A 57671-nucleotide genomic window follows, 5' to 3' on the forward strand; every position below is an offset into this window, starting at 1 on the left:
CGATTGCGTGCCTCGGCGGTGTCGCGACGCAGGTCGAAACCCGCAATCCGGCCTTCGCCGTTTGTCGGCTTCAACAGGCCGCAGAGCATCTTGAACGTCGTGGATTTGCCGGCGCCATTCGGGCCAAGCAGTCCGAAGATCTGTCCGCGCGGGATGTCGAAGGTGATGTTGTCGGCCGCGGTGAAATCGCCGAAGCGCTTAGTCAGGGCGCGCGCCTCGATCACCGGTTTCTCGCCTTCGACGGTAAAGCTCCGCTGCGTCTCGGCCAGTTGCGAGCGTCCGCCCGGTCCGCCGCCCAGCATGTCGATGAACGCGTCCTCGAAACGAGGCTCTGCAGCCGTGACTTCGGCATCACCTGCCGCCGAAAACCGGCTTTCCCTGTCTTTGACCGTAACAAGCCTGATCGCCTCTCCCTGAATGACGCCGTCGACCACGCCGTCTTCATCGAGAAGTTTCGTCAGCATCTGGCGGCGCCTGCCCGCAATCCCGCTGATCCGAAAGACGCGGCCGGCGACGCGTTCGGTCAGATCCTTCGGCTCGCCGGCAAAAAGCAGCTTGCCTTCGCTAAGCAGAAACACACGGTCGCAGGCCTCGGCTTCGTCAAGATAGGCGGTCGACCACACCACGCCGATGCCTTCCTCCGTCAGGTTTTCCACCATCTTCCAGAGATCGCGCCGCGAAATGGGATCGACGCCGACACCGGGCTCGTCAAGCAGTAGCAGCTTCGGTTTCTTAAGAAGTGCGCAGGCAAGGCCGAGCTTCTGCTTCATGCCGCCGGAAAGCTTGCCGGCGAGGCGGCCGGTGAAACGCTTGAGATCGGTAAAGGTAAGCAACTCGTCGAAAGTCGCGGCCCTTTCATGCCTGGGCAGCCCGCGCAGGTCGGCATAGAGATTAAGATTTTCCTGAACCGACAGATCTTCGTAGAGGCCGAAGCGCTGTGGCATATAGCCGATCCCCGCTTGAATCGCCGCGGCATCATTGCGCGTGTCGAAGCCGAGAACCCGCACGGTTCCGCTTTCCGGCAGCATGAGCCCCGTCATCAAGCGGATGAGCGTCGTCTTGCCCGCGCCATCCGGGCCGACGAGGCCGGTTATCTCGCCGCCGTGAACCGCACCGGTGATGGCGTCAAGCGCCGGCTTTGCGGCGTCAAACTGTTTCGTGACCCCTTGAAGCCGGACAAGGTCGTCGCTGCCGCCTCTGTCGACCACGCCGCTCATTTTTCTGCCACCTGCGACGTCGGGAAGTGAAGTGTGACCGGCATGCCCTGGCGCAGATCAGGTCCAGGCTTGTCGATGGTGACACGCAGCCGATAGACGAGATCCGTCCGCAATTCGGGCGTCTCCACGGCTTTCGGCGTGAATTCGGCAACAGGCGAGATGAAGCCGATCGTGCCGTCATAGGCTTCGTCCGGCTTGGTGTCCGACGTGACCTTGATCTTCATGCCGGGGTGGATCCGGCCGAGATCCGGCTCGGCGACATAGCCACGCACCCAGACCGGCTCGGTCAGCGATAGCACGAAGACCGGGTCGGTCGGGGCCACGATCGACCCCGGCTCGTGCACGCGTGAGAGGATCACGCCGTCATTCGGGGCGCGCAGCTCCGTATCGCCGAGCGAGGTGCGTGCGGTCGCGAGCGTAGCCTCGGCAGCCTTGAGCTGCGCTTCCGCCGCAGCGATATCTTCGGCGCGGCTGCCTTCTTCCAGCAACTTCAGTGCCTGATTGGCCGAATCCGCGCGTGCCGCCGCCATGGCCCGCGCTGCCGTCGCCTGGTCCAGGTTGGCTTCGGATATGTTCCCCTGCGGCCGCAACTGCTTGGCGCGGTCATAAGCCAGATTGGCGTTTTGCAGATCGGCAAGCTGCTCTTCATAAGAGGCGCGCGCCTGTGCGATTTCCGTCGGGCGTGCCCCGGCCTTGAGCTTGTCGAGCGTGGCACGCAATGCTGCGGCATTGGCCTCGGCCGAGCGGACGGCATAGTCATAGGGCTCCGCGTCAAGGCGGGCGAGCACCGCGCCGCGTTTTACGACGTCACCCTCGTCGACAAGAGCCTCACTGAGCTTGCCGTTGACGCGAAATGCAAGCGAGACCTGGCGGATGTCGACATTGCCGTAGAGCACGAACTCCTTTTGCTCCTGCCATTTCCAGCCGAGTTTCGCCGGCGCGTCAGACCACCAGGCGGCTGCGCCCGCGGCAATGACGACAACGGCGGCAATCGGAATGATCCTATTCACGACAGTTCTCCTTTCGCCGGCCCGAGGGCGGCGACAAGCCTGCGCGCATGCTGCTGCAATCTGGCGATTTCCTTCTCGCCAATCGCATCCCATTCCATCTGAGCGAGCACGGCCGCATTTGCCATTCTGAAAACCATGAGACTGCCAACGAAAGACAGGCAGCGAAGGCGCACATTTTCCGATGCGGGATCATCGGCGATGATCGCCCCGATAAGACGGCGCCCGAGGCCAATCATCGGCCCCATGACACCGGAATAGACCCGCTCGAAGGCCGCTGTGGGCTCCATCTGTTCGCGAATGATGAAACGCGCCCAGGCTTCGGATTTCTTGCTGACGAAAAGAACGACCATGGTCTCGACGATCTCGTTCAGGAAGAGCCTTGCCTGCGCTTCGCCGAGTGGCATACCCGTTGCGTCGAGCGCTGCGATTTGCTCCGCCATCCGTTGCCGCATGCCGCCGATATACTGACCGATGATGTTGGCGAGATAATCCGCCGTGGCGATGTAAAGCCCTTCCTTGCTGCCGAAATAATAGGGAATCGCCTGAAGGTTCACGCCGGCCGCGTTTGTAATTTTACGCGTCGAAGCACCGTCGAAGCCGTATCGACCAAAGACGTCGAGAGCGTTTTCGAGCAGTTTCTCACGCGTTATGTCGCTGCGCGCGACCTCGGATTTTGTGTCGTTTCTCTCACTCATGCTGCCATATTACGCTGGTTTAGAAATAAGTCAATCGATTGACTGAATTTTGTGCGGCGCCTTCGAAAGGCCTGAGAGGCCGGGCTGCCATAACCTCTTCGTCCGCGATCTGCTTGGCTTGTCTGTTGTCATGGTCAGAGCGGAACGGGAATTAACGCTGCCACGGGGCGGATCGAAGGGCCGATTGGGCACGGGTTTGCGCCCGCCCGCGTCAGGCGCGAAAGACGCGAACGCGATATTGCTCACGTGCCGTCATCGTTATTGAAAAAGCTCCGGCGGACATGGTGGCTCGTCCTTCGGTAATGACAGGTCGACGTCTCGCTCGACTGACTAAAAGTGCCTGTTGCTTTACGAGTAGCCAGTCGAATATCTGGCTCAACCGAAGGAGGATGCCGGTAATTGCGTCGAGACCTTAGAGCGCCTCACGCAATGCAAAGCTCAGGCCGAGGCCTGAGCTTGAGGATGGCAAAGCCTTTCGAGACGAGGGCTGCAAGCGCCTTTGTCGGCTGATAATCCATCCAATGCGTTTCGCAGCCCTGCATATGACTTAGTGTGCCCCGAACGGGAAAGATGGCCGCATTGTCATTGCCATAATTCGACACCGTGCTGCACGATGCTGATCACCCGTTCCATAGAGGTCTCGATTGCATTCGATGGAGACGCTCATGCCAGCTTCACAACCTTCGTTAGGTGACGGGGCGAGACAGTATCAATTTTTCTGGATTGCGCGGAACGTTCCCCAAGGATTTGCAGGCCAGGTAGCACGCAAAGACCGACAAGCGCGGGATCACAGTCGACGGTCAGTTCAAGGTCGGCCGGTCCGCCGAAGCCGATGACGACTGCGCCCTTTTCCCTCAATTCCTCGACCAGCTTCGTTTCCGCGGCCTTTTGATCGGCGCTGTACAGCATGACGACGGCCGTCTTTTCATCGACGAGGCTAATTGGCCCGTGGCGATATTCGAGGGGATGGAAGGCCTGCGTCATGACCTGGCTCATCTCCATGAGCTTGAGCGCGCCTTCGAGCGCCACTCCATAGAGAGGACCGCTGCCGAGAAAGACGAAGTGAGACCGGTTGGCGATGACGCCGGGCAAGGCGGCATCAAGATCATCAGCGAGGCGGTGTGCCGACTTGACGATCGAGTGCGGAATTTCCTGTCCGATCATCTGCATGCCGAGCAGCAGCATGAGGCTCGCGGAAACCGTCATGACGATTCCCTCGTCCGGATGGGTCTCAGCCTTGATCAAGAAATCGCAATTCTTCGCCAGGGAACTCTCAGGCTCCACCGTCACGGCGGTTACGGAGGCGCCGGCTGCGCGACTGGCCTTGGCGGCTGCGACTGTCTCGGTCGTTTCGCCGCTGCGCGAGAGGGCCACCACATGCGTCTCCCGCCAGCGCGGCCAGAAGGCGCCTGGACGGTTCAGCCACTCGGCGCCCGGCGCCGCAATCGCCGGGCGGCCGGCCATATTGGAATATGCCGCAAGTGACAGAGCAAGATTGTAGGATGTTCCGCAACCGACGAAGACCGTCAGTTCGGCGTCGTGTGGGGCGGATGTTGAACCGATTGCTTTTTCCCAATAGGGAAATTGCTCAAAGATCACCTTTTCCGTCGTATTCATACTGTCTCCGATTCATTTGACCGAACCTGCCAGCAGTCCGCTGACGAGGTATCGGTTGAGGAAAATGACGACCAGGGCAGGGATGACGATGGCAATCGCTCCGCTTGCCGTGATCAGCCCATAGTCGATGAAGTTCTTGGTGACGAATTCGGGGATCAGCACCGTCAACGGCTTCGTCGCCTGCGGCGAGAAGATGAGCGGGACGAGATACTGACCCCAGGCACCGAGAAATGTCAGGATCGCCGCTGCGGTCAGGCCAGGCCCCGCCAGTGGCAGCACGATTTTGAAGAAGATGTAGAGGCGACCGGCTCCGTCGAGCTGGGCGGCCTCCTCCAGTGAGATCGGCAAGGCCTCAAAAACGCTCCGCAACAGCCAGAGGGAGAGGGGCAGATAGGCTGATACATAGATCAGCGCGACGCCCACATAGGTATCGACAAGCTGGAGGCTGATCATGATCCGGTAAAGCGGGATCAAGACGGCATATGCCGGAATTGCCAGCGTTGCCACTACTGCGGCAAAGAGGAACTGCCGACCGGGAAACTGCAGGCGCGTGAAAGCGTAGGCGCCCAGAGCGGAGATTGCGACACAAAGGATCGTGGCAGCGGTCGACGTTACGATGCTGTTGACCAGCGCCGCGCGAAACTGCGCCCACACCTCGACGCCGCCAATGCGCGCAATATTGATGCCGAGGAGCCGGGAGAATTGATCAAGCGTGAAGTGTTGCGGGAAGAAATTAATCGGACGCGCCGAGAAATCCTCGGTGGGCGTGACGGAGCTTGCGATCGTCCAGTAGATCGGGCCCAACGACCAGATCAATAGGAGCGCAACGCCGGTCCAGATCAACAAATGATATCCGAGGCTTTGTTTCATCACTCGAACCTCGTGTTGCGGTAGACACGAAGGACGTAGACGAGGGAAACAAGCAGCGACACGAGCGTGATCACGACCGAAAGCGCCATCCCGTAGGAGAAGCGGAGATTTTGGAACGTCTCAAGGTAGATTTGGACGAGGACGGGCCGCGTCTCAAGACTGGTGCCGGCAAGCACCCAGGCTTCATCAAATAGATTGAAGGCGTTGACGGTCGCGTTGGTCATGGCAACGGCAATGGCGCTGCGCACCAGCGGCAGCGTGACCAAGGTGAACATCTGAAAGCGTGTGGCGCCATCGATGCGGGCGGCTTCGTAAAGGTGCGTCGGAATGCTCTGCATCGCGGCAAGGACGATGACGACGGTGAGCGGCATCATGCGCCAGACATGTACTACGGTGACGGCGATGATCGCGCTGGTGCGGTCGTTGAACCAGACATGGTTTTCGAACGGCAGCCCCATTGCCGAAAGGATGCCGTTCAGAAGGCCGGCCCCCGGTTGATAGATCCAAAGCCAGATCACCGAATTGACGACGCCCGGCAGGGCCCAGGGCAAAACGACGGCGGCGAGCAGCCATTGCCGCCCGACCTTGACCTGATTGATAAGGGCAGCGGCAAGCACCCCGAAAACGGTCTCGGCAGTAACTGCAAGGACGACATAGAGAAGTGTATTGATCCAGGTCGTCGCCAGTTGGCCATCGGACAACATGCGGGTGTAGTTTTCCAGGCCGACGAAAGGGGTGCCCGCCTGCATCGGATTGACCCGGTGCAGGCTGTCCCAAAAGGTTCTTGCAACAGGGTAGAAGACGAGCGCCGCCATGCAAATGAGGATTGGGGAGACGAGCAGCAGGCCGAGCATGGTGTCGGCGTTGACGCCGACCCCACGCCTGCTTCTGACGCCCACGGAGGCGACGACCGTCATTGCGCCATCGCCTGCTTTGCCGCGTCGGCGATGCTTTGCATGGCCTGGTCAACCGTCATCTGGCCTTTGGCGGCACTATTGATGGCGGTGTTCACAGCGCTCGAGAATTGCGGATACCAAGGTGGCGTACCCTGCGGAAACAGCGCCTCGACGGTCTTCGATTGCGCCACCAGCGTATCGCCGCTGTGCAGGTCACCGGACGCGTTGAGCTCGGACAGAGCCGATGTGCGGGTCGGCAGGAAGCCATTGACGAAGTTCTTCTTCTGGAAATCCTTGCTGGTGAACCACTTGATGAAGGCGATCGCCGCCTCCTTGTGCTGCGAGGTGTTGGGAATGGCAAGCGCCTCCGGCAGGCCGAAGGTGCGTGTTTCGCCGCTTGCAGTCGGCACGAGGATCGCCCCCGCCTGACCGGCGATCTTCGATTGCTTCGGGTCGTTCATCGTCCCCAACCGGCCCGGCTCCCCCGAGATCATGATGCTGGTAATGCCCTGCGAGAACATGCCCTCGTTGATCTGGGTATCCTTAAGGCCAGTCGAAGCGGGGTCGACGAGCCCATCCTTCAGCAGCATAAGCTCGAATGCCAAGGCTTTATAGCCAGCCGAATCCGGCGTGGTGAACAGCGGATTGAAATCCTTGTCGAACAGCTCACCGCCGAAAGCCTTGGTCAGCAGATACCAGCTGGTCGAGGCGCCCTCGGTCGGCGAAAGCGGCAGACCGATGGGGTAGTTGGAGATGCCCTTCGACTTGATCTGCTTTGCTGCGGCCACCAGTTCGTCCAGCGTCTTCGGCATTTGCGTGATACCCGCATCAGCAAAATGTTTTTTGTTGATGAGCATGACGCGGAAGTCGTTGGTATAGGGAACGCCGAGTAATTTGCCGTCGACCGTGAAGATCGAGGACACGCCGATATCCTTGACGGTGTCGGCATCGATCACGTCGTTGAGCGGCATATACCAGCCGGCGGCGCTGAACTGGCCCGTCCATGACCAGTCGAACTCCGTGACGTCCGCGGGCGCTGTGCCGGCGATCAACGCGGTGACCAACTTCGGGCGAATGTCGTCCCAGGATAATGTCTGCAGGTCGACGTGGATGCCGGTTTGGGCCTCGAAGTCAGCCGGGATATTCGGTCCCTGCGGCGAGGGCATCAGTACTGTGATCGATTGGCCGGCAAGCGGCTTTGCATCCTGGCCGGCTGCCGGAACGGCGGCTATCAGGGCTGCGGCTACTGTCAGCGGCAAAATGAGTTTACGCATGTTCCCATCTTTCCTTGTTATTGAGGTCTGCATCGCCTGAATATGCCGCCGCAGCTTTCGCCGTGGCGGCGATTTGCCCGATCCAGCCTTCATCTATCGGCCAGTCGAGAAGTTGGGCCGCAGCCAGCAAGGCGCCGCCAATGGGAGGAAGTCTTGGTGCAATCGCCGGCCGACCGATGCGCTGTTCGAGCGCCGCAAGCAGCAGGCGGCTGGAAAAGGTACCGCCGGCATAGGTCCAATCGGTCCCCGGATCACAATGTCCGGCAATAGCTTGGTGATGTTTTGCGAGTTCATCGGCTGCCTGTTCAATCAGCCGGGTGGCGCCTTCGTCGCCGCCCCGCGCCACGCGGTCGACGAGAATGGAAAGCGCCGCGATGTCGGCGCGCCGATTGGTAAGCTCGCTGACCCAGCCCGCCAGCCCGTTGACGGGATCGGAGCTATCAATATCAAGGTAGTCAAATATCTCTTTCGCCAGCGCCGTGGGTGGAGCGCGCCCATCGAGACTTTGGCTGATAAGCCGCAGGGCTGCTCGGCCGATCCAATGGCTGCTACCCTCGTCTCCGATCACATCGCCCCATCCACCGACACGTGAGGATGCGCCGGCCTTATTGCGAGCCCAGGCCATCGAGCCCGTGCCGGAAAGGAGCAAAATACCCGGCTCGCCGGCAAAAGCGCCGAGATGGGCCGCATCGACGTCATTGAGCACCTCTTGGCGCACAGTCGGAAAGGCCTGCGTGACCGCTTCGCGCTGTAGCTCGGAAAGGCGGGCCACTTCGCCATAAGCCGGCAGGGCGGCGGCGACCGCCGCCAATTGTCGCTCCTTCAGAAACGGGTGGAGATGTTTATCCAGCTCCTGGCGCCAGTTCGGATTGTCCATCGGATTGACGCCGCCGCCGCGCGAGCTCCGCAGAATTCGGCCAGTCCGGTCCGCAAGCGCAACGAGCACTTTGCTGCCGCCGCCATCGATGCCGAGGATCAGGTCGTCGGTCATTCTCTTGCTCCCAAGTCCGCGATGGTCGCTTCGACACCGAGATTCTCGAGCTCGCCGCGCCAACGCTGCGACAGCCCCGCATCGGTGATCACCTTCGCGGTATTCAATGGCGCGACCTTGTAGGTCGCTGTGGTTCCGAATTTCGAGGAATCGGTCAGGACGAACCGATGGGCCGAACGGGTGAGCATCCGTTTGTTCAGGCTCGCTTCTGCGCTGTCCACACTGTAGATCGCCCCATCGGGGCTGATTGCGCTGGCGCCGAGAAAGAGCTGGTCGAACCAGATTGTTTCCAACATCGCCTCGGCCTGCGGACCTACAAGCGAGGCATTTTCGCTACGCAACTGTCCGCCCAGCAGTACGACGTCGAGGTTCGGAATGTTGAGGAATTCCTGCGCAACCGTCAGGCCGTTGGTGAAGATTCGAAGTGGCATCGGGTTGATACGAATGAGGCGGGCAAGCTGGAGGACGGTTGTGCCTGCGTCGAGAAAAATCGCTGTGTGCGGCGCAAGCAGATCATAGGCGGCCGTCGCTATTGCGCGTTTGGCCGACAGATGCCGCTTGGCCCGCTCCTGAAACGCAAGTTCTACGGAAGAGCCCTCGGCAATGCGCGCGCCGCCATGGACTCGGTCGATCGCACCTTCTCGCTCCAGAATCTGCAAGTCCCGCCGTACCGTTGCGAGCGACGCGCCGATGGCGTCGGCAAGGGTCTGAATCGTTGAAAATCCATTCGCATAGAGGTGGCTGCGAATGGCGTCGAGGCGATCGACCTTTATCCCTCCGGCCTGGCTCACCGAATGATCTCCCTGCTTCCGTCGCGCTCAATTCAATCAGATTTTCACCCGATCAGATCAATGTCAATCACCAATATGACGCTTTTTGATCTAATTGCTTCGTGACCGATCGAAAGCGAACTGCGCGTGCTCCCGAAAGGGAATGACGCGCTCACCGACGGCAAGCGGCAGCCTGCCGCAGCTCCCAAGGGGATTGGTGGCTGGACCTGGTCTCAGTGATACTTGGGCAGCATGTTGCCGCGTTGTGCGATCAAGTCGTCAATCAGTTTCCAGATTTGGCCGGTCACTCTGCCACAGCGAAGATGGTCGTGCCTGACCTGCTGAGGGCATGTTCAGCGTGCGGTTCGAAACCGCTCAGGCGGTTTTTAGCCACAATAGCGGAGACCAAGGGCGGAACCTTTGATCAATAAGAAAATTGTGCCTCTGGCGCCTTGCTGCGGTTCAGGGCATCCTGTGATGGCCGAAAATTGTGCTTATGGCAGTTGGAGGAATGCCGATGCGTTGCTTTACTGTACTTGGACCTTCGCAGACCGGAAAATCGACGGTCGTTGAAAAGCTCGGCTCCTTGGAGGGGACGCCGAGAAAATCCAGCTCCCCCTATGGACTGAACTTGACAGAATTCACCTTCGCAGACGAAGCGTGGTGTGCGCTGGATGCGCCAGGACCCAACGAAGCGTTGGCGCATGTACAGCACGCGCTTCTTGCCAGCGACGCCTGCATCCTGTGTGTTTCTCCGGCTCCTGAGGAGGCTGTGCTCGCCGCGCCCTATTTGCGCGTAATCGAGGCCTCGGAGACGCCATGCATCCTCTTCGTCAACCGGATGGACGAACCGAGAGGGCGGCTACGGGATGTGATCGCAGCGCTTCAAGACTACGCCAACCACACCCTTCTGCTTCGCCAGATCCCGATCCGCGAGGGGGATAGGATCGTCGGCAGTTGCGATCTGATTTCGGAACGGGCGTGGCGCTACCGGGAGGGGCAGACTTCGGCGCTGATCGCGATCCCCGAAAGCGCCGCCGAACGCGAGCACGAAGCGCGCACCGAACTCCTGGAGCACCTGTCCGAATTCGATGATTGGCTTCTCGAGGAACTGATCGAGGACCGCGAGCCGCCCAGCGACGCGCTCTATGCCATTTCATCGCGGGTCCTCAGGGAAAACAGGATTATTCCGGTCATGATCGGTGCCGCAAGTCACGGCAACGGCATGATGAGGCTGATGAAGGCGCTGCGCCACGAGGCGCCGCCGGTAGGGGTTCTTCGGCAGCGTCTTGCTCATGCGGGCACTGTCGATGAAAGCAAGCTGGCGGCGGTGAGCTTCCATGCCTACCATCGCCAGAACGTCGGCAAGACGGTGCTCGTGCGCGCACTTGGCGACGGATTGCGGCAAGGCGGATCATTGGGCGGCTCCGGCCTCGGCGCCGTACAGAATCTCGCAAACGGGCGGTCCAATTCGGCGGTTGTGCCTGCGCCCGGGGATGTGTTTGCGACGGTCAAGTCCGACCACCTGCCTGTCCCTTCGCTGTTGACATCAGACGCGGTGGTCGCCCCGCCTCAGTGGACGGAGCCACCCACGCCGATGCTTGAAAGGATCCTAGTCCCGGGCAGCGAGCGCGATGAAAACAAGCTTTCTGAAACGCTGGCAAAACTTTCCGAGACGGATCGCGGCCTAACGGTCTTGCAGGAGGAAAGCACCGGAGCCCAACTCGTCTGCGCCCAGGGGCCGGTGCATCTGCGCGATCTTTGCAGAACCCTGTCCGATGTCTTTCACATCGAAGTCACCGATCGAACGCCCAGCCCAATCTACCGAGAGACGATCGCGAAGCCATCTGAAGTTCATTACCGCCACCGCAAACAGACCGGGGGTGCCGGGCAGTTTGCGGATGTGAAGCTCAGCATTCGTCCCAACGAGCGCGGCCGGGGCTTCACCTTCAGCGAAACCGTCAAGGGCGGCGTCGTTCCGCGCAACTACATCCCTGCCGTCGAAGCGGGCGCGCGCGAAGCGATGGAGAAAGGGCCGCTCGGCTTCCAGGTCATCGATGTCGGCGTCACGCTTTTCGATGGTCAGCACCATACCGTCGACAGTTCGGAACATGCCTTCCGGACTGCATCGAAAATGGGAGTGCGACAGGCGCTTTCCGAAGGATCGGCCGTCTTGATGCAGCCGATCTTTCGCAGCGAAATTCACATTCCGTCGGTTCATTCCGGCAGCCTCGTTCAGATCGTCTCCGCCCTCAAGGGCCAGGTTCTCGGCTTCGACCGGGATGAAGCCGCTAAGGGATGGGACATCTTCCGGGCGCTCGTTCCGGGCAGCGCACTCGACGATCTGGCGCGGGCGCTGCGCTCGGCGACGCAGGGCATTGGTTATTTTTCCAAGGCCTTCGATCATTTCGAGGAGTTGTATGGCAAGGAAGCAGATGCCATCGTGAGGGCGCACGAGACACAACGCGTCGAGCACTGAAACATAGTCGGCAAGACGCTCACGACCGTTTCGCAGGGCGCGCCTTAGCGATATTCCTTGCGCAACAGATGATCGGAAGCAGGATTAAGTTCCGGCCTTAGGGAACACGATGTCGATGCTGTTGGCGGTCCATAAAGCGGCAGTGGATCGCGCAGAAATGACGAGCGCGGAAATCTATCACACGCCCGCCATTGCTCGGTCCGCCGCAAAGCGCCCAGGGCACCCCGTAGCTAGAGTCGCCAAACAGAAAGTTAATAGCCCATGCGAATATCTTTCGGGCTATCGCATTCTCTGTGATAGTGCGGCAATTCCTATCGATAACATCGTGTTTGCCCGGGCGACGCCGACGTCAGCTTAGGGGAAGCCCACGCTGTAGGGCGACGTGCTCAAGGACCTGCTTGACGTGGAGTGCATCTGTAGGTGGCCTGTTGATCGCACTCGTTGCCGCTGCCTTAAGCGTCTTGTTGAGGTGATCAATCGCGATGATCAGCTCATCGTCACCGATAGCCGGATTTTCTACGATCGAATCCACGAGACGTGCGATCTGCCGAAACATGTTTCATTCCTCTTCATTCATTGAAGCCAGTGAAGGGTACATGATTCTCTCGCATGGCAGTTTCACACCGACATGGATGGTTGCCAGTTGATAAACCGCATCCTGCCAAAATTCGGCAACCGGTTGATGCCCTTACGTCACGTGTTCCGCTTCGGGACATGCGTGCTGTGGAAAACCGTCGCACGGGTCTTCACCGATCCAGTGACGCTCCGCGCATCGACCGGAAATTGGAAGGCTACGGTTCAAGGCCTGCCGATTGTCCCCGCACTGGCCGAAGCACGGCTCCGGCCTCAGTTGCGTAGCAGCGGAAGCAGTTGATTGCCCTGTCGCTTGATCTCGGTGAGGTACGGCGTATCGGAGAGCACAAAGTGCGTGATGCCCAGATCCTGGTACTTGCGCAGCGAACGGGCGACGTCTGCCGCGGAACCAACGAGCCAGGTCGTGCCCGCGCCGCCGCCGCCGAACTTGCCCGGTGCAGTATAGAGGTTGTCGTCAAGGACCTCCCCGCGACTGTGCAAATCGAGAAGCCGCTGCTGCCCCACCGCCACTGCCCGCCGGTGGTCGTTCCAGCCGGCGCCCTTGCCCTTGGCCATCTCGGCGACCTTCGCCTCCGCGTCGGCCCAGGCCTGCTCTGTGGTGTCGCGGACCAGCGTGGTGATCCTCAATCCGAATTCCAGCGGGGGGAGGTTGCGGTCCAATTCCCTGCTTAACGCCTTGAGGCGTTCGATACGCTCACGGACGCCGTCGAGAGGTTCACCCCAGAAGAGCTGGACATCGGCCTCGGCGGCAGACACCCGTTCGGCCGCCTCGGAGGCCCCGCCGAAATAGAGCTTGGGGTGCCGACGGTCGCCGCGGACGGGGATGCGCGGCTCTATGGTAGATTCGGTGACGCGAAAGTGCTCGCCGGCGTAAGTGACGTTCTCTTCGGTCCACAGTCTGCGAACCAGCCGCATGAACTCCTTGGTTCGGGCATAGCGATGCGCCTGATCGCCCTCGCTGTCGCCGTATGCAGCAAGGTTGTCCTGGCCCGATACGATGTTCACTCGTACGCGACCGCCGCTCAGGTGGTCCAGCGTGGCCGCAGCGGAAGCGAAATTCGCCGGCCGCCAATAGCCCGGGCGGATCGCGATGAGCGGCTCGAAGGTGGTGGTTCGTGCAGCGAGCGCGGCCGCGACGGTGAAGGTGTCCGGTCGGCCCCAGCCGGTGCCGATGAGCGCGCCTTTCCAGCCGTGCTCCTCCAATGCTTTCGCGTGGTCGGTCAGCGTCTCCAGGCTGTTGTGGTTTTCGACGGCGGAATCACCGCGGTGGCCGGCTTTGACGTCGTTAGGGATGTACCAAAGAAATTCGGAATTGCTGCTCATGCGAGGGGCCTGCAGATCTTTATGGCTGGGATTTAACGAAATCGGTGGGAAGGTATCATGGTTGAATAAAGTTGGCTGTCACCAACCGAAGATTGTTTGCTATGATTAGCGGCTATAAATCGATGGTCGGCATTCTTACGGCCGTTCCGACTGGGGCGAGAGCTTGTCATATTTGCCGGTGCGTAGCGAACAGACACTCATATTCCCGTTGTATAGGCTCGAGCGTAATCGACTAATATAGTGGATTATAAGGCTACTTTTGGTCGCAGGGAAATTGCAATATGCTAGCCACTCATAACGAGAGTGGAATATTATTCCAAATTTGATTGTGTTGACGTGCAGGTTCGCCTTGCCAGATGGCTGCCGTCAGAGTGTCGTCGCAGTAGCCGGCAGCGCCCGTCGCGGTATGGAAGGCCGCAGGTCGGGAAGGCTTCCGATCACCTCTTTACCGACTTCAAGCTATTTCGGGCAGAATGAGCAATCGGCGTCGACAGGTGGAAAGCAGACATCCGTGCGACAGCGGCGGGCTGCATTGGCTGGCCGATACCGCCGTGTCCACTTTCGTTCGCTGAGGCATATTTTGTCTGACTCTTTTGCCAGGTCTCATCCGTCCTAGCTTTAGGATCGGGAAGGAGAACGTGATGAGCATGAAGAACAAGCGCGTAGTGGTCACTGGCGGAACCCGTGGCCTCGGATTGGGACTGGTGGAAGCTCTCGTCGATGAGGGGGCCAAAGTCTGGGTGGTGGCGCGTGACGCCGCCGATCTCGAAAAGCTGCGGGCACGATTGGGGGTGGAGACGGCCTCGGCCGACATCACCGACGCGTCAGCCGCAAACCGCCTCCTCTCGGATGTGCGCCCGGAGGTGCTGGTTCTCAATGCCGGGGCGGTGCCGCGTATGGCGCGGTTCGATCGTACCAGCTGGGAAGAGTTCACGGCGACCTGGGACACGGACGTCAAGGGTGGCCTTTACTGGATGCAGGCTGCGTTGAACCTTCCGCTTGCTCCCGGCAGCCGGGTACTGGTGAGCTCGAGCGGCGCGGCGCAACAGGGGTCGCCCATGTCCGGTGGCTACGGGGGTGCCAAACGGATGCTGTGGCTGATGGCCAAATACGCCAATGGCCTATCCGAACAGAAAGGCCTTGGCATTCGCTTCCAGGCGATCGTGCCCAAGCAGATGGTCGGGGGAACGGGTGTCGGTGGGGCTGGTTCCAGCGCCTACGCCCAAGCTATGGGAATAGAGCAGGACGCCTTTCTCGCTCGCTACCCCGCTATGCCGCCGCGCCACTTCGGCAATCACGTCGTTCAAGTTCTCACCGACGCGACATATGATTCAGCGCTCGCAATTGGGATTAGAGGTGATACGGGCGTTACCGTTTTGGAAGAAGAGGCGGCATGAACCAGAAGCGAACCGAAAGCGTCGACCAGGAAAGCTTTCTTGCCATGGCCAGCGAGATCCGGCCTGAGCTTCATCGCTATTGCGCGCGCCTGACCGGTTCGGTCATCGATGGCGAGGACGTGGTGCAGGAGGCAATGGTAAAAGCCTATCAGACCCTTGAAACCTTGAAAGCAAAGGCAGCTTTGCGCGCCTGGTTGTTTCGTATCGCCCATAACCGCGCGCTCGATCTTCTGCGCAGTCGCGCTTTAAGGGCAGCCGAACCGTTGGAGGCGGCATCGGAGATGCCCGACAGCGATACTCCAGATCCCTTGGAGAGACTGATGCGTCAGGAAGCGGTCACAACGGCCGTATCGCGGTTTGTCGAACTTCCGACGGTTCAGCGGAGCGTCGTCATCCTGAAGGACGTACTCGACCAACCGCTCGACGACATTGCAAGTCTTCTCGAAATTAGTGTTGACGCGGTGAAGGGGCATCTCGCTCGAGGACGAACGCGACTAAAGGAGATCAACGCCCGGGCGCCGAAATTTTCCGCCAACCGGGCGCACTCGGCGGCAAACCTGCGCTATGTCGAGCTTTTCAATCGGCGTGACTGGGAGAGCCTTCGGGCACTCCTTGCCAGCGACGTCAAACTGTATCAGGCCACCCATGCGGTCCGATCAGGCGCCGACGTCGGCATGTTCTTCACCATCTACGGCCGCAACACAGCAATTCACCTCGCCGCCGCATGGCTCGAAGGTCAGGAGGTGATCGCCGTGTTCGAAAATGGTCCAGCGCCGAAGCCGAACCACTTCATGCGGATAGAATGGCGGGATGGGCAGATCACGTCGATCCGCGACTATCGTTATGTCCCCTATGTCACGGAAAGCGCGGAACTGATTCTCGATAGTTGATTCCAGAAACAGACGGACGAGGCGCCTGGACCTCGGAACGTGCCAGTTGCGCCGCAAGCGGAAGGCTACTGTTCACTAAGGGATTGTCCCCTTGGTGCTCCAAACTTTTCCTTGGGATTTGTTATTCCGTGTTGTCCCGGTCGGACGCGCTCAGGGCCTTCACGGCGACGGCTGCAACGAGGCCAGTCAGCACAATGCCCGCAAAACCGATCACCAATGCCAGCACCCGCGCCGCGACATGTTTGGGCGTAAGGTCGCCATAGCCGATGGTAAGTCCTGTCACGAAGGTGAAATAGAGGGCTTCGTCGATCCGCCAGTTCTCTATGCGCCAAATTGCAAGCCCGGATACGACCATGACCGAGACGATCCCGGATAGGATTGGCCAGACCACGCGGACCTGCTGGACGAGCGCGATGAAGAACAGGCGCCTCATTTGCCTCGAGCGCCGCTTGTTGCCTGTTTTTCCTGGCACGACTTTCAACCTTTCTGCGGGTCAGTGTCGGCAAAGCCGTGGAGGGTTAGACCAGCAACATTTCGGGGGTCCTTATCCGGCCGTCAACAGGCGGTAGTGCATCCCTACCGTCCTCTATTTGCTGCAGGTGATGGCCTTGCCCCAGGCAGAGGCTATCGCCGGTCGACTTCACCGCACTGTCGGGGGCAAGATATAAAGCGTCATGGCGAAGATCGTATAAACCATCAACGCCAACACGCCGACGAACCATGCCGATCGACCGCTGTTGGTGACGAACATTGCGGTAACGGTCGCAAGCAGCACCATCACCACGGCGCCAGGCCAGAACTGCAGATCCATCGGCGACGGGCCGATCAGATAGCTCAGCAAGACCAGGACGGGTGCAACGAACAACGCGATCTGGGAAGCGCTCCCCAGCGCAATACCCACGCTCAGGTCGAGCCTGTTCTTGCGTGCGCCGGAAAACGCAGAGGCCATTTCGGCGGCGCCGCCAACCAGGGCGACGACGATGAAACCGACAAAGGCAGGGGTCATTCCGAAAGCTTCGGCCGCCTGTTGCACGGACTCGACAAAGATCTCGCTCACCAGGGCCACCAGTATGGTCACACCGGCAAGCGTGGCCAGGGCCAGGCCGATCGGCCACGGTGCTTCGTCCGCTTGGGCGTGCTCCGCTCCGGAGAAAACTTCGCGGTGGGTCCTGAGAGTGAACAACAGCCCTAGTCCGTATCCGACGATGAGCAGAACGGCCAGGCCAAGGCTGAGTGTTTGGGTGACTGCCGCAGCCGATGTCGAGTCGATTTCGGCAACCGCCGAAGGCATCAGCAGGGCGACTGTGGCCAGAAAAAGCAGGCCCGATTGAAGACGTGCGCTGGCTCGGTTGAACTCCTGCAGGTGGTATTTGAGCCCGCCAAGCAGAAACGAGGCCCCCAGCATGAACAGCGTGTTGGTGACGATCGCGCCGGCGATGGATGCCTTCACCAACGTATATTGCCCAGCGCGCAGGGCAGCCAGGGCGATGACCAGCTCGGTGAGATTTCCAAGGGTTGCATTGAGCAGCCCACCGGCGGCGTCACCTGTTTTGGCGGCAACGGATTCGGTGGCGTGACTTAACAACCCCGCCAACGGCACAATGGCAAGCACTGACAGGATAAAGAGCGCCGTGTGCGCTTCGGGGGCCAATGCCGCAGTAACGAACACCACCGGCACAGCCACCAGCAACCATAGCATAGGGCTGTCGCGTATCTCTTTCAAAAGCGGGCTCAACTGTTCACTCCCGTCGGTTCACCTGGACCGATCGGCCTTCGCCCCGCCATTGCAGTGGCGACGGGTCGCATGACCACTTCCAGGCCGATGCCAATGATGCACTCTCACGCCCACAACCTTGAACGTTTCACTTATTTGGTGGAGCAAGCTCCCAAACTCCAATCGCAGTCCGACGACGACCCGCCGGAATATCCACCTCCTCCGACTGTTGCCGTTCGCGTGGCCACCGCTGTACCCAGCGTACCCGCTATATCCACCGGTCCCGACGGCCGATCCCGTGCCACAATACAAATCTCCACCGCAATTCGGATTGTTGTAGCTTCGGCGCGCTGAAAGCGGCTGCTGATAGATCTGCTGCTGAATGTAAACCTGCTGCTGATAGTTGCGGTAGGCCTGTATCTGCGGATCGACCCACTGGTAGCCATATCCGGGATAATAGACCCACTCAGCCTCTTCCTTCTGCTAGTTACTGATCCAGCCTGCTCCTGTTACCAATTCTGTCAATTGAAAATAGCTGGCGTGATACTACCTCGTTTGGTGTATAGGGTCCTGGCTCTGGAGCCGGATATGGACTGATCAAGCTGGCGCATCGCGCGATCTGAACTTCTGCGGATCGCCTGAGACTTGGCGGGCGTTACCCGTTGAAGTCGATTGCCAGTGAACGGGCGATAGCGACTTATATCGCAGTCAGGCTGCGGTCATTGTGCGGGCCCTGTTCGACCGTGGATGGACAATGCAATCGGCCAACTCGTCGAGCTCGTTCTGTTCTTCCGCATGGCGCTGACCCCATTGGCAGAGCGCCAGGAGCACCGGCTCCAGACCCAGCCCGAGGTCCGTTGCCGTGTATTCCACGCGGGCGGGGACCTCGGCGAAGACCTGTCGCCGGACGAGCCCATGTTCTTCCATCTCTCGCAACTGCTGGATCAGAACCTTCTGCGTGATGTCGGGCATCATGCGCTTCAGCTCCGAAAGGCGTTTCGGTCCGTCGAACACATAGTAGAGAATGACCGGTTTCCAGCGGCCAGCGATGACTTTCAGCGCACGTTCGACCGGCAGTTTCGGCAGTCTTTTCGTCGGATCCGCCATGGTCACCTCCTGGTGGGTATGGAACGAAAGAGTGTGTATTTTGGCGTGGAGTCTACAGCTAGACCGTGCCTCACCGTATTTCAACGTGAGGTCTGCCATGAAAGCCGTTCAATTCAGCTGCTTTGGTTCGCCGGATGTCCTGCAAGTCGTCGAGATACCCGTTCCGGAGTTGGCGCCGGGCGAGGCGCTGGTGCGGGTACACGCCGCCGGCATCAACTATTTCGAAGTGCTGATGCGGGCCGACCGCTACGCCGTCAAGCCGGAGCTGCCGATGGCCCCAGGTGTCGAAGTAGCCGGCATCGTCGAGCGGATCGGGGCCGGGGCCGATCCGGCCTTGGTCGGCGCTCGCGTCGGTGTTCCGCTATTTGTTCTTGGACGCGCCGGAGGCTATGCGGAGTTCGTCGCGGTCGACGCCGCTTCGTTAATCTGCCTGCCGGATCAAATCGGCTTTGACGATGCCGTTGCATTGATGGTCCAGGGCCTGACGGCCCTGCACATGACGCGGCGCAGTGGTGTGAAAGACAAGAGGGTTCTCATCACCGCAGCCGCGGGGGGCGTCGGTTCGTTGCTCGTGCAGTTGGCGAAGCGCGAAGGCGCTGGGCTGGTGATCGCCGCAGCGAGCACCAAGGGGAAACGTGAATTCGCCCTTTCGCTGGGCGCCGATCTGGCGATCGACTACAGCGGAAGTGACTGGCCCGATGCCGTCAGGGCGCAGACCGATGGCCTCGGCGTCGATCTCCTTTACGACACCGTCGGCGGCGCGATGACGAAGGCGGCGTTGGGAGCGCTCGCGCCGGGCGGCGAATTGGTCTTTGCCGCACTCGGGCGTTTCGATCTCGACAAGATCGACTTAGATCAATTGGTTCTAAAGAACCAATCGCTAACAGGGTTTGCCCTACTGCCCCTGCTTTCTCCGGAAAACATCAGGACCGACCTTACAAAACTCTATGAGCTTGCTGCCAACGGTCAAATCAGCGTCCTGAAAGGCGGACAATTTCCGCTTCACGAGGCTTGGCGTGTGCATGAGGCGTTCGAAGATCGTACCGTCAGCGGAAAGATCGTGCTGGTGCCCTAGGATCCGATTGCCGCGTCAGGGCCGCTCGAATTCCGATCGAGGCTATTCGCCATCGCGGTACCAGCGTAGCGACAAGCAGGAGAGACCTGCATCGATCCGGCCGATTTCCGCGGTCTTCATCGGCACGATCCTGTAGTCGAGTTTATCGAGCATCTCGATCGTACGCGGATAATCGGAAGGGACCATGAGGACGTCATTGACGCGCAGTGCATTCGCAGCCTGCTCTTCGCCGTCCGGAATGATGATGTGTCTGAAATCCTTGAAGACGCCGGAGCGTGCGAGGCGGGCGGTCGAGAGTACGGTTTCGTCGTCCAGCAGCGAGCAGTCGGTCTTGAAATGAAGCACGCCTTCCGGCGTGGCAACCAGCCTGGCTTTGCGGCCGAGCTTGTCGATACAGACAGCGAGAGCCTCGGCGCCCGCCTTGTCGGTTCGTGCTGAAAGGCCAATCATAACGCTATTCGGCGTCGTCAGGACATCGCCGCCGTCCACGTATCCATGACCAGGGAGATCGAGGACGGTCTCGAACGTGTCGCGCAAGGCAGGCACGATTGCCGCTGCCTCGCCAGCGCGGCTTGCCGCACCAGGACGAAGCAAGATCGCACCTTCGGTGAATACGAGGGCGGGATCCTCGACGAAGACGGAGTCCGGGAAGGCCTCAAGTGCCGGCAGGATGGTCACCTGGACGCCAGCTTGGCGCATTGCGGCGATGTAGGCATCATGTTCCAGCTTCACGCCCTCATAGGTCGGGCTGGCGTGCTCCCCGACACGCAGGCCGTCGACGACCGAGTGCGATGGCTCGCGAACGATGGCGGAGTTGAAATGATAAACTGATCGGGGTGAGGACATTTCCACATACCTTGTTGCCGTTCAGACCTCTTCTATCTTGCTTGTCGATGGTGGTCGACAACATCTGTCTGTGAGCGAAGGCGAGAATATGCCCTAGCCTTGGCGCCTATATCAGTCGTTTGCTGTGATAATCACGGTGTTAGAAGCTCACAAACGCGCATGCGTCGGGGCGCGAGCGCTCGCCCCCGGACTAGTTCGTGCGCAGGAAGAACGAACCGCTCAAGGATCAATCGTCGATCCGAAATCCAACCTTCATCACCACCTGATAATGCGCGACCGCGCCATCCTTGATGTGCCCCCTGATTTGATCCACCTCGAACCATTCGAGGTTCCTCATGGTCTTCGAGGCGCGCGAAAGCGCCTTTTCGATCGCGTCGGTCACCGAGGTCTTGGAACTGCCGATAAGTTCCACTTTCTTATAGACATGATCGTTCACGTTTTCCTCCCAGATTCGTGCAGACTATGTTTGGCTTCGAACTCCCGGGCCGTGTTGCTGTGGCTGGCTCACGCGACGTCTGTTATTTCAGACGTCTCGCATTCACGATCCGGCAACAGTTGTCCTTTGTCAAACGGTTGGAATCGCGCTTGATGCAGTTGCCGGTCAGGCCTTCGCTCGACCGGGATCATCGCCGCCGACGAGACCTGCCTGGCGCGTTCAAGCGGCCCAGTTTTTTGCTCGACGTTTCCACGGCAAGGATTTTTGTAAACCAATGTTTCCGAGGCGCGTTTTTGCTGGTTTCGCCTGCGAAAAACCTTCTTTTGGAGAGGCGTTTGTATAAAAGTCTGCAGAAATGGAATGATGCTTATGACTGTGACCGCTGCGTCTGACGTCTTGATTGTCGATGACGACCATGAAATTCGCGCGCTTCTGAGCCGATATCTCGAGGAGCAGGGCTTTCGCGTCTCGACGGCAAGCAACCTTCGCGGCTGCAATGAAGCCCTCAATCGGCGCACCCCGGATCTCCTCGTTTTGGATGTGATGCTGCCCGATGGATCTGGCCTTGATCTTTGCCGCGATCTGCGAAACCGTCGTCCTCGCATCCCGGTCATTCTGCTGACCGCTCTGAAGGAAGATATCGATCGGATCCTGGGGCTTGAGATCGGCGCTGACGACTATCTCGGCAAGCCGTTCAATCCGCGAGAGCTGGCGGCGCGTATTCGGGCGGTCCTGCGCCGAATAAATGAGGATTCGTCTCCAGAGCCGGAGCAGCGCCGCTTTCATTTTGCCGAGATGACGCTCGATCCGCAGCTTCGCCGCGTCACCAGGGACAGCGGCGAGGTTATTTCATTGACCGGTGCCGAATTTGATCTGCTCAAGGCCTTTCTCGAACGGGCCGGTCGGCTATTGTCCCGAGATCAATTGCTCGACTTGACGCAGGGGCGTGATCGCGATCCGGCCGATCGTTCGATCGACGTGCTGATGAGCCGATTACGCCGCAAGCTGGGGGAGACGGTCGACGATCCAGTATTCAGAACGATCCGGAACAGCGGATATCAGCTCGTTGTTCCGGTGACGGCTGTTAAGGGCGATCCATGAAGTCCCTAGGCGCGCGCCTGGCGCTGCTCTTGCTCACGGCCATTGTTCTGGTGGTTATCACGTCGTCTTTTGCGGCAAGTCTGGTGATGCGAGGCCCCCGGCCGGAAACAACCATGGAGCCGTTGGCGCGCCAGCTATCCATACTCGCGAAACTTGCCGGGGACGACAAGGCTGCGGCGATCTCTGCTGGCGTGGACATTGCTGCCGTTCCGGCGGACGGGCCCAGCGATGAACGACTCTCCGGATTTCTGATGGAAAGCCTTCGCCGAACCGGCGACCCTCGGGAAGCGACGGTATCGCGCCAATCGACCGGTGTCACAACGGCCTCTCTCAGGCTTCCCGACGGCAATTGGATGGTGATGCCGATGCCGGAACTCGGCCCGCCACCCGGAGGATGGAAGGTTCTGGCGGGATGGCTCGGCCTCATCATTACGGGAAGTGTGTTGATTTCCATATTCGCCGCATCGAAGATCATGAAGCCGCTTCGCCTGCTTGAGCGGGCGTCGGCCGAGATCGGCCCGGATGGGACGCTCCCGCACGTTCCGGAAACCGGGCCGGGTGAAATTCGCGTCACCGCACGGGCTCTCAACAAACTATCGGCGAGAGTGAAGGCTGCGACGGAAAGCCGGATGCGGCTGGTCGCAGCCGCCGGACATGATCTTAGAACGCCCATGACGCGCATGCGATTGCGGGCTGAATTCATCAAGGATGAAGAAGATCGGCTGAAATGGCTCGCCGACCTTGAAGAACTCGACACGATCGCCGATAGCGCCATCGGATTGGTGCGTGAGGAAATTTCCACGGACGGCCTGCAATGCGTAAAGCTGGATACGATCGTTGCAAACATCGTGGCGGAGCTGACGACGATGGGCATGGATATCGGAACCGGCGAGTTGCAGCCCGTGACAATTTCTGCAGGTCCCCTGGCGGTCACGCGCGCTCTGCGCAACCTTTTGATCAACGCTGCAACGCATGGGGAATCGGCAATCGTTACCATCACTCGCCGCGGCGACAAGGCGGTGGTCAGAATTGTCGACACGGGGCCTGGCATTCCCGAAGAGCGCCTGAGCCAAGTGTTCGAACCCTTTTTTCGGATTGATATCGCACGACAGCGGTCTTTCCCGGGGGCAGGCCTTGGAATGGCCATTGCCAAGGAGATCGTTTCCAGGTTCGAAGGGGAGATCATCGTGCGCAATCGGCAGCCGAAGGGTCTGGAGCAGGTGGTCTCATTCAATAGCCAAGTCGACAAAATTGCCGCTGGTTGAAGAACCGTCCCTATCCAACACCGGGCGCCTGTTTCAGCCTGGCGCCGATTGTCAAACGTAGGCCGTCCGGTCTCCGAACGCGGTATCCCCGTCGAAATTCGTGGCGCCAATGCGATCACTTTCGCCCGAAAGCGATGATTGCGGCTTGCTCTTCGAGGAGCCGGATTCGGAGCTGAAGTTCGAAGCAGTGCCAGACTTGGCAGATTGACCGGCTGCACTGGATTGACCGTTGGCGGACTTTTCCAACTTGGTCAGTTTTGTCTCCAACGCGGCGAGGTCCTTTTGGAGCGTCTCAGCCTCGTCAGGATCTTTGGTATCGGCAAGCTCTGCTTTCTTTGCTGCGATCTGTGCCTGTATCTTTGCGGCATCGTCTGATGACGACGAGGTTGTGGATGCGGAACTGAACAGGGATCCTGTTGCGGATTGAGAGATTGCGCTGACCATTTTTACGCCCTGATCGTTGCTTCGTTCTTCGGAAGACCGACCATGGTGCGTAGTGTATTAACTGAGAGTAAATAGTCAAAAAACCGATGTCGACTGTAATTCCACCAAGTACATGTGATGTCTGTCGCCAGAAATTCCAAAAACCCAATCAACTCCGTGCGATATATAAATGCATCGCAAGATTTGCTAGATAAATCTGAGCAAGGCTGGCTCTATTGGAAATGTCTGGACAAGAAATTTCCTCGAAATGCCCTCTTTTGGCAACATTCGGAAATATTCCTGAGGATGCTTGCTGTAGATTTTGCTGGTCCTGAGCTTTCTGCTTTGGTCACCCGCATGCCGGCTTCGCCAGACGCCCCCAACATGAATGGCGAAGCCGGATCTGCTTCCCCTATGAAACAGATGGTCGGTCCTATGACGCCAAGCTCATCGTAGCGGGTGGCGACAAGCAGGAATACTTCAGCTGGGAGAAGAACCGTTCGATCAGGTTGCGTTCACGGCAGTGGCGGTTGCTGAAGCAGGCCTTCCAGCGGCAGTTGCTTTTCGTTTTTCGACGCCCAGGAATCTTGAACGGGAATTGCTCGACTAAGTGTATAGCCCTATAGGCCAATTTGGTTTGTCTGAATTCCTTGGCCTAGAGAGGAGCCTGCGCTGTGACCGACCTTGCCGCCCTTGACGGGGCGACCATCGCTTTCGACCTCGACGGAACCCTCGTCGAATCGGCCCCCGACCTGATCGGAGCCGTGAACGCAATCCTGATCGCGGAAGGCTTCGAGCCCCTGGCCTACGACCGGGGTAGGCCCTTCATCAGCCGCGGCGCGCGCTGGCTGCTACAGTGGGGCCTTGCCGCCGCCGGCGCGCAAGACCCGGCCGCCCGCGCCGCCGCCCTCTTCGGCCGCTTCATCAGCCACTATAGCGCCCATATCGCAGATGAGAGCCGGCCGTTTCCGGGCGTGATCGATGCCCTGAAACTCCTAAAGGCGGCCGGCGCCAAGCTGGTCGTTTGCACCAACAAGCCCACCGACCTGTCGCGTGACTTATTGACCAAGCTCGACATGGCCGGACTGTTCGACGGCGTGGTGGGCGTTGACGCCGTCTCAGCGATCAAGCCCGACCCCGCCCACCTGATCGAGGCCGTGGCGGCCGTGGGGGGCAATCTGGCGCGCACCGTCATGGTCGGGGACGCTGCCACCGACGCTGGCGCCGCGCGGGCCGCCGGGACGCCGCTGATCCTGGTCGACTTCGGCTACACCGAAATCCCGGCCGCTGAACTCGCGCCCGACATCCTGCTGCATCATTTCGGCGACTTGGTGGATGCCTGCGCCGGTCTGCTCGATGGGTTGTGTCCTGTCAGTCCGCCTTGTGAGACTACGTGCTAGCGCAGAGGCGGGCGTTTTGCTCGAGTCTTGCAAAAGCCGGCGGCGTCCGCACTCTTTTATGGCCTGAATAGTCGCCCACACGAGATCAGTCAGGTCGAAGCGATGGGGGGCAGGCAAAGCTTCCAAATCGGGCCACATTGAATCATCATCTTCCCGCTTACAAACCCGGTTTATGGGTCTACGGTCTAGTCAATTTGCGGCAGCACTGAGTTGGTGGGCAGAACGTAGCTGATTTCTCCGAGAAGGTCGAAGCTACCCTCGAAGGGATTGGTCCGGGGATGCCGGGCGTGGCGCCCCGGACCTTGCAGCCCTTTCACGGGCCGCTCCGTCCAACCGGCTACGATCGGACAAACTGCGTCCGGGGGGCGATCCCTGTCGGATGGAAAGGAGGTAGAATGGATTACCCATGAGGGCGCAGCCCCTTGGCTTCTAACGGAACCTGCGAGGACCTGGATCGAACGATCGTTCGGCGTCTCCAAGCTTTTCGAGCTGATCAGCGGTCAGAACAGTGCGAAGTGCAGCCGCTTTATCTATCAGCACACGAGCCTTGACTGCACGGTCCAGCATGCGATCGGCGATCTCGTCGCCGAATAGTTCGGGCGGTTTCTTCGCGTCGATACCCAGACCTGATGGTTTCGTTTCGGTCTCTGAAAGGGGCCCTGACGGCACATGGTTCGGAAAATCGAGAAAGTCTGTTAGTGCCGCGGTGTAGTCCCTCCAGGCATCGAGCTGGGCGACATGGATGCCGATCAGCGTCTCCATCGCCGATAGTCTGCTTGCGAGCTCCAATGCGCGATCGGGCTCACGAGGGAAATCGGCAGGCAGCTCGCGCGGCGGTGGGAAGGGCATGCCGTTTGCAAATGCCATCATATGGCCGTCGAATCGAGGGCCGCGGAAAATACCGGGGCATGGCCCTCTTTCCGGCCCCATCCATTCCGGCGGAGATTCCATCCTCTCAGCACCGGCAGGTCTCTGCTCGATGGGCGGGGTTGAAGGCTCTTCAGCAAGAGCCGGGACATTCATTCCACCAATGGCCGTTAACAACAAAATTGCGACAATCCGCAAATGTCTCATGATCAGTGCCTCTGAATCTACTTCAATTCACTGCGGCGAGGCTAATTGCAGCATATAAACGGGATGCGTCCTTATATTTCCGAGTGTTTCGTTGGGGAGGATTGTTGCGAACGAAGTTTGCTGTGAACCGTTCGGCAAGAATTTATTACAAAATTTTTTTATTTATTCGTGCGGGCTGTGGCTTATGCGGAAATGACCGGTGCGAATATCAATCAATACGCAACATTAGCCACGCACATGGACGTTGCATCGAAGAGCGGATACGGATCAGGCTGCCGTTTTTGCCGGTCTGCCGGTTCTGTCGATCCCCGAAGCGCGGTAGGGCTTGACGTCGACGCACAAGTCCCTAATCTAAACGGAGGCGCCTCCATTTATTCGGCGCTCCACAATTTGTACCGCTAGTCGGGGCGTATGTCAGCTCGCAACATAAGTCACCTCTCCCAAACTTGTTCCCTGCACGGCGGCAATCACTACAAACCGAACTCGCACCGCGCGTGCCATCTTAAAAGTTGGAGGTCTTGAATGACCATTATGGAACCTCGCAAACACGGCGATGCCTCGGACGGTATGATCGGCGGCCGCCAATCCCGCTTCGAAGGCAGCATGAAGGTCACCGGCGCTGCGACCTATGCGCTGGAATATCCCGTCAAAGGGCTCGCGCATGCCGTTCTAGTGCAGAGCACGATCCCGGCCGGCCGCGTCGTCGCGGTCGATACGTCCCGGGCGCTGGCAGCGCCCGGCGTCCTTTTGGTCCTGACGCCGGAAGACGATCTCGGCCTCGTGGCGGCGTCCGACTGGTACGGCAATCGCCCGGAAAACCAGCCCTATCATCCGTTGCCGCGCGAAGTTCGCTTCAACGGCCAGACGATTGTCGCCGTGGTCGCCGAAAGCCGCGAACAGGCATCCGAGGCGGCCAAACTGATCGACGTTGCCTACGAGGAGACGCCATCGGTCGCAAGCCTTGACGATCCAAATGCCGGCGAAGGCAAGTTGATGGAAAATCTCAGCTCCGCCTGGGGGGATGCCGAATCCGCGTTTGCGGCTGCGCCAGTGCAGGTCGAGGCCGAATATCGCACGCCGCGCGAATACCACGTCGCCATGGAGCCGCACGGGCTGACGGTGAAATGGGACGGCGAGCAATTGACGGTATGGGAGCCAAGCCAATGGTCGCATGGCATGGCGCGCACCTATTCAGAATGGTTCGGCATTCCCGCTGAGAATGTCCAGTTGATCTCGCCCTTCATAGGCGGGGGGTTCGGTTCCAAAGGTGCTGCGCTCGCCCATAGTGCGGTCGCTGCAGCGGCGGCGAAAAAACTGGGACGGCCCGTGAAACTCGCACTCACCCGCCCCCAGAATTTTACAGGCTATGGCGGTCGCGCCGCGACCCGTCAGAAGATCGCCCTTGGTGCCACGCAGGACGGTGTGCTGCAGGCGATCATACATCGTGGGATCAGCGAAACGTCCACCTATGTTGACTATCCGGAGCAGACGGGCGCTGCGACGCCGATCCTCTACAAAGTCGAGAATTTCTCGTCGCAGCATCGGGTCGTCCCGGTCAACACTGTCACTCCGGGCGCCTTACGCGGGCCGGGTAAAAACCCCAGCGCCTACGGCATCGAATGCGCCATCGAGGAACTCGCTTACAAGATCGGCATGGACCCGCTCGAAATCCGTCTGAAGAACTATGCGGATCACGATTACCAGTCCGGCAAGCCGTGGTCGACACGCCGGTTGCGTGAAGCCCTGACCGAAGGCGCCGAGGCTTTTGGTTGGTCGCGGCGCAGCCACGCGCCGCGGTCGATGCGTGACGGCCGGCAGCTCATTGGCTGGGGCATCGGTTGTGGTACCTTCCCGGTGATCCGGGCTCCAAGCGAAGCGCTTATCCGCATTCTCGCAAACGGGCACGTCGAAGTGGTCAGTGGCGCCATCGACATGGGGCAGGGCACTTATACGATCCTGGCGCAGACGGTATCTGAAGTGCTCGGCGTTCCCGTCGAGCAGATCGAGGTTCATCTCGGCGATTCCAGATTGCCAGGCTCGGCGATCGCCGGCGGCTCGATGCTAGCGGGATCGATCACCGGTGCTGTTCACAAGACAGCAATGGCTGCCCGCGACGAGCTGATTGGGCTTGCGCTTAGCGATGCCAACTCACCCTTCCGCGAGACTGGTGCGAACACGCTGACCTTGAGCGAGGGACGGATTGCCGTGCCGCGGAGTGGAGGGCTTTCGATGACGCTTCGCGAGTTGATGGCGACGCTCAATCGGGATCATATCGAGGTCCGACGCAACACGCTGGCTGAAGGAAGCCAAAGTCCCGAGGACCACAAGAAGGCGTGGACGACTTTGGCGAGCGTGCAAGGGGCGACTTCGGGCGACTATTCCATGCACAGCTGGTGTGCCCACTTTGCCGAGGTCCGGGTCGACGAGGATTTCGGAACCGTGCGGGTCTCTCGCATGGTCTCGGCGTTCGACTGCGGCCGGCTCTACAATCCGAAACTGGTCGAAAGCCAGTGGCGCGGCGGGATCATCATGGGCATCGGTCAGGCGTTGTTGGAAGAGGGCCTCGTCGACGGTCGTAACGGCCGGACCATCAACAACAATATGGGCGATTACCTTGTGCCGACCAATTCGGACATTCCTGACATCCAGGTGATCTCGGTCGGTGTTGCCGATCCGCATGCCTCTGTGTTGGGTGGCAAGGGTGTGGGTGAGGTTGGTATTGTCGGCGTTGCTCCGGCCATAGCCAACGCCGTCTTTCACGCGACGGGAAAACGCGTCCGCGATCTGCCCATCACACTGGAAAAGCTCATCTAGACCCGCATTCGCCAAGACTTTGGCGTTCGCGCCAATTCAATGCCATGAGACCGGTGTTGCCGAAGACGGCACCGGTCTCAGTAACCGGCAGAGGGCCAGCTCGGTGAAGAGAGCTTAGTTGATCAAGCCCGGGGCACGCTTCCAAGTTGTGGGCTCGGGATTGTCAGCCGGCTCGCTACTAATCAAATACTGGTAATTTGGCGTCTTGCTAAGGCATACGATCGCCCGCTTCCGGCGCGATCCAGCTAATGCCACAGGCTTTTAGCGGCTGGGCCGGTCGATCAACCGACCCAACCAAGCTGCGCTCAGTAGTAGCGCCAACCACCGTGCCACCGCTCACGGTTCACCCAATAACGGTGGCCGTCCCAGTAGCCTCGTCCATGATAATAAACACCGACCCTGGGACCTCCAGGCACGACAACAACAGTGCCGGGGGCGACGTTCGGACGGCAGTGGCCATAGGGACCGCGGTGAAATCCGGCGCCGCATCCTTGAGCCGCGTCAGCTGTAGAATTGACTGCGGCTAACGCCGCTACGGAAGTAAGGGCTATAATAAGCAGCTTTTTCATGATGTCCTCTTTTGATGTCCTCCGAAACGCTCCTTGCGTCCGGGACCTATACACTTAACGCTGATTTCTGCCATTTTTGTTGTTCGAACCAATTTTTTTTTGGAATGCCTCCGTGGGTGGGCCCGCTCAGGCTTCTGCGCCGTAAAAGCCGCTGGAATTGAAGCGCGGAGATCTGTTTGTAATTGTTGGTTTGTATACCGTATCCGGTCTGCGCCACAAGGCGGCAGGGGTGCTTGGCCGTTGCCAAAGAGCGTGCGATTCATCGAACGAGAACGAAATGGGCGTCAGGAACTATTTGATCGAAGGTCTTTCCGGGACTGGCAAGACCTCAGTCGCCACCGAACTGCAACAGCGCGGTTATCACGTCATTCACGGTGACCGTGAGCTGGCATATAAAGGCGATCCTCAGACGGGTGAACCGCTGGATGGCTCTGCGCATAAGCAGAGCAGTTTGGATGTGGCCTTTGGGCACAAGCACCACCTTTGGGATGTCGGCAAAGTCAAATCCCTGGTGGCCGATCGAAGCCGCCCGATCTCCTTCTTCTGCGGCGGCTCAAGGAATTTCCACCACTTCATTGAACTGTTTGACGGTGTTTTCGTTCTTGACGTCGATTTGGACACGTTGAAGAGGCGGCTGGCGAGCAGACCTGAAGACGAGTTTGGTGGAAAACCGGCCGAACGAGACGTGGTTGTGGGACTGCATGCAACGAAAGAAGACATTCCCAAAAACGCGACAACGATCGACGCCACTGCGCCGCTCGCCTCCGTTGTCGACGATATTCTATCGAGATGCGGAGAGGTCGACTAAGGTGCTCCGCTGGTGTCCTTCGTTTGGTGGATAGAAAAGGCGCCGCGACCGGCTTCTCTTGGGGGCAATATCAAATTGGGTTTTTGACCGCGACTTTTTCGAACAGATCGTTGCGAAGCACCGTATCGACGATAATCGTGGCGATGTAGCAAGCACGAGCGGCCAGCAGCAAAAACAAGACCAGCGAGACGATGGCAATCGTGTAGTGCTTGAGCGCAGAGCGCTTTGGCATCTCCGCTATGAAGTTGCTGGCAGCGCTTCTGAAGAGCCGCCAAACTGCCACGATCGCAAACAGCGCTGTCAAGATATAGCCGCTCAACGACGCCGCACCCACTATCCAGACCATCGCCATGCTTCCACCGTAAAATAGCAGCTCCTTTCTCGGTGCTGCGACTTGCAGATGTTGGACAGAAAATCCAAAGGAACGCGCGTTCCGATCGCGCATCGAGCCAAATTCGCCTCGAACGGAACTGTGAGAGACCATGTCTCAGCTCTTTGCGCTTGCCGCGAAGTAGGTTCCGAGCAGAGATCTTGCGGAGGCCAGCCATCGAGAGGCCCATCTGGCGTCTGCACCTGCCGTCCCATTCGACGTTAATTCGGTCTGACTGACTTCGGTCCTACTGGTCCTTGGTTCGGTGAGCGCCTTGATCCGTTGGAGAAACCCGGTGTCGTCAAATTGCTTTGATGAGGTAACCAGGCCGCCGCTGGAGAGGACAGCGTGAAAAAAGACCTCAAGATTCACCACGGGTATGGACCGAATATTGCGGACGATATCAATGTCGGGCCGTGTGGTTACGGCGAGAACGTATCGGTCCGAACGGAGGGCGTCGAATACCTCCGGTATCGAAGATGCAACTGTTGACTCGTACCCGTGCTCCGCCAACTTCGTCGCGATGGCATCGGCGGCGCCCTTCGGCAGAAATATCAAAATGGGCGTTTGGGCGCTCTTCGTTAAGTCCGGGACCATGGCAATTCTCCTATGTGCAGAAAGAGAATAGCGCTTGCTTATTTCGCTGTTTGTTCGGTTTTGTTCGATTTTGTTGCAAGCAAGTGCGGGTAGCTTTGCTGTCGGCAGACGGATTAACCGATTATCGAGCCGCCGATCGCGCGGCTCCGATTGCAATCCAGTGATCTGAGTTCGCGCTGAAAATGTTCCGCATCTCACCAATCCGCGGGAATGACGTGATCCAGCATCTTGCGTCCGCCCTTGAGGGCCGCCCCGGAAGCGTCCGCCACCCGGCTCACGACGTATGTTGCATCTTTCAATGGCGAGAAGCCTGGATTGGCCGCTTGATCGTCGCTCTCTTGCAATTGCAAGGGCCCATGGTCGCTCTCGACGGGATACCCTGCGATCATGGGATCTCTGGTCTCGCATTGCGGCAGGCACTGGTCGAACCGCATCACGTCTGAGGACGCGGGAAGCGGCGCTTTTGCCTTCTGCGCGTGGACCCGAGGTATGACCAGCTTTGCCAAATTAACCGATCTTGGGGCCGGAGTGGGGACCGCCGCGATCGCCGGTAAGGGTGCGGCCGGACTTGCGTCGATCGCTGCCTGCAAGCTGTTGATAGTTGGTGGCCTGTCGAGTTTGTCATCAGCGATAGCAACCGGGCCGACACTCTCGATTAGGGTCGCCGCGTAAAACAGCCCGACGATGGTGCTGCCGATACACAGCGCTACCCCCATACGCAGCGGTGAACCGCTTCGAGAATTTCTCCAGTCAATCCGCTTCGTCTCCATCGCGCGCTCCTAGGGGCGTTATATCTCACGGACGGCAATGAGGCGCTGCAAATACGGCAGAGTGTTCGCCAAAAAGTGTCGGCTCGGGGGCGATTTGCAACGAAATGTTCGGAGAAAGCCCGAGGCTGCTGTGCCATTATTGCTTGGACGCTGTGATGATTAGCGCCGGCATGTCGAAAGAGACCTCACCACTCGCGGTCACGAAAGCCTCCAGCGCCCGGGGAGCTTCCTTGAGAAGTCGCCCGAATTGATCCTCGTTGAGCAATCCGCCAAGTGTCCAGATGCAGGCTCTTTCGGTCGATATCAACGACTCGATCGAGGCAAAACGGACCGTCCCGTAATGCCGTTTCACGTCTGCATGCTCCACGCCCGCCTTCGCGCAGAGCGAGCGCAGCAGTTTCGCATCGCCGAGCACGAAGGGCGCGCGGAACGCATTCGCCACCACATTTCCGAAAAGCCGTTCCAGCATATCCGCAACCGCAGCGTAGCCCGGAGAATGGTCGAGCGAGTCGCAAACGGCGACGGCCAGTCTGCCGCTCGGCTTCACCACACGCATCATTTCTTGCAGACCGGCGGCGCGGTCCTCAAAGAACATCAGGCCGAACTGGCTGACCGCCGCATCAAAGCTTCCATCCGGGAATGGAATCTCTTCAGCGCGCGCCTCACGCCAGTCGACGCGCTGGCTTTTGCGGCCGGCTACGCCAAGCATGTCGGCATTGGGGTCGAGACCGACCACCGTGCCCTCCGCCCCGACGCGATCAAGTGCGGCAAGCGCCAGCACACCCGTTCCGCAGGCGACGTCGATCACCCGGTCGCCTCGGCCTATCCTTGCCTCGCCGGCGACGACGGGCCCCCATTGTTGGAACAGCGCCGGAACGAAGAGCGCGTCATAGATCTCGGCCGGGGATCTCGCTGTCCTCTTCCTGACGGTTTGGGCTGTCGCTTCCACCGATGCCGGGTTTACACCTTCAAGAAGCACTGCATTGGATCTGGTTCCTGCGAGGCGAAGCGCCTTCAGCGGCTCGTATTCGGGCGATGCATACCAATGCTGCGCCTGTGCGCTGTCGCCGAATTCGATGATGACAGGATAGACCGGCTGCCAATCTCCTTCGACAAGGTGGGATTCTCCGCCGAGCACCAGACAACGCCCTCCATATTGGGCAACCGTTGCGGCGACCCCTGCCAGGTATTGCTCGACCTTGGCTTGGTCGTTGATTTCACGCAGGTCAAAGAAGCAGTAAGCAGACATGGCCGTCCTCCCTTTGTCGCCTGGACGCCGCGGGATGCGCAGTGGATATGCTGTTCAGTTGATAGTAGACTTGGCCATGGGCACGCTCCATGACCCGACGTCTCAATCGTTTGCTGCAGCGTCCGTCCTGCCGCAAGGTTCTGCTCGGCGGCCGGGAGACGTGGTGCCCGGCGCACCACCTTCCGCCCTACCGGGTAAGGACGTGCTTTCGGATGTGCTGCGCGCCATAAAGCTCACCGGTGCGCTTTTCTTCTGGGTCGATGCCCATTCGCCCTGGAGTGTGGAGGTGCCGCAGGCGGGTTCATTTGTCGATTTCATCCTGCCACGTGCCCAGCACGTCATTTCCTACCACATCATCATCCAGGGATCGGGCTGGGTCAGCGTCGGCCACAGCCCGCCAATAGAATTTTCCGAAGGCGATATACTGGTGATACCGCACGAGGATCCGTACGCGATGCGCAGCGCGCCCGGATTGCGATCAGGGTTGAGTGAGAAAGATTCACTCGACTTCTTTCGCGCCATGGCAGCCGGACAATTGCCCTTCGTGGTCACCGAAGGTGGCGATGGGCCGCTCCTGACCAGATATGTCTGCGGTTTTCTCGGTTGCGAGGCTCGGCCGTTCAATCCCCTGCTCGGGGCGTTGCCGCCGCTAATGCGCATCCGGCGCGCCGCCGGCACACCGATCGATTTGCTCGACAGGCTGATCGAGCTAACTCTGGCAGAGATACCCGCTCAACGCCCCGGTGCGGAATGCATTCGCTTGCGCCTCAGCGAGCTGATGTTCGTTGAGGTCTTGCGCCGTTATCTCGAGATGCTGCCGCAGGAGCAGACAGGTTGGCTGGCCGGCTTGCGAGACCCCGCGGTCGGCCGGGCTGTTGCGCTCGTCCACGACGATCCGGCCCGTGGCTGGACAATTGAAGAGCTCGCGCGTGAAACCGGTGTCTCACGGTCCGTGCTTGCGGCGCGCTTCATGCGCCTCGTCGGCTGCCCCCCGATGCAATATCTCATGCGATGGCGCGTGCAACTGGCCGCGCGACTGCTCACCGATGGACGGGCTAAAGTCTCGGTGGTCGGACGTGATGTCGGCTACAAGTCCGAGGCAGCCTTCAGCCGGAGCTTTAAGAGGGTTGCGGGCATGTCTCCCGCCGAGTGGCGTGAGGGCAGGCGTCAATAACGGCGAACGGAGGACGTGCAAAATTCGCTCCCGGCATCGCCAGGCGGGCAAAGGTCGGCAAGTGGAGTGTTTGAAACCGGCATCGAAGTCGCGTGGCCCCAAAGCGGAAATTGGCTTTGCTGTGTTCTTTGGCGAGGCGATTTGCGCCGAAGTGATCCTGTAGGCTTGCCTAGGTCCGTGATCGGGCTCGCTTATTGACCATTGCCCTTGCTCGGACGCTACGCCAGCACCGACTTCGCTTTCGCATTCGAAATTGGCCCTCCGTCGTCAACGATGTTGAAGATGCCGGCCGCTGCCGTCTCCGCCGCCAGCAGGGTGGCGCGCGCAGCTTCGTCCACATGCAGGGTTATCGGTCCGGTCGGGGCATCCAAGCCGGTCCCAGGTCCATATAGCAGGCCATATCGCAGCACGGTTCCGGCAATCTTTGGCGTTTGGAGTGTCAACGCTTCAAGCGTTCGTATCGCGGTCGCACTGTCCTGAAGCGGTGTCTCTTCCGAGATCGGAGTAGCGCCAGGCTGATAAGCCCAGGCGATGCTCTGCGAAATCATCCGTTCCGCGCCGGCCGCGACCGCAGCATCGACTAAGTTTTTCGTTCCCACTTCACGAAGATGGGCATTGCGGATCCGACCCGCTTCCATTTGCGCCGGGTCCAGCCCGAAGGGCAGATCAGTCAACTGATGGATGACGATGCGAGGCCTTGTTTGCCGCAATGTTTCCGCCAAGGCTTGGCTATTGAAGACATCGACGATGACAGGCGTTGCGCCGGCTTGGCGCAGGCTATTCTCGCGTTCCGGCTTGCGCGTTGTGCCATAGACCGTAAAGCCGGCTTCGACCAGCATGGGAACAAGCCTGGTCCCGATCGCGCCGGTAGCGCCGGCTAGAAAAATGGTCTCACCCATTGGAATGCCTCGAAAGTCTGCGTAGCAATTGGCTGAGATCTATTTCCCATGCCATTGGCTCGGAAAATAGATGCAAGAAATCGGAATTCGTCTAGGCCAAGATTAATCTCATCCGTCACTATTCGCCGGAATGCAGATGTCCCAGAGCCGTTTGGCGAGCGATTGTGCGACGGGCCAGCCTGCAACATTGGTGAAGCCAAGAAGCAGGCCGTCGATGTATTGAGGCATGCCGTCGGACGCGCGCCCGATCGCTACCTCGTGCCAAGCCACTCTTAGCGCCGCAGGACGATCATCTTTTCCTCGGCCATCTCCTTCATGGTCCAGGGAATGCCTCCGACGCCGTAGCCCGACTCCTTCCGGCCGGCGAATGGCATCCAGTCTGTCCTGAACGCGGTGTGGTCGTTGATCATGACGGCGGAGGCTTCCAATCTTTGCGCCGCCGTCAGGGCGGGGCCGATATCCTGCGCAAAGACGCTTGCCTGGAAAGACCATCTGACGCTGTTTGCTGCTTCGATGGCAGAACTGAAGTCATCATAGGCATAAACACAGACCACAGGCCCGAACACCTCGAGCTGCGAGACCTTCGCCTCGGGCGGCGGGTTCAGCAGGATAGAGGGCTTCAGCGTCGTTTCCGAAAGATGTCCGCCACCGATCCTGCCTGCGCCGGCAGCAACCGCTTCGTCGATCCATTCGGTGACCCTTGTGGCTTCACGCGGATGAATGAGCGGTCCGACTTCGGTATGGGGAAGCAGCGGATCGCCAACCCGAAGTACGGCTACACGCGCCGAGAGGAGGTCGACAAAGTCATCGAAACGCGCGCGGTCTACAAAAATGCGTTGGGTGGAAACGCACACCTGGCCTGCGTGATAATACGCACCCTTCGTGATCGGTTCGATGATCGTCTCGATATCCGCGCTATTATGGATCAAAACCGGAGCCGCCCCTCCGTGCTCAAGTGCACATCGCGTGCCGGGGGGAAGTTTGCTCCTGAGATACCAACCGACTTTCGCCGATCCGATAAAGCTGAGGAATCTCACGCGCGGATCGGTCGCGAGTTTCTCCGCCAAAAGGTTGTCGTCTGTAATCAGTGTCTGACACCACTTTTCTTCCAGTCCAGCCTCGCCGAATAGCGCTACGAGATCGAGGCAGCTCAAGGGCGTCGCGGCTGCTGGTTTTATGATGACGGGGCATCCGACTGCTATGGCAGGAGCGATTTGGTGGACAATCAGGTTCAGGGGATGGTTGAATGCGGAAATCGCGGCTACCACACCGATGGGCTCTTTCGTCGTGAACGCCCACCTGCCTTCGCTTGCCGGCGTCAGCCCCATCGGGATCTCTTTGCCGGCGAAGTTTCTGAGCTCGTCCGCGGCGTTGCGGAGGCCATCGGCAGCTCTGGCGACCTCGACTGCCGCATCCGGATAGGGCTTGCCACCTTCCAGTGCGATCTGCCTAGCGAACGTTTCCGCCCGCGCGTCGAGAAGGCCAGCAACCTTGCGGAGGATGGCGACACGCTGATGTGTCTTGAGCCAACCGTCCCGGTTCTTGGATGCCGCGGCGGCCGCGGCAATCTTGGTCTCTAGTGCCTGTGCATCGTCCATCGGTACTTCGCGCACGGGCGCACGGTCGAAGGCTTGGAATACAGTCAAGGTGCTCATGCTGTCTGCTCCGGCAAAACGGGAAGTCTCTTGCTAAGCTCATCAACGAGGACGCGTTTGTTCTCGGAATAGTCGACGGGTATCAGGACAAGATGGATCCCGCCCTCGGAGAACGCCTGCTCCAGTGTCGGAGCGAAGTTATCGATGCGTTCCACGCGGTGGCCCTTGGCCCCATAAGCTTCGGCATAGGTCACGAAGTCGGGGTTTGCGAAAGTCATGCCGTAATCCGGGAACGCGTCGACCGCCTGCTTCCAGCGGATCATCCCGTATGCTCCGTCTTCCAGCACCAGAATGACAAGGTTGAGCTTGAGACGAACCGCTGTCTCGAGTTCCTGGCTGTTCATCATGAAGCCTCCATCCCCGCAGACCGCCATCACCCGGCGATGAGGATAGAGCAGAGAAGCCGTCATTGCGGATGGAAGGCCGGCACCCATGGTGGCAAGCGCATTGTCCAACAGCAGCGTATTCGCAACCTGAGTCCTGTAGTTGCGAGCGAACCAGATTTTGTACATGCCGTTGTCGAGAGCCACGATGCCATCGGGCGGCATGACCGCGCGGACATCATGGACGATCCGCTGCGGCGTGAAACGATCTTCCTGCGCACGCGCGGCAACCCTTTCCAGGATTCCCGAGCGCAGCGGCAGAAGGGCTTTCGCGTCGGGGAGCTGTCCCTCGAGCCTGTCGGCGAGAAGCTTGAGGGAGGGACCGATATCGCCGATGACCTCTGCCTGCGGGAAATAGACCTGCTCCACCGTCGCCGGCTGATATCCGACGTGGACCACCTGAGGGCCGGTTTTCCCCATGATGAACGGCGGCTTCTCGATGGTGTCGTGGCCGATCGTCACAATGAGGTCCGCCCGCTCGATCGCTTCATGGACGTAGTCGCGTTCGGAGAGCGCTGCAGTGCCGATATAGAGTTCGGTGCCACCTGGTACGGTGCCCTTGCCCATTTGGGTCGTGAAATAGGGAATCCCGGTCCTGATGACGAAATTAGCCAAATCGGATGTCGAACGCGGCCTCGAGGCAGCAGCACCGAGCATGATGAGCGGCCGCTTCGCATGCCGGATCAATTCGGCCGCCCTGTCCAGCGCTTCCGCGTTCGCGACGGGCAGCTCGGCCGGATGCGGCGGCACCATCGAAACCGGCAAGCTTTCCTCGGCGGCAATATCCTCCGGCAGTTCCAAATGGACGGGACCCGGCCGTTCCTCCTGTGCAATCCTGAACGCCTCGCGCACCAGCGTCGGTATGATCGACGGCGAGACGATCTGGCGGGAAAGCTTGGTGAGCGGCTTCATGCTGGCCACGACGTCGACGACCTGGAACCGCGCCTGGCGTGAAGACAGAACGCCCTTTTGCCCGGTGATCATGATCATCGGCATTGCTCCCAAGAGAGCGTAGGCGGCGCCCGTCGAGAGATTTAGCGCGCCGGGGCCGAGTGTGGAAATGCACACACCGGGCTTCCCAGTCAGTCGGCCGTACGTCGCAGCCATGAAAGCTGCAGCCTGCTCGTGCCTGGTCAGCACAAGCTCGATCGAGGACGTCCGGATCGCCTCCACGACGTCGAGGTTTTCTTCTCCGGGAATACCGAATATGCGTTCGACGCCTTCATTCTCCAATGCGGCGACAAGAAGTTCTGATCCTTTTGGCATGCCGATCTCCGAATGGTTTGTCAGTCATCATCCATGCTCGCACCTGCCGAGCAAGGCCTTTGTGGGCGGCATTGTTCGCCGGCCGTTGAACCGGGAAAACCGGCAGAGTTCCGTCTGCGGTACGGAACGGCGGGTCGTCCCGGCAGCCAGGCTGACGGGGCAACTCGGGTAGACCGTTCATATCGAATTTTCTCGTCGACCACGGGCCGTGCAAGCGACTTCGCTATTGAAGCGAAAGGACGGCGGCGCCGCGATTTCTTGGCACTCGCGGCATTGGAGCGCGCGTCTCGAGGTTGCCGCAGTTCTGCTTGGCGGGAGAATAGCGCTGGTGTCACCGCCAAGCAACTCAACAAGGTGGTGAAGAAGCATTCGGAGGCATCACTTCGTTGAGGATGGATTCACGGAGCTCTTTCATCGGCCTCTTATACGGGTGTGGTAACGGCAGGAAACAGGCTATAGCTGCAGTTCGCTCCATGGACGAACCGGGTTGCAGCTCTAGTTTCAGATCGCGATGTCAACACGGAGGGATTTCCATGTCAGAACTTGTAGTGCTCGGCTTCGATGACGCCAACAAGGCGGATGCGATCCTCAATCGACTGTTGCAGCTCGAGAAGGAATATCTGATCGATCTCGAGGACGCCGTGGTCGCCGTGCGCGACAGTGACGGCAAGGTGCGCCTCAAGCAGAGCATGAACCTGACGGCAGCAGGTGCGGCGAGCGGTGGTCTTTCCGGCGCGTTGTGGGGATCGCTCGTGGGCCTCCTGTTTCTCAACCCGCTGGCCGGGATGGTGCTCGGCGGCGCGTTCGGGGCGGGGTCTGGAGCGCTCGCTGGGTCGATGACCGACTACGGCATCGATGACAATCTCATCAAGCGGCTGGCTGAAACCATTCCGGTCAACAGCTCTGCGCTGTTCCTGCTTGTACGGAAGGTCCAGCCGGAAAAGGTGCTCGAGGATTTTAAGGGCGAACACGCACGCATTCTGCGTTCGTCGCTCTCGCCTGAACAAGAGCGACGGCTCCAGGATGCGCTGTCAGCCAGCACGGCCCCGGCGACGCCGGCCGCCTAGCCGGACAGGCAATCTTTGCCTGATATAACACCTCGGGCACGGCTGAAACTCAGCCGTGCCCGAGCATCTTTCTGTGCGGATCACACGAGATCGAAACGATCCGCATTCATTACCTTCGTCCAGGCTGCCGCGAAGTCGCGCACGAACTTCTCTTGCGCATCACCTTGGCCATAGACCTCGGCAAGTGCCCGAAGCTGGGAGTTCGAACCGAAGACGAGATCAACGCGGGTGCCGGTCCACTTTATGTCATCCGTACCGCGTTCGCGTCCCTCGAAGACATACTTCGAGTCCGGGGAAGCCTTCCACACCGTGCCCATATCGAGCAGGTTGACGAAGAAGTCATTGGTGAGCGTTTCAGGGCGCGTGGTGAAAACGCCGTGCTGGGATTGTCCAGCATTCGCGTTTAACACACGCAGGCCTCCGACCAGAACCGACATTTCCGGTGCCGTCAGTGTCAGAAGCTGCGCCTTGTCGATCAGCAACTCCTCGGGCGAAATGGAATACTCGCCCTTCTGATAGTTGCGGAACCCGTCGGCAATCGGCTCCAGAACGGCAAAGGACTCGACATCAGTCTGTTCCTGCGTCGCGTCGGTGCGGCCCGGCGTGAACGGAACCTCGATGTCGTGGCCGGCGTTCTTCGCCGCCTTTTCGACAGCCGCCGAGCCAGCGAGGACGATCAGGTCTGCGAGCGACACCTTTTTGCCACCAGACTGGGCGTCATTGAACGCCTTCTGGATACCTTCCAGTGTCTCAAGCACGGCTGCGAGCTGAGCTGGCTGGTTAACTTCCCAATCCTTCTGCGGCGCAAGACGAATGCGTGCGCCGTTTGCTCCACCGCGCTTGTCGGAGCCGCGGAAGGTTGCCGCCGAGGCCCAGGCGGTCGAAACCAGATGGGGAACGGACAGTCCCGATGCCAGGATCTTGCCCTTGAGATCGGCAATGTCCTGCGCGTCGATCAGGGGGTGGTCAAGCGCGGGGAGGGGATCCTGCCAGATCAGTTCCTCCGCCGGAACCTCCGGGCCGAGATAGCGCACGCGCGGGCCCATGTCGCGGTGGGTCAGCTTGAACCAGGCTCGGGCAAAGGCATCCGCAAATTGATCCGGATTTTCGAAGAAGCGCCGGGCGATCTTTTCGTAGGCAGGATCGAAGCGCAAGGCGAGGTCCGTGGTCAGCATCGACGGCGCATGACGCTTTGACTTGTCGTGGGCATCCGGCACGGTACCGGCGCCGGCGCCATGTTTGGGCGTCCACTGATGGGCACCGGCCGGGCTCTTCGTCAGTTCCCATTCGTAGCCGAACAGGTTCCAGAAGAAATTGTTGCTCCACTTCGTTGGCGTCGTAGTCCAGGTAACTTCCAGGCCGCTGCCAATCGTGTCGCCGCCTTTACCCGTACCAAAGCTGTTTTTCCAGCCGAGGCCCTGCTCCTCGATGCCGGCGCCCTCGGGCTCGACACCGACATGTGCGGCGTCGCCTGCGCCGTGGGTCTTGCCGAACGTATGTCCACCGGCGATGAGAGCGACGGTCTCCTCGTCGTTCATAGCCATGCGCGCGAAGGTCTCGCGGATGTCCTTGGCAGCAGCAAGTGGATCGGGATTGCCGTTCGGCCCTTCCGGATTCACATAGATCAGACCCATCTGCACAGCGGCGAGCGGATTTTCGAGGTCCCGTTCACCGGAGTAACGCTTGTCAGCAAGCCAGGTGTCCTCGGCGCCCCAATAGACGTCTTCCTCGGGTTCCCAGACATCGGCGCGGCCGCCGGCGAAGCCGAACGTTTTGAAGCCCATGGATTCCAGAGCGACGTTGCCGGTCAGGATCAGCAGGTCGGCCCAGGAGATCTGGTTGCCGTATTTCTGCTTGATCGGCCAGAGCAGCCGGCGCGCCTTGTCGAGATTGACGTTATCAGGCCAACTGTTGAGCGGCGCGAAACGCTGCTGACCGGCGCCTGCGCCACCGCGGCCGTCGCCGGTGCGGTAAGTGCCCGCGCTGTGCCAGGCCATGCGGATGAAAAGCGGACCGTAATGGCCGAAGTCGGCCGGCCACCAATCCTGCGAATCCGTCATCAATGCAAAGAGATCCTGCTTGACGGCATTGAGATCGAGCTTCTTGAACTCCTCGGCATAGTTGAACGCCTTGTCCATCGGATTGGACAGGGAGGAGCTCTGATGGAGAATCCTGAGGTTCAACTGGTTCGGCCACCAGTCCCGGTTCGACCTGCCGCCATGGGCGGTGTGTGTGTGCACCACCGGACACTTGCCTGCGGTATCCGCTTTCGTATCCATATTTCTCTCCCTCGTGATTACTTGAATTGAGCCTTCCAGAGGAAGATCATCGTGAATCCTCTGAAAAGCGGCTCGGTTTCACGGTCAGCGCGATGACGAAGTACCAGACACACGAAATGTCCTTGTTTCGGGCTTTCCTCGAAGCAAACCGTCCTGAACAAAGAGCTTGGGGAGCATCAGCGTTCTGGAGGGTCTGCACGCCAATGAACTGCATATCGTCGGTGGCCTTTTTATGGGCCAAGCGTAACGGTGGCTGCACCTCATCTGCGCTTCAAGGACTATACCCAAGCTGCTTCATTAATTTAAGTTGGATTTACTGATTGCGACGATAAGGTAAGGTTATGACGAATTTGACACTCAAGCAGCTGCGCTATTTTGAGGCATTGGCACGACAAGGTCACTTCGGACGTGCGGCGGATGTCTGTGCAATCTCTCAGCCTGCCTTGTCGATGCAGATCAAGGAACTGGAAGAATCGCTGGGCACGGAGCTTTTCGAAAGGGGCGCTCGCCAGATCCGGCTGACCAGTTTCGGAGAAGCGTTTGCAGTGCGCGTCCGCGATATCCTTCGCTCGGTCGACGAGCTTGCAGATATGGCACGCGCCTCGCAGAACCGGCTGGTGGGACGGCTGAGAATGGGTGTGATCCCGACGATCGCCCCCTATCTGCTGCCGGCGATCATCGGCAATCTCACGCGCATGCATGACGGGCTCGACATTCATGTACGCGAGACACTGACCTCGAAGCTGGTCCACGAGCTGGCGGAGGGCCGGCTTGACGCGGCAATTGTTGCGTTACCGGTATCCGAACCCTCGTTGACCGAGGTTACGCTGTTTTCGGAGAATTTCGTGCTGGTCCGGCCCAGCGAGGATGAGGGCAAGCCAGTGCCCAATCGCGAAGCGCTCCGTGAGATGAAGCTGCTCCTGCTGGAAGAGGGGCACTGTTTTCGCGATCAGGCCTTGTCGTTCTGCAATCTGCCTTCGGCGCTACCGCGGGAATTGATGGATGGCAGTTCTCTATCCACGCTGGTCCAGATGGTCAGCGCCGGCATTGGTATCACCTTGATCCCGGAGATGGCGGTAGCCGTGGAGACGCGCTCGGCGTCCGTATCGGTCGCGCGCTTTCCGCACCTTCAACCCTCGCGAACGATTGGCATGATCTGGCGCAAGACAAGCCCCTTGACCAAACAGCTCCTTGAGATTTCCGAAGTCGTTCGTCAGTCAGCCGTTGCAATGCGCGAGCAGCACGATCTCTTACCTTCGTCGCTGCGACTGAGCGGCTGAAACTACGGCCCGCGGGAGGCCGCACGATCCCAAGTGAGGCCTGCATGGATCATGCCGCGCGCTCCAGTATAATGGCGTAATGATAGGGCGGCAGTTCCTCAACGCGAGCAGTCCGAAACCCTGCAGGTTCGACGGCCTTACGCACTGCGTCGGGCGACATGCGCATATCCGGCTTCGGCCCGCGTGGCTGATCGAGCACAACAGTCCGTTCCCTGGGGAGCCGATGCCAGTTGACGATCGCAAACATGCCTCCGGGTCGTAGAACATGCCAAACCGCCCGTGCGAGGCCTGGCTGGTCAGGCACTCCATGAAACGTGTTGGCCATCAGCACGTAGTCAACCGGTTGAGTGAGCAGCGATGCGATCTCGCGCGCATCTGCGTTGATCCATTGACGGACAGTCCCGCCGAGGCGCTCGACCTCGACCTTCGCCTGTTCGATCATCCCGGGATCTAGATCGAGGGCATAGACACGACCATCGACGAGCTTCGCAAGCGGCGCTGTGAAATAGCCATCACCACAGCACAGATCGAGCACGGTCATGCCAGGCCGGATGCCGAGCCGCTCCAGGACATCAGTCGGTCGCGGCCAAAGCGCCGCCCACCAGTCCCGGTCGGGCATCGATGTCGCGGGAAACAGGTCGTCCATTGTTCTTCTCCTCGCACGCCGACGCCCGTTTGGCCTCGACGGCAGCTTCCATGCGGCATCGAGTAGCCTCGATGGTCTGTTGCACGGGTTCCTTTCTCAAGCCGTCCAAACGATTATTGGAAGTCCCATCCTGTGGAAACCGTATCGTCCGCAAGGACGACCATCAGTTCAAGGGCATCTCGATCGACGAGCTGAGGGACACGCACAGGGAAGCCACAAACCGATCCAGAGAATATATCCTCGCGCGCATAGGCAGATGGCTATGCGGCACGCGAACTCGATCATTGTACGCCGGCTTTGGTCCAGTCACATTGGAAGACCAGGACGGGCTTCGAAAAACCCTTCAGGCGTCGGCGGGTCGCGTGTGTGAAGAGATCGGCGGCACCGTATTCTCGAAAAATGCTTTCCGACACAAGGACCTGGTCGGCAGAAGCCGCGGCGCACAATCGTGCTGCAAGTTGAACGGTTGAGCCGAACAGGTCGTTGCTGTCCTCGACGGGCTCGCCACAGTCCAATCCGATGCGCACATGAATAGGCTCCGGATTGCCGCCGTTGTAACGCTCAAATCCTTGCTGGATCGCTATGGCGCAATCGACGGCAGCGGTGATCGAGGCAAACGCCGCCATTATGCCGTCGCCGGTGTGCTTCACCTCGCGACCTGCGGATTGGCCGAGGCATCTGCGCACAACGGCGTCGTGGGCTCTGACCAGCTCGATCGCCATGCGGTCGCCGAGGCGCGACGTCATTTCGGTCGAGCCGACGATGTCGGTGAACAGGATCGCCCTGTGGCCGGAATCGATTTCGGCTGAGGATTGTCCAGGCACCGCCTCAGGGTCATGAATTCGGCCGAGAAATGCCTCGACTGCTGACAACGAAACCTCGACAACTTCGCCGGCGACCAAGCCGTGCGCCTCGCGGTGCACGCATTGGGCCGTTTCCATATCGGGCGCTTCCATCAGACAAAACGCAGTTCCGCGCCGCTGATCGAACCAGTATGTGAGGAACTTGACCCCGTACTGATCTTGAATGTCGAGGTCCTTGCGATGCGCTTCCGCAACGTCGGCTGCCGTGGTTCCTGCAAGATCATGCCGGTCCATGAAGATAGCCATTGTTTGCTCCTGCCGGGAAACCTCTGCTTTTATATAAGATTATTCTAATTTTTTGACGCAGCCCAGTCCACCTTTGGGATGGTGGCGAGCAGGCGCTGACCGAGACCGGCGGGCACGGGCAACGGGCGGATGAAATACAGGCACCTGCCCTCCCGTCGGCCTTGGCTCTTGCAACGGCTTCTTCAGACCAGAGCCTCTGGGGGGTTCACGATCCTAACGCTTCGTTGATGGACTCGATCAACGCGCTCCCCGGAAACGGTTTGCGCAGATAGGCGAAGCAACCCGCTTTTTCCGCGTCTGCTTGCAGTGCCTCGTCTTCGAGGGCGGTGATGAAGATGACAGGGGGGCAGGAACCATCGTCCCTCAACCGCCGTTGCAGTTCGATCCCGGACATGCCTCCAAGATCCACGTCCAACACGAGGCATTCCACTTCGCCGTCGACGGTGCGTTGGAGAAAGGACTCGGCAGACGGATACTCTTCGGTGGCAAAGCCATGGGCATTCAAAAGTCGCCTGACGCTCCTTCTCATGCTTGCATCGTCCTCCACGATAGCGATCGTACGGGGCAGGCTTGCCAATGTGTGCCTCTCTTCTACTCGTGTGGGAGGATATTCGGCTCTTCCACATGAGCTTATGCCTGCGACGACATGTCCGATATTGTCCTAAAGGGAAGCGGCACCGACCAGCTCTCGGTGATTACGCCTGGTGATCAAGTATGCCGGTTCTCTCGGCGATCGACACCACCTCAGCAAGCGACCTTGCTCCAAGCTTTTCCATCACGCGGTGCCGGTGGGCCTTCACCGTTCTTTCAGAGGTCCCGAGCGTATAGGCGATTTGCTTGTTGAGATGACCTCGTACGACGAGAGCAAACACCTCGGCCTCGCGTGGCGTCAGAGCCGCGATCAGGGCGTTAAGCGTATCGACGCGTTCGTGTTCCAGTCGTCGTCTCTCGTACTGAGCCAAGGCACGATCGATCGCCTCCAAGAGCACAGAAGCGGACGCGGGCTTCTCCAAAAAGTCTTCCGCGCCCGCCTTCATCGCCAGCACGGAGGCTCTGATATTTCCACGGCCCGAGAGGTATACGATCGGCAGGAGGGGCGCTTTATCCAGCAGTCTGTTCTGCAGCTCGAGCCCGCTCAAGCCCGGCAGATCCAGGTCGAGGAGAATGCAGCCGGCCTCGCTGCCAGATAGTTGCTCCAGAAATTGGTTGCCTGATTCATAGAGCGCGACGCGGTAGCCGGATGCCGACAGCAGGCGTCCGATCGCGGTGCGAAAGGATTGATCGTCATCGATGATGTAAACAGTGGGTTCCATTTGGTTCATCCACCGCGCGCAAGGGGAAGCACAACTCGAAAGACGGCACCGCCTTCGGGGCGGTTGCCGGCCCAGATCTTGCCGCCATAGGTCTCGACAATCGCGCGCGCGATGGAAAGTCCGAGACCGGTCCCTGTCGGCTTCGTCGTGAAGAACGGCTCGAACACGCTCGTGAGTTGGCTATCCGGGATTCCCCGGCCCGTGTCGGAAATCGACAGCTCGACCTTCGATCCGCGTGCCAGGGCCGTCTCGACAATGAGGCGCCGGTCGCAAGCCGCCACGTCCAGCATCGCGTCCATGGCATTCGTCGCCAGGTTGAGAATGACCTGCTGGACGTGAACTTTGTCCGCTCGGACCGGCAGTTTCCGCGGAAGAGGGTTGGCTCGGACCGCGACGCCCCGCCGCAGGGCCTCGCCGTGGAGTATCTTGATTGCATTGGCAGCAACATCGTTGAGGTCGAATGTCTGGCAATCGATGTCGCCCCGTTTCTTCAGCAGGCTCCTCATTTGCGATATGACGTCATGGGCGCGCTGATCGTCGTCCTGGATGTCTACAAGGATCTGCTCGATCAACTTCAGATCGGGTGTCTTCGACCGAAGGATGACTGCCGCCGCCTCGGCATTGCTGCGGATGGCTCCAAGGGGCTGGTTGAGTTCGTGGGCGATCGACGCGGATAAGGCGCCCGCGGTCGCGGACTGATTGAGATGCACCACTTCCAGCAGACGATGATGCGATTCAACCTGCGCCTTGCGGCGGCGGCGCCGCTCGACAAGCAATCCGGCGATGACGACGCCTTGCGCTGTTATCACGGCAAGTGCCGCGACGATCACATAGCGGTACTGCTCCCAGAAGGTCTTTTCCTTGAACATCTGGACGGTGCCCGGAGGGAGGTCCGCCGCAGACAGGCCCCAGCGCCGCAGTTGTCTTGCGTCTACGACATATGTCTGAGGAGAATCAACACTGGAGACCTCTTTGCCGGCGATCACATCAAGCACAAGATCGGCGATGGTCGTTCCGAGCGAACTGAATGTGACGACATTCCCGCCGACAACGCCATAGTTGATATATGTGGGGTAGGGGCCATAGATGGGCGCGCCGGCCGTCTGTGCGATCTGTCTGATTGCTTCGCGCGGAATGAAGTTGCGGCCAGAGCTGTCCTTGAAGATGGTTAGGGCGAGAACGATGCTGTCCCGGGGCAGTTCGGCGGCCCGCCTGGTGAACTCGTCGATCGTCAGGTCTTCCAGATAGGTAGTCTCATAGTCTTTCGAGAAAGCCGCGAGGTCGGTTCGCGCGGTCGCAAGCCACGCGCGGTCGAAATCCGCCGAACCTCCGATGATGTAGAGATGGCGAGCCTCTGGCTGCAGCCGGCGCGCCAACTCCGCCGTCTTGAGAATGTCGAACTCGCTGACGGCGCCGATCACGTCGCTTGGTAGTTTCAGGTCGTTGGCGGTCGCGCGGCTGAAGCCGCCGAAGATGATCCTCGCATGGTCCGCAAGGCCGCCGCGATTGCGAACGATGAACCTTGCCGATTCCTCGCCGAGTGCGATCACCACGTCCGGCTGGCGATCGGCATACTTCGCCGAAAGATATCGAGCCATACGCTGAAGGTGCTCGCGTTCAGGAAATCTCGAGAGGTCGAGAAACTCGGAGAAGAGGTCGATCTTCCCTCCGGTCACGTCGAGCAGTCGCGTCCGCACCGCTTCTCCGGCCTCGGTCGTCGCAGCTATGCGTTCATCGTATGGATAGAGAATGAGGACGCGCGGAACACGACCGACAATCTCCATCGACGAAGAAGCGGCTGTGCCGAATATTGCGATAAAAAACCAACAGATGGCCGCGCACCACCGGACCTGGCGCGATCGAACTTTCCCGTTGTGAAAGCCCATAGCCCTTCCCCCCGAGAAACTGCTCGACAATACCACTTGCGCGAAGTTTCGTCATCCTTGCAACCTTCCAAATATAATCGAGAAAAATCGGCAAGGATCACAGTTGCCCGAAGGTACAATATCGCTCAACGCCGCCCTTCGCTAAGTTCTTTCAGCATGAATGTCGCTTGCAACGAGTAATGGCTTCTCAGGTTGAAGGCCGTTCTCAACGAAGGCGCAGTTTGAAATCGCTTCAGATGTTTCGATTGCATTCAGAGTGAACGCGCGACATGCGGCACTCGAGGAATTTTGCCGCCGCGCCAGGATGAATGGTCGTCCGGCCGGAAATAGCAACCGGAGGAAGTCGAGATGAATCGCAAGATCATCCATGGCATGGGAGCGTTGGCCGCTTCGGCCGTTCTTTGGTGTACGGCATCTCCGCTCCAAGCCCAGGAGGCGCAGAAGAAGCCCAACATTCTTTTTATTGTGTCCGACGACACCGGCTATGGTGATTTAGGTCCTTACGGCGGGGGCGAGGGGCGGGGCATGCCGACGCCCAATATCGACAAGCTCGCCGAAGATGGCATGACGTTCTTCTCCTTCTACGCCCAGCCGAGCTGCACGCCCGGGCGCGCGGCCATGCAGACCGGGCGCATCCCGAACCGTAGCGGCATGACGACGGTTGCCTTTCAAGGGCAAGGAGGCGGCCTGCCGGCAGCCGAATGGACGCTGGCGTCGGTGCTGAAGCGTGGCGGCTATCACACCTACTTCACCGGCAAGTGGCACCTTGGCGAGGCGGACTATGCGCTGCCGAATGCGCAGGGCTATGATGAAATGAAGTATGCCGGGCTCTATCACCTCAATGCCTACACCTATGCCGACCCGACCTGGTTCCCGGACATGGATCCCAAGCTTAGGGAAATGTTTCAGAAGGTGACAAAGGGGGCGCTGTCCGGCAACGCCGGCGGGCCGGTAAGAGAGGATTTCAAGATCAACGGTCAGTACGTCGACACACCGGTGATCGACGGCAAAGAAGGTGTAGTCGGAATCCCCTTCTTCGACGGCTATGTCGAGAAGGCGGCAGAGGAGTTCCTCGATGAGGCCGCCAAGAAGCCGGACGAACCGTTTTTCATCAATGTCAACTTCATGAAGGTGCACCAGCCGAACATGCCGGCCCCGGAGTTCGAGCACAAGTCGCTGTCGAAGTCGAAGTATGCCGACTCGATCGTCGAGCTCGACACGCGTATCGGCCGGATTATGGACAAGCTGCGTGAAACCGGCATGGACAGGAATACGCTCGTCTTCTACACGACGGACAATGGCGCTTGGCAGGACGTCTATCCGGACGCCGGATACACACCGTTCCGCGGCACCAAGGGCACCGTTCGCGAGGGCGGCAACCGCGTTCCCGCAATCGCCGTGTGGCCCGGCAAGATCAAACCCAATAGCAAAAACCACGACATCGTCGGCGGTCTCGATCTGATGGCGACATTCGCCTCAGTCGGCGGGGTGCCGCTGCCCGACAAGGACCGCGAAGACAAGCCGATCATCTTCGACAGCTACGACATGTCGCCGATCCTGCTCGGCACCGGCAAGTCGGAACGCAAAGAGTGGTTTTATTTCACCGAAAACGAACTGTCGCCGGGTGCCGCGCGCGTCGGCAACTACAAGGCTGTGTTCAACCTCCGCGGCAGCGATGGTCAGGAAACTGGCGGTCTGGCCGTTGATTCCAATCTCGGCTGGAAGGGTGCGGAGAGCTATGTGGCGACAGTCCCGCAGGTCTTCGATCTCTGGCAGGACCCGCAGGAACGCTACGACATCTTCATGAACAATTATACCGAACGCACCTGGACGATGGTTACCATTTCCGAAGCCATCAAGAAGCTCATGAAGACCTACGTGGAATATCCTCCGCGGAAGCTGCAGAGCGAATCCTACAGTGGCCCCATTACCCTAACCAACTATGAGCGGTTCCAGTGGGTACGTGAGCAGCTTGCGAAGGAAGGCGTCAGTGTCTCGATGCCGACCGGCAACTGATCCTGTCAGGGCAGGCGGCCCCCAGCAAGGGTCGCTTGCCCTGGGGTAGCGCAACAATGCCCGCACATTACCAATCGAGGGCACTACAATGTTCGAATCTATCAACATCTTAAACCTGGTCCGCAGCGCTGCGCTCGGCATAGCCAGCTCGTTGATCGTTGCGGCTTCAGCACAAGCCCAGACCGATCCCCTGCCATCATGGAACGACACCGCGCCGAAAGCGGCCATCGTCGCCTTTGTCGAGAAGGTGACCAAGCAGGGATCGCCCGATTTCGTCCCGGAACCGGAGCGCATCGCCGTGTTCGACAACGACGGCACGTTGTGGGTCGAACACCCGATGTACACCCAGCTCGCCTTCGCGCTCGATCGTGTCAAGGCGCTTGCTCCGGACCATCCCGAGTGGAAGGACACGCAGCCCTACAAGGCCGTGCTGGAAGGCGACATGGAGACGCTTGCCGCCTCCGGTGAGAAAGGCCTCGTGGAACTCATCATGACCACCCACGCCGGAATGACCACCGAGGATTTCAAGAAGGTCGTTACCGACTGGATCACCACAGCGCGCGACCCGAGGTTCAAGCGACCCTACACCGAGCTCGTCTATCAGCCGATGCTCGAACTGCTCGCCTATCTGCGCGCCAACGGCTTCAAGACGTTCATCGTTTCAGGCGGTGGCGTCGAGTTCATGCGGCCGTGGGTGGACCAAGTCTACGGCGTCCCTCCAGAACAGGTTGTCGGCTCATCGATCAAGACAGAGTTCAGGATGCGCGACGACACGCCGACCCTTTATAGGCTGCCGCAGGTCAACTTCATAGACGACAAGGCAGGCAAGCCAGTCGGTATCAACGAACAGATCGGTCTTCGCCCAATCGCAGCCTTCGGAAATTCCGACGGCGATTTTGAAATGCTGCAATGGACGACGATGGCCGGGCCAACCGCGCGTTTCGGAATGCTCATCCACCACACGGATGCTGAGCGCGAATACGCATACGACCGCAACACGTCATTCGGTCGGCTAGACAAGGCGCTCGACGCGGCAAGCAACGCAGGTTGGGTCGTCGTCGACATGAAGGCCGACTGGAAGCAGATCTTTCCTTCGAAATGAAAGGGCCGGCTGCGCGAGCTTCGGGGTTTCGCGCCACCGGCAAGGCAAACCGAATGAAAAAGGGGGACTAGCGATGCTTACTCGAAATTTAGCCCGCGCCGCCCTGTTGGTCGGCAGCTTCTGTTGCACGGCGGGTGTCACGTTGGCACAGGATGCGGGCGTACCGCCGCATGTTCCGCTGCAGAAAACGATCGGCGCTGTCACGCCGACCGGGCCGGTGCCATCGCTCTTCGTCGTCAACTCGGCGGGCGCGACACTGCAGAATGACAAATTAACGATGACCGGCGTCTCAGCGAATTCGATCGTCTTCGCCGACCGCCCCGTGCGGGCAGCGGGTCATGTAACGACTGAACAATTCATCATGCAGTGGGACAAAGACAAGGACAATTTCATCAACGATCCGCCCAATGCGACCATATCCGTGCTCGGCGGCGATGGGTCGAAGGTGGAGGACGCGGTGGTGACGCTGCGAGCGCCGAGGCTGAATGGGGGTAATCTAACCTTCGAGGTTTCGGTTCTGGAGGGGACTCTCAGTGGATCGAGTGGACCTGCGGCACTCTTCATCGACCGCGGCGGCGGGTTCGGAGGGGGCGGCTTCGGGGGTGGCGGCTTCGGGGGTGGCGGCCGTGATTTCGGCGGTGGAGACTTTGGTGGTCGCGATTTTAACCGTGGAGACTTCGGCGGGAGCTATGCGCGCGTCGGGGACACTGGCGTGTATCACAGCGACCGGACCGGCAACACATATGCATGGCATGGCGACAACTACTGGCATGCCCCGGTCTATCACGGGGCCTGGTATCGCGGCGCTCCGGTTGCCGCGGGCGTAGCGGCCGGTGCAGCCGTTGGCGCGGCAGCAGCCTATCGGTACGACGATCCATATCCGCGATGCGGCTACTATCCTTATCCGCCTTGCTACTGATCAGCGGTTTGTTCCAGGCGGGTGGGACGCGACCCGCCGCAACAGAAATGGGAAGCTCGCCTGACCCGGCTTCTCTCTTTTGGTTCCTGCCCCATGCTTTGGTCGCGCCGCAGGCGTCGGCCCTTGTTCCGCTACGATATGGAGCATTCGTTTGACGGCGCTCGCCCATTCACTGGCAATTCTTCGTGCAGTTTTTTCGCTGTGTTTGCTACTTGTGTTTGCTGGATGGGCCTTCGCTGAGGAGCCGGTTCCGCAATCCGCTGTCGATCCACGGATCACGATCCATGACGGATTTGCGGACGAGAAGACCTGCGCATCCTGCCATGACGATCAGGCGGCCGCTTTTGCAAAGTCTCATCACGCAAAAGCGATGGCACTCGCCAATGAGCGGACGGTGCGAGGCAATTTCAACGATGTCCAATTCGATCACGACGGAATCGTTACGCGTTTTTTCCGCCACGACGGCGGCTTCTTCGTCCGGACCGAAGGACCGGACGGCAAGGAGGCAGACTTCGAGGTCAAATACACGTTCGCCTATGAGCCGCTGCAGCAATATCTGGTCGATCTCGGCGGCGGCAGGCTCTCGACATTGCCTGGGACACGGTCAAGCAGGAATGGTTCTGGCTCGGCGTCGGCACGCCAGCAAAGCCAGGTTCGACATATCACTGGACGGGTCCGTTCTACCGCTGGAACCGCACCTGCATCGACTGTCATTCGACGGATCCCCAGGCACACTTCCAGCCGGAGACGAACTCATACCAATCGACGTATGTGGCAACAAGCATCGGCTGCCAAACCTGTCACGGCCCAGGCGCAAAACACGTCGAGTGGGCGCAAAAGAAGTCGGAAGGCGTCCCTTCCATCGGATCCGACCCAGGTCTTTCGAAAGTCGACGAGAACGCCTGTTTTGGCTGTCACTCGAGACGCATCCGGCTTGGGCAGGGCCAAGGAGCGGGAAAACCGTTTCTGGAGTCCTTTTCGCCCGCACTGCTTCGCCCGGACCTCTATTTTCCCGACGGCCAGATACGCGACGAAGTGTTCGAATACGGTTCGTTTCAGCAGAGCAAGATGGCAAGGGCGGGCGTCACCTGCCTCGATTGCCATAAGCCACACGAGGGAGTGCTGAAGGCGGAAGGCAACGCGTTGTGCTTGCAATGCCACTCGGAAACCGCTTCCGAGAGATTCGCCAAACAGCATCCCAACGGTCTCTTCGACGCGCCCGCCCATACGCACCATCCAGTCGGTTCCACCGGATCCCAGTGCGTGAATTGCCACATGCCGCAGCGCACATACATGAAGGTTGATCCCCGGCGGGACCATTCCTTCGTGATCCCCCGCCCGGACCTGTCGGCATCCTATGGAACACCGAACGCCTGCACGACGTGCCATGAAGGAAAGACCGATGCCTGGGCAGCGGAGGAGATGGACAAGTGGTACGGCACGGCGTGGCGGCAACGAAAGACGATCGTACACGCGTTCGCCGGAACAGCCAAAGGCGGCCCCGCGGCGGTCGATGCGCTCAGGAACCTCGTCGAAGACCGAGATCAGGCCGGCATCGTCAGAGGCAGCGCCATCGCTCAATTGGGCAGGATCGGCGGAGCAGACGTCGTTGCCGATGTGAAGGCGGCCGCCGGCGATCCGGATCCTCTACTCAGGCTGGGGGCAGCGGAAGCGGCGGGCGCTCTGCCGCCTGCGGCAAGGTTAGACATTCTGGGCGAGCTGTTTGGCGATGAGACGCGGGCCGTGCGCGTGGCTGCTGCGACAGCGCTTGGCGGTGCGCCGACGCCGGAATTCCTGGGCGATCAGCGAGGCAGCTTCGAAGCCGCCGTGGCGGATTTGCGCGCTTACATCGAAGCCAATGCCGATTTTGCGGAGGCCAATAATAATTACGGCATGTTCCTGATGGGGCAGCGACGTGCGCAGGATGCGGAGAAGGCATTCCGACAGGCAATCGTGCTCGACCCCTCTCTCTCGGGTCCTCGCATCAATCTCGCCGAACTCTTCCGCGCGACAGGACAGGACGACAAGTCCGAACGCACCTACGCTGAAGCCGTTGCGGCTTCGCCGGATCAGGCCGATCTACGGTACGGTCACGCTCTGTCGCTCGTTCGGGCGAAAGCAATGCCAGCAGCGATCCGGGAATTCGAAGAAGCCACACGGCTTGACCCAGGCAATGCCCGCTACAAGACCACCCTTTCCATCGCCCTGGATTCCATCGGGCGGACGGAAGACGCTTTCAAACTCCTCGCGAGTGCGATCGACGCGGGAGAGCAGGACGCCAACCTGATTGGTACCGCCATCAACTACGGTCTGAAGCTTGGGCTATATCCCGAATCGCTAAAATATGCTGAGATACTGGGCCGCCAACAGCCGGACAACCCAAGGATTGCGGATTTGATTGCGCAACTCCGTGCGGCGACAGGCGCCAAATGACGGACTCGAAGAAGTTCGGCGATGTTTTCGTCGTGGTGCGGTTCCAGGCGGATTCTACGACCCGTCATTGAAGTTGGAGGACGCAATGAAGCTCATTTTGGTCATGACGCTAATACCGTGCGCGACGATTGCCACCGCTGGCATCGCGCAGGCGCAGGAGGCGAATAGCGATCTTGCAAAGAAGCTGAACAATCCTGTGGCGTCGCTGATCAGTGTGCCGTTCCAGTTCAATTATGATCACGGCTTCGGTCCCAACAACGGCAATCGCGAAACCCTCAATATCCAACCCGTCATCCCGTTCTCGATAAACGAGAACTGGAATGTGATCTCTCGCACAATCGTGCCCGTGATCTGGCAGGACGACATTGCGGGTCCCTCCGGCAGCCAATTTGGAATCGGCGACACTACGCAGAGCTTCTTCTTCTCCCCCAAGGAGCCGACAGCGGGCGGGATCATCTGGGGCGCCGGACCCGCGTTCCTACTGCCGACGGCAACCGATGATCTCCTCGGCAGCGGCAAGTTCGGCATCGGTCCGACCGCCGTGGTCCTCAAGCAGGAAGGCCCTTGGACCGTTGGGGCACTCGGCAATCACATCTGGTCGGTCGCGGGTGAGGGAGATCGGCCCGACGTTAGTTCGACCTTCTTGCAGCCTTTCGTCTCCTACACGACATCCGATGCCTGGACCTTTACCGTCAACACCGAGAGCACCTACGACTGGAAAGGTGAGCAATGGTCTGTCCCTATCAACCTCCAGGTGTCGAAGCTCGTCAGGTTCGGCAAGCAGCCTGTCAGCTTCACGGCAGGCGCGCGCTACTGGGCCGCGGCCCCCGAGAACGGCCCGGAGGGATGGGGCTTCCGGTTGGCGATGACCTTCCTCTTTCCGAAATAAGGTCTCGATAGCTCTTACCCCGCTGCCTGAAGTTAAGGCGACCGTGGCCCTCAAGGGAGTCTCGGTCGCCAGCCCATTTATTTTGCTGGAAGTCCCAGCAGCGGACATGCCCATTCGGCGATCCGTGCGACAGCTGTATCGGCCTCCGGTGCGCGCCCTGCTGCCATCTGAAAGGAGTGCAGCATCTCGGGGAAGACGTCGAGCTTCGCATCCACTCCGGCGCTCTTTGCTCGGTCGGCGAAGGCGATGCTATCGTCAAGAAGGCATTCATCGCCTCCGACCTGGAGATAGACCGGCGGAAGACCGCTGAGATCGCCAGCCAGCGGGCTGATATGGGGATCCGCGCGATTTCCATCAGGGCCAAGCAGCATTTGAACGAGCCCACTGACCATTTCGCGGTGAAAGACAAGATCCTTCTCAGCGTTACTGTCATAGGAGACGCCACTCAAAGCCAGGTCTGTCCAGGCCGACATCGTCACTGCGCCGGCAGGCAGAGGGAGCCCAATGTCGCGAGCACGCAGGAGGGTTGCAAGCGCCAATCCGCCTCCCGCCGAATCGCCGGCCAGAATGATATGGGCGGGCTTCACGCCCGCCTCGAGTACCGATCGATAAGCGCCGATGGCATCGTCCGACTGTGCCGGATGGGGATGCTCGGGCGTTAATCTATAATCGATGATCAAGGCCCTGCAGCCAATTGCCTTGGCGATATGCGCGAAGATCTTTCTGTGCGAATAGCGCGAACCCACTATATAGCCACCGCCGTGGAGGCAAATGATGACCCGGTCCCATACCGCACCTTTGGGCACGGCCCAAAGCGCCGGAATACCGTCAACAGAGGCCTCGATATAATCGACGTCGCCCGGTTCGCTTGTCAGGCCCGCCCAGTAGTGATCGTTAAGACGCATTGTCTCGATTGTCGGCGGCTCTTTGACCTTCGCCATGCTATCCCAATATTGCTTTACGCTTTGGATTTGCGGACTTGCCATCTGGATTCCTCATAGTTTGCGTTTGACTGGTGTCGCGGCCATAAGCCGCTGTCTTGAGTGGCCCGTTCAACGTTCCGAGCCTAAGACGTGGCTGACCACCATCAGGGTACGTCCGGTCGTCAAAAAGATAGCGATCGTTGTCCCGGCCAATGCTGTTGGAAACACCGGATGCGTTTCAGTCCAACCGCTGAACCGGCGGTCGGACCGACTGAAGCAAGCTGCTCGCGAGCCGCTGCGTCGGGCTGTTCAGATTTAGAAGCAGAAAGGAATTGATGTGGAATCAGAGCGATCGCCTATCCACCCCCCAGGGAACCACGTCGAAGCTAACAGGCCCGTTCGTCGTCTTCAGTCAGGGGCAATCGCGGAGCAAAGTTCAGAAGCTCCCAATACCAGAAATTGTCACTCCTGATCGCCTCAATGGAGTGCGATCTTATGGCGTCGGTCATCGAGGCAAACCGACTGAACCGAATGGCAATGTCATGACCAACTAGGAAGACAACCGGCAGATTTCGCGTGCTGATCGACAGCATCGGCGATCTTCAGCCTTCACAAAGTTACCCTCCGTCTGGATGAGACGGAGGGCACGGAGCATCAACTCCATTTTGCGTCATTTGGGCTAGGGGGGCACCTTAACGCACGGCTATATTACCGTTTAAGCAAATATTCACATAGAGAAATATTTGCTTAAGCTTGATTAATTCCTTCGGTGTGGAGGAGATTACTAGAAA

The 57671-nt window shown here is 59.6% G+C and carries 50 protein-coding genes and 3 pseudogenes (1 of these 53 cut by a window edge); 17 read left to right on the top strand and 36 right to left on the bottom strand.

The features are described from left to right. The 10 genes and pseudogenes from FHT86_RS14985 to FHT86_RS15025 all read right to left on the bottom strand — a co-directional run. Positions 1 to 1217, bottom strand: partial view of an ATP-binding cassette domain-containing protein gene (locus tag FHT86_RS14985; RefSeq protein ID WP_133707585.1) — the 5' portion only. Its footprint begins 526 nt before the window's first position; only the first 1217 of its 1743 coding nucleotides appear in the window; it begins with the start codon at positions 1215 to 1217; its stop codon lies off the left edge, out of view. Then, positions 1214 to 2227, bottom strand: coding sequence for a secretion protein HlyD (gene hlyD, locus FHT86_RS14990; RefSeq protein ID WP_133707586.1), 1014 nt, complete (start codon positions 2225 to 2227; stop codon positions 1214 to 1216). Before hlyD ends, FHT86_RS14985 begins: the two co-directional genes overlap by 4 nt. Continuing rightward, positions 2224 to 2922 carry a CerR family C-terminal domain-containing protein gene (locus FHT86_RS14995; protein WP_133707587.1) on the bottom strand — a complete coding sequence of 233 codons (699 nt, stop codon included), beginning with the start codon at positions 2920 to 2922 and terminating at the stop codon, positions 2224 to 2226. Before FHT86_RS14995 ends, hlyD begins: the two co-directional genes overlap by 4 nt. A gap of 415 nt (positions 2923 to 3337) precedes the next feature. Continuing rightward, a pseudogene (locus FHT86_RS38895) lies at positions 3338 to 3446 on the bottom strand (class II D-tagatose-bisphosphate aldolase non-catalytic subunit); the annotation flags it as partial. Between the two features lie 139 nt (positions 3447 to 3585). Beyond that, a complete protein-coding gene (locus FHT86_RS15000; RefSeq protein WP_133707588.1) occupies positions 3586 to 4539 on the bottom strand; it encodes an SIS domain-containing protein in 954 nt (317 codons plus the stop codon). Between the two features lie 12 nt (positions 4540 to 4551). Continuing rightward, entirely contained in the window at positions 4552 to 5385 is an 834-nt protein-coding gene (locus FHT86_RS15005) for a carbohydrate ABC transporter permease (RefSeq protein ID WP_409527597.1), read from the bottom strand. Positions 5386 to 5408: 23 nt separating this feature from the next. Next, on the bottom strand, positions 5409 to 6326 hold the full coding sequence (locus tag FHT86_RS15010; protein ID WP_133707590.1) for a carbohydrate ABC transporter permease: 918 nt from the start codon (positions 6324 to 6326) through the stop codon (positions 5409 to 5411). Further along, on the bottom strand, positions 6323 to 7579 hold the full coding sequence (locus tag FHT86_RS15015) for an ABC transporter substrate-binding protein (RefSeq protein ID WP_133707591.1): 1257 nt from the start codon (positions 7577 to 7579) through the stop codon (positions 6323 to 6325). The genes FHT86_RS15010 and FHT86_RS15015 overlap by 4 nt, the downstream gene beginning before the upstream one ends. Next, the gene (locus FHT86_RS15020; protein WP_133707592.1) at positions 7572 to 8570 is read right to left on the bottom strand and encodes an N-acetylglucosamine kinase; all 999 of its coding nucleotides are present in this window, start codon (positions 8568 to 8570) and stop codon (positions 7572 to 7574) included. Before FHT86_RS15020 ends, FHT86_RS15015 begins: the two co-directional genes overlap by 8 nt. Further along, entirely contained in the window at positions 8567 to 9361 is a 795-nt protein-coding gene (locus FHT86_RS15025; protein WP_133707593.1) for a DeoR/GlpR family DNA-binding transcription regulator, read from the bottom strand. The genes FHT86_RS15020 and FHT86_RS15025 overlap by 4 nt, the downstream gene beginning before the upstream one ends. 496 nt (positions 9362 to 9857) lie before the next feature. On the opposite strand from FHT86_RS15025, the gene FHT86_RS15030 reads away from it, so the two are divergent. After that, positions 9858 to 11819, top strand: coding sequence for an elongation factor G (locus tag FHT86_RS15030; protein ID WP_133707594.1), 1962 nt, complete (start codon positions 9858 to 9860; stop codon positions 11817 to 11819). Positions 11820 to 12168: 349 nt separating this feature from the next. Here FHT86_RS15030 and FHT86_RS15035 read toward each other — a convergent pair whose 3' ends face one another. Continuing rightward, a complete protein-coding gene (locus tag FHT86_RS15035) occupies positions 12169 to 12375 on the bottom strand; it encodes a hypothetical protein (protein WP_133707595.1) in 207 nt (68 codons plus the stop codon). A gap of 290 nt (positions 12376 to 12665) precedes the next feature. Continuing rightward, complete coding sequence (locus FHT86_RS15040; RefSeq protein ID WP_133707596.1) at positions 12666 to 13736, bottom strand: LLM class flavin-dependent oxidoreductase; 1071 nt, start codon at positions 13734 to 13736, stop codon at positions 12666 to 12668. 641 nt (positions 13737 to 14377) lie between these two features. Between FHT86_RS15040 and FHT86_RS15045 the strand changes: the two genes are divergently transcribed. Next, a complete protein-coding gene (locus FHT86_RS15045; RefSeq protein ID WP_133707597.1) occupies positions 14378 to 15133 on the top strand; it encodes an SDR family NAD(P)-dependent oxidoreductase in 756 nt (251 codons plus the stop codon). After that, positions 15130 to 16023, top strand: a complete 894-nt coding sequence (locus FHT86_RS15050) for a sigma-70 family RNA polymerase sigma factor (RefSeq protein ID WP_133707598.1) — start codon at positions 15130 to 15132, stop codon at positions 16021 to 16023. The genes FHT86_RS15045 and FHT86_RS15050 overlap by 4 nt, the downstream gene beginning before the upstream one ends. A gap of 121 nt (positions 16024 to 16144) precedes the next feature. Here the strand turns inward: FHT86_RS15050 and FHT86_RS15055 are convergent, their stop codons facing one another. From FHT86_RS15055 to FHT86_RS15065, 3 genes are all read right to left on the bottom strand, one after another. Next, entirely contained in the window at positions 16145 to 16456 is a 312-nt protein-coding gene (locus FHT86_RS15055) for a potassium channel family protein (RefSeq protein WP_183868811.1), read from the bottom strand. A gap of 207 nt (positions 16457 to 16663) precedes the next feature. Then, on the bottom strand, positions 16664 to 17758 hold the full coding sequence (gene cax / locus FHT86_RS15060) for a calcium/proton exchanger (RefSeq protein WP_133707600.1): 1095 nt from the start codon (positions 17756 to 17758) through the stop codon (positions 16664 to 16666). 687 nt (positions 17759 to 18445) lie between these two features. Next, a complete protein-coding gene (locus FHT86_RS15065) occupies positions 18446 to 18844 on the bottom strand; it encodes a helix-turn-helix domain-containing protein (RefSeq protein ID WP_133707601.1) in 399 nt (132 codons plus the stop codon). Between the two features lie 97 nt (positions 18845 to 18941). Between FHT86_RS15065 and FHT86_RS15070 the strand changes: the two genes are divergently transcribed. Continuing rightward, a complete protein-coding gene (locus tag FHT86_RS15070) occupies positions 18942 to 19919 on the top strand; it encodes a zinc-binding alcohol dehydrogenase family protein (protein WP_133707602.1) in 978 nt (325 codons plus the stop codon). A gap of 42 nt (positions 19920 to 19961) precedes the next feature. On the opposite strand, the gene FHT86_RS15075 is transcribed toward FHT86_RS15070, so the two are convergent. Then, positions 19962 to 20765 carry an arginine deiminase family protein gene (locus FHT86_RS15075; RefSeq protein WP_133707603.1) on the bottom strand — a complete coding sequence of 268 codons (804 nt, stop codon included), beginning with the start codon at positions 20763 to 20765 and terminating at the stop codon, positions 19962 to 19964. A gap of 226 nt (positions 20766 to 20991) precedes the next feature. Further along, the gene (locus FHT86_RS15080) at positions 20992 to 21201 is read right to left on the bottom strand and encodes a dodecin (protein WP_133707604.1); all 210 of its coding nucleotides are present in this window, start codon (positions 21199 to 21201) and stop codon (positions 20992 to 20994) included. Positions 21202 to 21570: 369 nt separating this feature from the next. On the opposite strand from FHT86_RS15080, the gene FHT86_RS15085 reads away from it, so the two are divergent. Together FHT86_RS15085 and FHT86_RS15090 are read left to right on the top strand one after the other, a co-directional pair. Then, on the top strand, positions 21571 to 22302 hold the full coding sequence (locus tag FHT86_RS15085; RefSeq protein ID WP_133707605.1) for a response regulator: 732 nt from the start codon (positions 21571 to 21573) through the stop codon (positions 22300 to 22302). After that, complete coding sequence (locus tag FHT86_RS15090; protein WP_133707606.1) at positions 22299 to 23567, top strand: ATP-binding protein; 1269 nt, start codon at positions 22299 to 22301, stop codon at positions 23565 to 23567. Before FHT86_RS15085 ends, FHT86_RS15090 begins: the two co-directional genes overlap by 4 nt. Before the next feature lie 51 nt (positions 23568 to 23618). On the opposite strand, the gene FHT86_RS37675 is transcribed toward FHT86_RS15090, so the two are convergent. Next, on the bottom strand, positions 23619 to 24011 hold the full coding sequence (locus tag FHT86_RS37675) for a hypothetical protein (protein WP_133707607.1): 393 nt from the start codon (positions 24009 to 24011) through the stop codon (positions 23619 to 23621). Between the two features lie 422 nt (positions 24012 to 24433). Continuing rightward, positions 24434 to 24555, bottom strand: a pseudogene (locus FHT86_RS15095) (IS5/IS1182 family transposase); the annotation flags it as partial. Positions 24556 to 24664: 109 nt separating this feature from the next. On the opposite strand from FHT86_RS15095, the gene gph reads away from it, so the two are divergent. Then, positions 24665 to 25390 carry a phosphoglycolate phosphatase gene (gph, locus tag FHT86_RS15100; protein ID WP_133707608.1) on the top strand — a complete coding sequence of 242 codons (726 nt, stop codon included), beginning with the start codon at positions 24665 to 24667 and terminating at the stop codon, positions 25388 to 25390. Positions 25391 to 25819: 429 nt separating this feature from the next. Here the strand turns inward: gph and FHT86_RS15105 are convergent, their stop codons facing one another. Next, positions 25820 to 26260, bottom strand: coding sequence for a hypothetical protein (locus FHT86_RS15105; RefSeq protein WP_246779516.1), 441 nt, complete (start codon positions 26258 to 26260; stop codon positions 25820 to 25822). A 726-nt stretch (positions 26261 to 26986) separates the two neighbouring features. Between FHT86_RS15105 and FHT86_RS15110 the strand changes: the two genes are divergently transcribed. Continuing rightward, positions 26987 to 29278, top strand: a complete 2292-nt coding sequence (locus tag FHT86_RS15110; RefSeq protein WP_133707610.1) for a xanthine dehydrogenase family protein molybdopterin-binding subunit — start codon at positions 26987 to 26989, stop codon at positions 29276 to 29278. A gap of 305 nt (positions 29279 to 29583) precedes the next feature. On the opposite strand, the gene FHT86_RS38900 is transcribed toward FHT86_RS15110, so the two are convergent. Beyond that, on the bottom strand, positions 29584 to 29847 hold the full coding sequence (locus FHT86_RS38900) for a GCG_CRPN prefix-to-repeats domain-containing protein (protein WP_133707611.1): 264 nt from the start codon (positions 29845 to 29847) through the stop codon (positions 29584 to 29586). Positions 29848 to 30124: 277 nt separating this feature from the next. Between FHT86_RS38900 and FHT86_RS15115 the strand changes: the two genes are divergently transcribed. Further along, entirely contained in the window at positions 30125 to 30655 is a 531-nt protein-coding gene (locus FHT86_RS15115; RefSeq protein ID WP_133707612.1) for a nucleoside kinase, read from the top strand. Between the two features lie 70 nt (positions 30656 to 30725). On the opposite strand, the gene FHT86_RS15120 is transcribed toward FHT86_RS15115, so the two are convergent. From FHT86_RS15120 to FHT86_RS15135, 4 genes are all read right to left on the bottom strand, one after another. Continuing rightward, entirely contained in the window at positions 30726 to 31100 is a 375-nt protein-coding gene (locus FHT86_RS15120) for a hypothetical protein (protein ID WP_246779517.1), read from the bottom strand. Between the two features lie 42 nt (positions 31101 to 31142). After that, positions 31143 to 31628, bottom strand: coding sequence for a hypothetical protein (locus FHT86_RS15125; RefSeq protein ID WP_409527598.1), 486 nt, complete (start codon positions 31626 to 31628; stop codon positions 31143 to 31145). Positions 31629 to 31816: 188 nt separating this feature from the next. Then, complete coding sequence (locus tag FHT86_RS15130) at positions 31817 to 32392, bottom strand: hypothetical protein (RefSeq protein WP_133707614.1); 576 nt, start codon at positions 32390 to 32392, stop codon at positions 31817 to 31819. A 136-nt stretch (positions 32393 to 32528) separates the two neighbouring features. Beyond that, positions 32529 to 33641: a DUF1330 domain-containing protein gene (locus FHT86_RS15135; RefSeq protein WP_133707615.1), complete on the bottom strand. Its 1113-nt coding sequence runs from the start codon at positions 33639 to 33641 to the stop codon at positions 32529 to 32531. Between the two features lie 76 nt (positions 33642 to 33717). On the opposite strand from FHT86_RS15135, the gene FHT86_RS15140 reads away from it, so the two are divergent. Next, the gene (locus FHT86_RS15140; protein WP_133707616.1) at positions 33718 to 34815 is read left to right on the top strand and encodes an AraC family transcriptional regulator; all 1098 of its coding nucleotides are present in this window, start codon (positions 33718 to 33720) and stop codon (positions 34813 to 34815) included. A gap of 218 nt (positions 34816 to 35033) precedes the next feature. Here the strand turns inward: FHT86_RS15140 and FHT86_RS15145 are convergent, their stop codons facing one another. The 4 genes from FHT86_RS15145 to FHT86_RS15160 form a co-directional block, all read right to left on the bottom strand. Further along, positions 35034 to 35714 (bottom strand): NAD(P)-dependent oxidoreductase, encoded by a 681-nt coding sequence (locus FHT86_RS15145; RefSeq protein ID WP_133707617.1) that lies wholly within the window; start codon positions 35712 to 35714, stop codon positions 35034 to 35036. A gap of 108 nt (positions 35715 to 35822) precedes the next feature. Further along, positions 35823 to 35984, bottom strand: a complete 162-nt coding sequence (locus tag FHT86_RS15150; protein ID WP_166656827.1) for a hypothetical protein — start codon at positions 35982 to 35984, stop codon at positions 35823 to 35825. 2 nt (positions 35985 to 35986) lie between these two features. Further along, positions 35987 to 37369 (bottom strand): aldehyde dehydrogenase family protein, encoded by a 1383-nt coding sequence (locus FHT86_RS15155; RefSeq protein ID WP_133707618.1) that lies wholly within the window; start codon positions 37367 to 37369, stop codon positions 35987 to 35989. Further along, on the bottom strand, positions 37366 to 39018 hold the full coding sequence (locus FHT86_RS15160; RefSeq protein WP_133707619.1) for an acetolactate synthase large subunit: 1653 nt from the start codon (positions 39016 to 39018) through the stop codon (positions 37366 to 37368). Before FHT86_RS15160 ends, FHT86_RS15155 begins: the two co-directional genes overlap by 4 nt. Before the next feature lie 533 nt (positions 39019 to 39551). Here FHT86_RS15160 and FHT86_RS15165 point away from each other — a divergent pair. After that, the gene (locus FHT86_RS15165; protein WP_133707620.1) at positions 39552 to 40085 is read left to right on the top strand and encodes a DUF1269 domain-containing protein; all 534 of its coding nucleotides are present in this window, start codon (positions 39552 to 39554) and stop codon (positions 40083 to 40085) included. Positions 40086 to 40165: 80 nt separating this feature from the next. Here the strand turns inward: FHT86_RS15165 and katG are convergent, their stop codons facing one another. Continuing rightward, positions 40166 to 42364, bottom strand: a complete 2199-nt coding sequence (gene katG, locus FHT86_RS15170; RefSeq protein WP_133707621.1) for a catalase/peroxidase HPI — start codon at positions 42362 to 42364, stop codon at positions 40166 to 40168. Positions 42365 to 42705: 341 nt separating this feature from the next. On the opposite strand from katG, the gene FHT86_RS15175 reads away from it, so the two are divergent. Further along, on the top strand, positions 42706 to 43644 hold the full coding sequence (locus FHT86_RS15175) for a hydrogen peroxide-inducible genes activator (RefSeq protein ID WP_133707622.1): 939 nt from the start codon (positions 42706 to 42708) through the stop codon (positions 43642 to 43644). Between the two features lie 49 nt (positions 43645 to 43693). On the opposite strand, the gene FHT86_RS15180 is transcribed toward FHT86_RS15175, so the two are convergent. The 5 genes from FHT86_RS15180 to FHT86_RS15200 all read right to left on the bottom strand — a co-directional run bounded on the left by FHT86_RS15180 (position 43694) and on the right by FHT86_RS15200 (position 48496). Beyond that, positions 43694 to 44290 carry a class I SAM-dependent methyltransferase gene (locus FHT86_RS15180; protein ID WP_133707623.1) on the bottom strand — a complete coding sequence of 199 codons (597 nt, stop codon included), beginning with the start codon at positions 44288 to 44290 and terminating at the stop codon, positions 43694 to 43696. A 281-nt stretch (positions 44291 to 44571) separates the two neighbouring features. Then, positions 44572 to 45399 (bottom strand): nickel-binding protein, encoded by an 828-nt coding sequence (locus FHT86_RS15185; RefSeq protein ID WP_133707624.1) that lies wholly within the window; start codon positions 45397 to 45399, stop codon positions 44572 to 44574. A gap of 205 nt (positions 45400 to 45604) precedes the next feature. Then, positions 45605 to 45976 (bottom strand): response regulator transcription factor, encoded by a 372-nt coding sequence (locus tag FHT86_RS15190; RefSeq protein ID WP_133707625.1) that lies wholly within the window; start codon positions 45974 to 45976, stop codon positions 45605 to 45607. Positions 45977 to 46094: 118 nt separating this feature from the next. Continuing rightward, positions 46095 to 46712, bottom strand: a complete 618-nt coding sequence (locus tag FHT86_RS15195; protein WP_166656828.1) for a response regulator transcription factor — start codon at positions 46710 to 46712, stop codon at positions 46095 to 46097. Positions 46713 to 46717: 5 nt separating this feature from the next. After that, positions 46718 to 48496, bottom strand: a complete 1779-nt coding sequence (locus FHT86_RS15200) for a HAMP domain-containing sensor histidine kinase (protein WP_246779518.1) — start codon at positions 48494 to 48496, stop codon at positions 46718 to 46720. Between the two features lie 450 nt (positions 48497 to 48946). On the opposite strand from FHT86_RS15200, the gene FHT86_RS15205 reads away from it, so the two are divergent. From FHT86_RS15205 to FHT86_RS15225, 5 genes and pseudogenes are all read left to right on the top strand, one after another. Next, the gene (locus FHT86_RS15205) at positions 48947 to 50614 is read left to right on the top strand and encodes an arylsulfatase (RefSeq protein ID WP_133707628.1); all 1668 of its coding nucleotides are present in this window, start codon (positions 48947 to 48949) and stop codon (positions 50612 to 50614) included. An 88-nt stretch (positions 50615 to 50702) separates the two neighbouring features. Then, positions 50703 to 51716, top strand: coding sequence for an HAD family phosphatase (locus FHT86_RS15210; protein WP_133707629.1), 1014 nt, complete (start codon positions 50703 to 50705; stop codon positions 51714 to 51716). Between the two features lie 73 nt (positions 51717 to 51789). Then, positions 51790 to 52635: a hypothetical protein gene (locus FHT86_RS15215; RefSeq protein ID WP_166656829.1), complete on the top strand. Its 846-nt coding sequence runs from the start codon at positions 51790 to 51792 to the stop codon at positions 52633 to 52635. A 178-nt stretch (positions 52636 to 52813) separates the two neighbouring features. After that, positions 52814 to 55068 (top strand): annotated as a pseudogene (locus FHT86_RS15220) (HEAT repeat domain-containing protein). A gap of 85 nt (positions 55069 to 55153) precedes the next feature. Further along, the gene (locus FHT86_RS15225; protein ID WP_409527591.1) at positions 55154 to 55957 is read left to right on the top strand and encodes a transporter; all 804 of its coding nucleotides are present in this window, start codon (positions 55154 to 55156) and stop codon (positions 55955 to 55957) included. 77 nt (positions 55958 to 56034) lie between these two features. On the opposite strand, the gene FHT86_RS15230 is transcribed toward FHT86_RS15225, so the two are convergent. Next, positions 56035 to 56943 carry an alpha/beta hydrolase gene (locus tag FHT86_RS15230; protein ID WP_133707630.1) on the bottom strand — a complete coding sequence of 303 codons (909 nt, stop codon included), beginning with the start codon at positions 56941 to 56943 and terminating at the stop codon, positions 56035 to 56037. Positions 56944 to 57671 lie beyond the last annotated feature (728 nt).

It is taken from the genome of Rhizobium sp. BK313 (genome assembly GCF_014193655.1).
In the GTDB taxonomy this organism is placed as follows: domain Bacteria; phylum Pseudomonadota; class Alphaproteobacteria; order Rhizobiales; family Rhizobiaceae; genus Rhizobium.

Bases quoted from the DNA above. Each gene is read 5' to 3' on its own strand.
- FHT86_RS14995 (WP_133707587.1), bottom strand. From the start codon at position 2,922: ATGAGTGAGAGAAACGACACAAAATCCGAGGTCGCGCGCAGCGACATA.
- FHT86_RS15000 (WP_133707588.1), bottom strand. From the start codon at position 4,539: ATGAATACGACGGAAAAGGTGATCTTTGAGCAATTTCCCTATTGGGAA.
- FHT86_RS15010 (WP_133707590.1), bottom strand. From the start codon at position 6,326: ATGACGGTCGTCGCCTCCGTGGGCGTCAGAAGCAGGCGTGGGGTCGGC.
- FHT86_RS15015 (WP_133707591.1), bottom strand. From the start codon at position 7,579: ATGCGTAAACTCATTTTGCCGCTGACAGTAGCCGCAGCCCTGATAGCC.
- FHT86_RS15020 (WP_133707592.1), bottom strand. From the start codon at position 8,570: ATGACCGACGACCTGATCCTCGGCATCGATGGCGGCGGCAGCAAAGTG.
- FHT86_RS15030 (WP_133707594.1), top strand. From the start codon at position 9,858: ATGCGTTGCTTTACTGTACTTGGACCTTCGCAGACCGGAAAATCGACG.
- FHT86_RS15035 (WP_133707595.1), bottom strand. From the start codon at position 12,375: ATGTTTCGGCAGATCGCACGTCTCGTGGATTCGATCGTAGAAAATCCG.
- FHT86_RS15040 (WP_133707596.1), bottom strand. From the start codon at position 13,736: ATGAGCAGCAATTCCGAATTTCTTTGGTACATCCCTAACGACGTCAAA.
- FHT86_RS15045 (WP_133707597.1), top strand. From the start codon at position 14,378: ATGAGCATGAAGAACAAGCGCGTAGTGGTCACTGGCGGAACCCGTGGC.
- FHT86_RS15050 (WP_133707598.1), top strand. From the start codon at position 15,130: ATGAACCAGAAGCGAACCGAAAGCGTCGACCAGGAAAGCTTTCTTGCC.
- FHT86_RS15055 (WP_183868811.1), bottom strand. From the start codon at position 16,456: ATGAGGCGCCTGTTCTTCATCGCGCTCGTCCAGCAGGTCCGCGTGGTC.
- FHT86_RS15065 (WP_133707601.1), bottom strand. From the start codon at position 18,844: ATGGCGGATCCGACGAAAAGACTGCCGAAACTGCCGGTCGAACGTGCG.
- FHT86_RS15070 (WP_133707602.1), top strand. From the start codon at position 18,942: ATGAAAGCCGTTCAATTCAGCTGCTTTGGTTCGCCGGATGTCCTGCAA.
- FHT86_RS15075 (WP_133707603.1), bottom strand. From the start codon at position 20,765: ATGTCCTCACCCCGATCAGTTTATCATTTCAACTCCGCCATCGTTCGC.
- FHT86_RS15085 (WP_133707605.1), top strand. From the start codon at position 21,571: ATGACTGTGACCGCTGCGTCTGACGTCTTGATTGTCGATGACGACCAT.
- FHT86_RS15090 (WP_133707606.1), top strand. From the start codon at position 22,299: ATGAAGTCCCTAGGCGCGCGCCTGGCGCTGCTCTTGCTCACGGCCATT.
- FHT86_RS37675 (WP_133707607.1), bottom strand. From the start codon at position 24,011: ATGGTCAGCGCAATCTCTCAATCCGCAACAGGATCCCTGTTCAGTTCC.
- FHT86_RS15105 (WP_246779516.1), bottom strand. From the start codon at position 26,260: ATGATGGCATTTGCAAACGGCATGCCCTTCCCACCGCCGCGCGAGCTG.
- FHT86_RS15110 (WP_133707610.1), top strand. From the start codon at position 26,987: ATGACCATTATGGAACCTCGCAAACACGGCGATGCCTCGGACGGTATG.
- FHT86_RS38900 (WP_133707611.1), bottom strand. From the start codon at position 29,847: ATGAAAAAGCTGCTTATTATAGCCCTTACTTCCGTAGCGGCGTTAGCC.
- FHT86_RS15115 (WP_133707612.1), top strand. From the start codon at position 30,125: ATGGGCGTCAGGAACTATTTGATCGAAGGTCTTTCCGGGACTGGCAAG.
- FHT86_RS15120 (WP_246779517.1), bottom strand. From the start codon at position 31,100: ATGCGCGATCGGAACGCGCGTTCCTTTGGATTTTCTGTCCAACATCTG.
- FHT86_RS15130 (WP_133707614.1), bottom strand. From the start codon at position 32,392: ATGGAGACGAAGCGGATTGACTGGAGAAATTCTCGAAGCGGTTCACCG.
- FHT86_RS15135 (WP_133707615.1), bottom strand. From the start codon at position 33,641: ATGTCTGCTTACTGCTTCTTTGACCTGCGTGAAATCAACGACCAAGCC.
- FHT86_RS15140 (WP_133707616.1), top strand. From the start codon at position 33,718: ATGGGCACGCTCCATGACCCGACGTCTCAATCGTTTGCTGCAGCGTCC.
- FHT86_RS15145 (WP_133707617.1), bottom strand. From the start codon at position 35,714: ATGGGTGAGACCATTTTTCTAGCCGGCGCTACCGGCGCGATCGGGACC.
- FHT86_RS15155 (WP_133707618.1), bottom strand. From the start codon at position 37,369: ATGAGCACCTTGACTGTATTCCAAGCCTTCGACCGTGCGCCCGTGCGC.
- FHT86_RS15160 (WP_133707619.1), bottom strand. From the start codon at position 39,018: ATGCCAAAAGGATCAGAACTTCTTGTCGCCGCATTGGAGAATGAAGGC.
- FHT86_RS15165 (WP_133707620.1), top strand. From the start codon at position 39,552: ATGTCAGAACTTGTAGTGCTCGGCTTCGATGACGCCAACAAGGCGGAT.
- katG (WP_133707621.1), bottom strand. From the start codon at position 42,364: ATGGATACGAAAGCGGATACCGCAGGCAAGTGTCCGGTGGTGCACACA.
- FHT86_RS15175 (WP_133707622.1), top strand. From the start codon at position 42,706: ATGACGAATTTGACACTCAAGCAGCTGCGCTATTTTGAGGCATTGGCA.
- FHT86_RS15180 (WP_133707623.1), bottom strand. From the start codon at position 44,290: ATGGACGACCTGTTTCCCGCGACATCGATGCCCGACCGGGACTGGTGG.
- FHT86_RS15185 (WP_133707624.1), bottom strand. From the start codon at position 45,399: ATGGCTATCTTCATGGACCGGCATGATCTTGCAGGAACCACGGCAGCC.
- FHT86_RS15195 (WP_166656828.1), bottom strand. From the start codon at position 46,712: ATGGAACCCACTGTTTACATCATCGATGACGATCAATCCTTTCGCACC.
- FHT86_RS15200 (WP_246779518.1), bottom strand. From the start codon at position 48,496: ATGGAGATTGTCGGTCGTGTTCCGCGCGTCCTCATTCTCTATCCATAC.
- FHT86_RS15205 (WP_133707628.1), top strand. From the start codon at position 48,947: ATGAATCGCAAGATCATCCATGGCATGGGAGCGTTGGCCGCTTCGGCC.
- FHT86_RS15210 (WP_133707629.1), top strand. From the start codon at position 50,703: ATGTTCGAATCTATCAACATCTTAAACCTGGTCCGCAGCGCTGCGCTC.
- FHT86_RS15215 (WP_166656829.1), top strand. From the start codon at position 51,790: ATGCTTACTCGAAATTTAGCCCGCGCCGCCCTGTTGGTCGGCAGCTTC.
- FHT86_RS15225 (WP_409527591.1), top strand. From the start codon at position 55,154: ATGAAGCTCATTTTGGTCATGACGCTAATACCGTGCGCGACGATTGCC.
- FHT86_RS15230 (WP_133707630.1), bottom strand. From the start codon at position 56,943: ATGGCAAGTCCGCAAATCCAAAGCGTAAAGCAATATTGGGATAGCATG.